38 protein-coding genes (1 of these 38 running past the window's edge) are annotated in these 57,671 nt (G+C 72.3%); 19 read left to right on the top strand and 19 right to left on the bottom strand.

Annotated elements, in window-relative coordinates:
* The 3 genes from ACSNN9_RS08825 to ACSNN9_RS08815 all read left to right on the top strand — a co-directional run.
* Positions 1–631: the 3' portion of an aminotransferase class I/II-fold pyridoxal phosphate-dependent enzyme gene (locus ACSNN9_RS08825; protein WP_436672407.1), read on the top strand. 518 nt of this gene lie to the left of the window's left edge; only the last 631 of its 1,149 coding nucleotides appear in the window; its start codon lies off the left edge, out of view; it ends in the stop codon at positions 629–631.
* Positions 628–1,269 carry an acetyltransferase gene (locus ACSNN9_RS08820; protein WP_436672405.1) on the top strand — a complete coding sequence of 214 codons (642 nt, stop codon included), beginning with the start codon at positions 628–630 and terminating at the stop codon, positions 1,267–1,269. Before ACSNN9_RS08825 ends, ACSNN9_RS08820 begins: the two co-directional genes overlap by 4 nt.
* A 145-nt stretch (positions 1,270–1,414) precedes the next feature.
* Positions 1,415–3,283, top strand: a complete 1,869-nt coding sequence (locus ACSNN9_RS08815) for a polysaccharide biosynthesis protein (RefSeq protein ID WP_436672404.1) — start codon at positions 1,415–1,417, stop codon at positions 3,281–3,283.
* 67 nt (positions 3,284–3,350) lie between these two features.
* On the opposite strand, the gene wecB is transcribed toward ACSNN9_RS08815, so the two are convergent.
* From wecB to ACSNN9_RS08790, 5 genes are all read right to left on the bottom strand, one after another.
* Positions 3,351–4,475 (bottom strand): non-hydrolyzing UDP-N-acetylglucosamine 2-epimerase, encoded by a 1,125-nt coding sequence (gene wecB, locus ACSNN9_RS08810; protein ID WP_436672403.1) that lies wholly within the window; start codon positions 4,473–4,475, stop codon positions 3,351–3,353.
* Positions 4,472–5,710 (bottom strand): glycosyltransferase family 4 protein, encoded by a 1,239-nt coding sequence (locus tag ACSNN9_RS08805; RefSeq protein ID WP_436672401.1) that lies wholly within the window; start codon positions 5,708–5,710, stop codon positions 4,472–4,474. Before ACSNN9_RS08805 ends, wecB begins: the two co-directional genes overlap by 4 nt.
* Positions 5,707–6,834 carry a polysaccharide biosynthesis C-terminal domain-containing protein gene (locus ACSNN9_RS08800; protein WP_436672400.1) on the bottom strand — a complete coding sequence of 376 codons (1,128 nt, stop codon included), beginning with the start codon at positions 6,832–6,834 and terminating at the stop codon, positions 5,707–5,709. Before ACSNN9_RS08800 ends, ACSNN9_RS08805 begins: the two co-directional genes overlap by 4 nt.
* Positions 6,828–7,868, bottom strand: coding sequence for an SDR family NAD(P)-dependent oxidoreductase (locus tag ACSNN9_RS08795; RefSeq protein WP_436672399.1), 1,041 nt, complete (start codon positions 7,866–7,868; stop codon positions 6,828–6,830). The genes ACSNN9_RS08800 and ACSNN9_RS08795 overlap by 7 nt, the downstream gene beginning before the upstream one ends.
* 148 nt (positions 7,869–8,016) lie before the next feature.
* Positions 8,017–9,381 carry a glycosyltransferase family 4 protein gene (locus ACSNN9_RS08790; protein ID WP_436672397.1) on the bottom strand — a complete coding sequence of 455 codons (1,365 nt, stop codon included), beginning with the start codon at positions 9,379–9,381 and terminating at the stop codon, positions 8,017–8,019.
* Positions 9,382–9,440: 59 nt separating this feature from the next.
* Between ACSNN9_RS08790 and ACSNN9_RS08785 the strand changes: the two genes are divergently transcribed.
* From ACSNN9_RS08785 to ACSNN9_RS08770, 4 genes are read left to right on the top strand one after another with little or no spacing between them, the layout of a single operon-like run.
* Positions 9,441–10,130: a NeuD/PglB/VioB family sugar acetyltransferase gene (locus ACSNN9_RS08785; RefSeq protein ID WP_436672396.1), complete on the top strand. Its 690-nt coding sequence runs from the start codon at positions 9,441–9,443 to the stop codon at positions 10,128–10,130.
* Positions 10,131–10,167: 37 nt separating this feature from the next.
* A complete protein-coding gene (gmd, locus tag ACSNN9_RS08780) occupies positions 10,168–11,181 on the top strand; it encodes a GDP-mannose 4,6-dehydratase (protein WP_436672394.1) in 1,014 nt (337 codons plus the stop codon).
* The gene (locus tag ACSNN9_RS08775; RefSeq protein ID WP_436672391.1) at positions 11,178–12,377 is read left to right on the top strand and encodes a glycosyltransferase; all 1,200 of its coding nucleotides are present in this window, start codon (positions 11,178–11,180) and stop codon (positions 12,375–12,377) included. Before gmd ends, ACSNN9_RS08775 begins: the two co-directional genes overlap by 4 nt.
* A complete protein-coding gene (locus tag ACSNN9_RS08770; RefSeq protein ID WP_436672390.1) occupies positions 12,374–13,504 on the top strand; it encodes a DegT/DnrJ/EryC1/StrS family aminotransferase in 1,131 nt (376 codons plus the stop codon). The genes ACSNN9_RS08775 and ACSNN9_RS08770 overlap by 4 nt, the downstream gene beginning before the upstream one ends.
* Here the strand turns inward: ACSNN9_RS08770 and ACSNN9_RS08765 are convergent.
* The 3 genes from ACSNN9_RS08765 to ACSNN9_RS08755 all read right to left on the bottom strand — a co-directional run bounded on the left by ACSNN9_RS08765 (position 13,488) and on the right by ACSNN9_RS08755 (position 17,513).
* Positions 13,488–14,813, bottom strand: a complete 1,326-nt coding sequence (locus ACSNN9_RS08765; RefSeq protein WP_436672388.1) for a hypothetical protein — start codon at positions 14,811–14,813, stop codon at positions 13,488–13,490. The genes ACSNN9_RS08770 and ACSNN9_RS08765 overlap by 17 nt on opposite strands.
* A complete protein-coding gene (locus tag ACSNN9_RS08760) occupies positions 14,810–16,027 on the bottom strand; it encodes a hypothetical protein (protein ID WP_436672386.1) in 1,218 nt (405 codons plus the stop codon). Before ACSNN9_RS08760 ends, ACSNN9_RS08765 begins: the two co-directional genes overlap by 4 nt.
* A gap of 157 nt (positions 16,028–16,184) precedes the next feature.
* Positions 16,185–17,513: a hypothetical protein gene (locus tag ACSNN9_RS08755; RefSeq protein WP_436672384.1), complete on the bottom strand. Its 1,329-nt coding sequence runs from the start codon at positions 17,511–17,513 to the stop codon at positions 16,185–16,187.
* A gap of 329 nt (positions 17,514–17,842) precedes the next feature.
* On the opposite strand from ACSNN9_RS08755, the gene ACSNN9_RS08750 reads away from it, so the two are divergent.
* Positions 17,843–18,772 carry an NAD(+)/NADH kinase gene (locus tag ACSNN9_RS08750; protein ID WP_436672383.1) on the top strand — a complete coding sequence of 310 codons (930 nt, stop codon included), beginning with the start codon at positions 17,843–17,845 and terminating at the stop codon, positions 18,770–18,772.
* 308 nt (positions 18,773–19,080) lie between these two features.
* Here ACSNN9_RS08750 and pgm read toward each other — a convergent pair whose 3' ends face one another.
* On the bottom strand, positions 19,081–20,727 hold the full coding sequence (pgm, locus tag ACSNN9_RS08745) for a phosphoglucomutase (alpha-D-glucose-1,6-bisphosphate-dependent) (RefSeq protein WP_436672381.1): 1,647 nt from the start codon (positions 20,725–20,727) through the stop codon (positions 19,081–19,083).
* A complete protein-coding gene (gene glgC / locus ACSNN9_RS08740; RefSeq protein WP_101409073.1) occupies positions 20,724–21,956 on the bottom strand; it encodes a glucose-1-phosphate adenylyltransferase in 1,233 nt (410 codons plus the stop codon). Before glgC ends, pgm begins: the two co-directional genes overlap by 4 nt.
* Before the next feature lie 71 nt (positions 21,957–22,027).
* On the opposite strand from glgC, the gene glgA reads away from it, so the two are divergent.
* Genes glgA through glgB form a run of 3 tightly spaced genes read left to right on the top strand, consistent with a single transcriptional unit; the run spans position 22,028 to position 27,458 of the window.
* Entirely contained in the window at positions 22,028–23,236 is a 1,209-nt protein-coding gene (gene glgA, locus ACSNN9_RS08735) for a glycogen synthase (RefSeq protein WP_436672380.1), read from the top strand.
* Positions 23,237–23,274: 38 nt separating this feature from the next.
* Positions 23,275–25,368 carry a maltotransferase domain-containing protein gene (locus ACSNN9_RS08730; protein ID WP_436672378.1) on the top strand — a complete coding sequence of 698 codons (2,094 nt, stop codon included), beginning with the start codon at positions 23,275–23,277 and terminating at the stop codon, positions 25,366–25,368.
* Positions 25,356–27,458 carry a 1,4-alpha-glucan branching protein GlgB gene (gene glgB, locus ACSNN9_RS08725; protein WP_436672376.1) on the top strand — a complete coding sequence of 701 codons (2,103 nt, stop codon included), beginning with the start codon at positions 25,356–25,358 and terminating at the stop codon, positions 27,456–27,458. Before ACSNN9_RS08730 ends, glgB begins: the two co-directional genes overlap by 13 nt.
* Positions 27,459–27,509: 51 nt before the next feature.
* On the opposite strand, the gene ACSNN9_RS08720 is transcribed toward glgB, so the two are convergent.
* Entirely contained in the window at positions 27,510–29,534 is a 2,025-nt protein-coding gene (locus tag ACSNN9_RS08720) for a family 10 glycosylhydrolase (protein ID WP_436672375.1), read from the bottom strand.
* 1,156 nt (positions 29,535–30,690) lie between these two features.
* Positions 30,691–37,029 carry an RHS repeat-associated core domain-containing protein gene (locus tag ACSNN9_RS08715; RefSeq protein ID WP_436672373.1) on the bottom strand — a complete coding sequence of 2,113 codons (6,339 nt, stop codon included), beginning with the start codon at positions 37,027–37,029 and terminating at the stop codon, positions 30,691–30,693.
* 590 nt (positions 37,030–37,619) lie between these two features.
* On the opposite strand from ACSNN9_RS08715, the gene ACSNN9_RS08710 reads away from it, so the two are divergent.
* Complete coding sequence (locus ACSNN9_RS08710; protein WP_436672372.1) at positions 37,620–41,852, top strand: FG-GAP-like repeat-containing protein; 4,233 nt, start codon at positions 37,620–37,622, stop codon at positions 41,850–41,852.
* A 63-nt stretch (positions 41,853–41,915) separates the two neighbouring features.
* Here ACSNN9_RS08710 and ACSNN9_RS08705 read toward each other — a convergent pair whose 3' ends face one another.
* The gene (locus ACSNN9_RS08705; protein WP_436672371.1) at positions 41,916–42,956 is read right to left on the bottom strand and encodes an App1 family protein; all 1,041 of its coding nucleotides are present in this window, start codon (positions 42,954–42,956) and stop codon (positions 41,916–41,918) included.
* Between the two features lie 179 nt (positions 42,957–43,135).
* Between ACSNN9_RS08705 and ACSNN9_RS08700 the strand changes: the two genes are divergently transcribed.
* From ACSNN9_RS08700 to ACSNN9_RS08685, 4 genes are all read left to right on the top strand, one after another.
* Entirely contained in the window at positions 43,136–44,755 is a 1,620-nt protein-coding gene (locus tag ACSNN9_RS08700; RefSeq protein WP_436672369.1) for a hypothetical protein, read from the top strand.
* Positions 44,756–44,817: 62 nt separating this feature from the next.
* Positions 44,818–45,615 (top strand): peroxide stress protein YaaA, encoded by a 798-nt coding sequence (gene yaaA, locus ACSNN9_RS08695; RefSeq protein WP_436672367.1) that lies wholly within the window; start codon positions 44,818–44,820, stop codon positions 45,613–45,615.
* A gap of 102 nt (positions 45,616–45,717) precedes the next feature.
* Entirely contained in the window at positions 45,718–46,392 is a 675-nt protein-coding gene (locus ACSNN9_RS08690; RefSeq protein ID WP_436672366.1) for a hypothetical protein, read from the top strand.
* A gap of 173 nt (positions 46,393–46,565) precedes the next feature.
* Positions 46,566–47,540, top strand: coding sequence for a TAXI family TRAP transporter solute-binding subunit (locus tag ACSNN9_RS08685; RefSeq protein ID WP_436672364.1), 975 nt, complete (start codon positions 46,566–46,568; stop codon positions 47,538–47,540).
* A 10-nt stretch (positions 47,541–47,550) separates the two neighbouring features.
* Here ACSNN9_RS08685 and ACSNN9_RS08680 read toward each other — a convergent pair whose 3' ends face one another.
* The 3 genes from ACSNN9_RS08680 to ACSNN9_RS08670 form a co-directional block, all read right to left on the bottom strand.
* Positions 47,551–49,005, bottom strand: a complete 1,455-nt coding sequence (locus ACSNN9_RS08680) for a sensor histidine kinase (protein WP_436672362.1) — start codon at positions 49,003–49,005, stop codon at positions 47,551–47,553.
* A gap of 10 nt (positions 49,006–49,015) precedes the next feature.
* Positions 49,016–49,672 carry a response regulator transcription factor gene (locus ACSNN9_RS08675; RefSeq protein ID WP_436672361.1) on the bottom strand — a complete coding sequence of 219 codons (657 nt, stop codon included), beginning with the start codon at positions 49,670–49,672 and terminating at the stop codon, positions 49,016–49,018.
* Positions 49,673–49,836: 164 nt separating this feature from the next.
* The gene (locus ACSNN9_RS08670; protein ID WP_358087330.1) at positions 49,837–50,148 is read right to left on the bottom strand and encodes a hypothetical protein; all 312 of its coding nucleotides are present in this window, start codon (positions 50,146–50,148) and stop codon (positions 49,837–49,839) included.
* Between the two features lie 114 nt (positions 50,149–50,262).
* Between ACSNN9_RS08670 and ACSNN9_RS08665 the strand changes: the two genes are divergently transcribed.
* Positions 50,263–50,601 carry a DUF952 domain-containing protein gene (locus ACSNN9_RS08665; RefSeq protein WP_436672359.1) on the top strand — a complete coding sequence of 113 codons (339 nt, stop codon included), beginning with the start codon at positions 50,263–50,265 and terminating at the stop codon, positions 50,599–50,601.
* A gap of 159 nt (positions 50,602–50,760) precedes the next feature.
* Positions 50,761–51,303 (top strand): acyltransferase, encoded by a 543-nt coding sequence (locus ACSNN9_RS08660; RefSeq protein WP_357871601.1) that lies wholly within the window; start codon positions 50,761–50,763, stop codon positions 51,301–51,303.
* 55 nt (positions 51,304–51,358) lie between these two features.
* Here ACSNN9_RS08660 and ACSNN9_RS08655 read toward each other — a convergent pair whose 3' ends face one another.
* The 3 genes from ACSNN9_RS08655 to ACSNN9_RS08645 form a co-directional block, all read right to left on the bottom strand.
* Positions 51,359–53,101, bottom strand: coding sequence for a CDP-glycerol glycerophosphotransferase family protein (locus tag ACSNN9_RS08655; RefSeq protein WP_436672356.1), 1,743 nt, complete (start codon positions 53,099–53,101; stop codon positions 51,359–51,361).
* 169 nt (positions 53,102–53,270) lie between these two features.
* Positions 53,271–54,554, bottom strand: coding sequence for a nucleotide sugar dehydrogenase (locus tag ACSNN9_RS08650; protein WP_436672354.1), 1,284 nt, complete (start codon positions 54,552–54,554; stop codon positions 53,271–53,273).
* Positions 54,555–54,558: 4 nt separating this feature from the next.
* Complete coding sequence (locus tag ACSNN9_RS08645; protein WP_436672353.1) at positions 54,559–56,145, bottom strand: glycosyltransferase family 2 protein; 1,587 nt, start codon at positions 56,143–56,145, stop codon at positions 54,559–54,561.
* A 314-nt stretch (positions 56,146–56,459) separates the two neighbouring features.
* On the opposite strand from ACSNN9_RS08645, the gene ACSNN9_RS08640 reads away from it, so the two are divergent.
* On the top strand, positions 56,460–57,638 hold the full coding sequence (locus ACSNN9_RS08640) for a hypothetical protein (protein WP_436672351.1): 1,179 nt from the start codon (positions 56,460–56,462) through the stop codon (positions 57,636–57,638).
* The last annotated feature ends 33 nt before the right edge of the window (positions 57,639–57,671 follow it).

The raw sequence follows: 57,671 nt of genomic DNA, 5'->3' as shown, positions 1-57,671 counted from the left end.
GCCGGCCGGCTCCTTCGGGCAGGTGGGCATCCTCTCCTTCAACGGCAACAAGATCATGACCACCTCGGGCGGCGGGATGCTCGTCTCCGACGACGCGGCCCTGCTCACCCGGGCCCGGTTCCTGTCGACCCAGGCCCGCGAGCCGACCCCGCACTACGAGCACCGCGAGACGGGCTACAACTACCGGCTGAGCAACCTGCTCGCGGCGCTGGGCCGTGCCCAACTCGTCCGGCTGGACGGGATGATCGCCCGGCGCCGGCACCTGCGCGACCAGTACGCGAAGCTCTTCGCCCCGGTCCCGGGCGTGCGGCTGCTCGGCGTGGAGGATCCCGGCTCCAACTGCTGGCTGACCACCATCGCGGTCGACCCGGAGCGGTCCGGCTGGCGGGCCGCCGACCTGGCCGCCCACCTGGCCGCGCGGGACATCGAGACCCGCCCGGTCTGGAAGCCGATGCACCTGCAACCGGCGTACGCCGACGCCGAGCGCCTCGTCACCGGGGTGGCCGAGCGGCTGTTCGCCGACGGGCTGGCCCTGCCCAGCGGCAGCGCCCTGAACGAGCGGCAGGTCGGCCTCGTCCTCAGCGCCGTCGACGAGTTCCTCGCGGCCCGGACGGGAGCGTCGACGGCGTGACGGTCCCCCTGGTGGTCGTCGGCTGCGGCGGGCACGGCCGGGAGGTCCTCACGATCGCCCGGGCGATGGACGCCGCCGGAGGGCCGCGCTGGCGGCTGCTCGGGTTCGTCGACGACCGCCCCTCCGAGGAGAACCTGAAGCGGGTGCAGCGGCTCGACGTGCCCTATCTCGGCGGCGTCGCCTGGCTTCGTGACGCGCCCCCGGACGCGCACCACGTCATCGGCATCGGCGACCCGCGCGTGCGGCGGGCGGTCGCCGCCCGGGTCGACGCGTACGGCACGCCGGCGGCGAGCCTGGTCCATCCGGCGGCGACGATCGGGCCGGACGCGGTGCACGGCCCGGGCTTCGTCGCCTTCGCCGGGGCCCGGGTCACCACCAACGTCACGCTCGGCCGGCACGTGCACCTCAACCAGAACGCCACGGTCGGGCACGACTGCACCCTCGCCGACTTCGTGTCGGTCAACCCCCTGGCCGCCGTGTCCGGCGACTGCCAGCTGGCGGAGGGGGTGCTGGTCGGGACGACGGCGGCCGTGTTGCAGGGCCTGCGGGTGGGCCGGGACAGCACCGTCGGGGCGGGCGCCTGCGTCGTCCGCGACGTGCCGGACGGCGTCGTCGTCAAGGGCGTGCCCGCCCGTTGACCCGACCCGACCTCGGCCCCACGGACGAAAATCGGTCATCAAACCTGAAAACCTCCAAACATCCCCTTCGGGCATGTATCAACTAAAGGAGCCCAAAGCTCCTTCCGCCCTCGGCGGAAGCGGCCGGAGACGGACAGGAGCACAGATGCCGCCGGAAACAGAGACCACCCGAGGCGGGCAGGGGACGCGCCGGGCCAGGGCCCGCCGCCGCACCATCGGATTCCTCGCCACCGACAGCACCGCCTGGGTCGGCGGGTTCGTCGCCGCGGTCTGGTTCCGCTACGAACTCGACCTGGCACCCGGCCAGCTCGCGCGCGCCGCCGCCTGCGGCGTCCTCGCCGCCGTCGTGCACGTGGCCGTCGCGGCGGTGCGCCGGATCTACTCCGGCCGCCACCCGCTGGGCAGCCTCCAGGAGGTGCAGGGGGTCGCCGGCACGGCGGCCACCACGGCCGCGATCATGCTGATCGGGCTGCTGCCGGCCGGCGTACGACCGGTGCCGGCGAGCACGCCGCTGGTCGGGGGCGCCCTGGCGCTGTTGTTCATGCTGACCGCCCGGTTCACCTACCGGCACCGCCGCGACCTCGCCATGCGGCCGGACGCCCGCTCGTCCAACCCCGTGCTGCTGTTCGGGCTCGGCGACGCCGGGCAGGGGCTGCTCCGGGCCATGCTCGGCGATCCGCGCGGGCGCTACCGGCCCGTGGGCGCCCTCGACGACGACCCCGACAAGCGGGACCTGCGCATCGGCGGGGTTCGCGTGCTCGGCGGCCGTCAGGACGTGGCGGCGGCCGTACGGCGCACCGGCGCGACGACCGTGATCTTCTCGGTCGCCAACGCCGACGCCGCGCTGATCCGGCAGATCCGCGAGGCCACCCTGCAGACCGGGGCGGCGTTCAAGGTGCTGCCTCCGGTCCGGGACCTCGTCGACCACCGGATCACCGTCCGCGACGTCCGCGACGTGCAGATCGGCGACCTGCTCGGCCGCCGGCAGGTGGTCGCCGACATGGCGCTGAGCACCAACGGGCTCAGCGGCCGGCGGGTCCTGGTCACCGGCGCGGGCGGCTCCATCGGCTCGGAGCTGTGCCGGCAGGTGATGAAGGCGGACCCGGGCGAGCTGATGATGCTCGACCGCGACGAGTCGGCCCTGCACGGCCTGCAGATGTCGCTGGCCGGCCGGGCCCTGCTGGACGGCCCCGAGCTGATCCTCGCCGACCTCCGCGACGACGAGGGGATCCGGCGGATCATCCGGGAGCGCCGGCCGGACGTCATCTTCCACGCCGCCGCGCTCAAGCACCTCACGCTGCTCCAGCGGCACCCCGGAGAGGCGGTGCAGACGAACGTCTGGGGCACCCTCTCCGTGCTCGACGCGTGCCGCGACGTGGCCCGCTTCGTCAACATCTCCACCGACAAGGCGGCCGACCCGATCAGCGTCCTCGGCTACTCGAAGCGGATCACCGAGCGGCTGACCGCGCACGCCGCCTCCCGGTTCCCCGGCACGTTCCTCAGCGTCCGCTTCGGCAACGTGCTGAGCAGCCGCGGTTCGGTGGTGACCGCGTTCCAGCGGCAGATCGAGCTGGGCCACCCGCTCACCGTCACCCACCCGGAGGTGACCCGCTACCTGATGACGGTGCAGGAGGCGGTGCACCTGGTGTTGCAGGCCGCCGAGATCGGCCGCGACGGGGAGGCGCTGGTGCTGGACATGGGTGAGCCGGTCCGCATCGCCGACCTGGCCCGGCAGATGGCCGAGCAGGCGGAGAGCAGCGTGCCGATCGTCTACACCGGACTGCGCCCCGGCGAGAAGCTGCACGAGGACCTGTTCGGCGCCGGCGAGACCGACACCCGGCCGCTGCACCCGTTGGTGTCGCACGTGGCGGTGCCCGCCCTCGACCCGATGGAGGTCAGCGGCCTCGACCCGTACGACGATCCGGAGAAGGTCGTCGCGCAGCTCGCCCTGCTCTGCGACCACCCGGTCGGGCCGGTCCCCCGCAGCTCGGTGCAGGTGCCCTTGTCCCGCTGACCCCGACCCCGCACGCGGCGAGGGGCGGCGACCGGAAGCTCCGGTCGCCGGCCCTTCTGGCGCGGTTTCAGCGGCGGATGCCCGCCCAGTCGTGGTGCCGGCGGACGGTGGAGAGGACGAAGTCGACCACCCGGCGGGAGGTGTCCGGGACCCGGTAGTCGACGGGGCACGGCACGCCCTGGGCGGCGACCTGGGCCACGGTGACCTCGACCGCCTCGACCACGCCCTGCGGGTCGAGCCCCGTCATGATGATCCCGCCCGCGTCCAGCGCCTCGGGTCGCTCGATCGACTCGCGCAGCGTCACGGCGGGGAAGCCGAGGATGGCGGCCTCCTCGCTGATGGTGCCGCTGTCGGAGAGCGTGCAGAAGGCCCTGGTCTGCAGGTGCACGTAGTCGAAGAGGCCGAACGGCTCGTGGAACGCGATGCCGTCGAGGGCCGCCGCGTCCGGCGCCAACGCCTCCAGCCGCTTGCGCGTACGCGGGTGCGTGGAGACCAGCACCGGGTGCCCCCACCGCTCGCGGACGGCTCGGAGGCAGTCGAGCAGGCGCTTCAGGCGGGCCGGCTGGTCCACGTTCTCCTCGCGGTGCGCGCTGACCACGAAGTACCGGCCGGGCGCGAGGTCGAGCTGACGCAGGACGCCCGACGCGGCGATGTCGGCCCGGTAGTGCTCCAGCACCTCCCGCATGGGCGAGCCGGTGTGCAGGATCCGGCGCGGGTGCAGCCCCTCGGCCAGCAGGTTGCGCCGGGCGTGCTCGGTGTAGACCAGGTTGAAGTCCGCGACGTGGTCGACCAGCCGCCGGTTGGTCTCCTCCGGGACGTTCAGGTCGAAGCAGCGGTTGCCGGCCTCCATGTGGTAGACCGGCACCCGCATCCGCCGGGCCATCAGCGCGGCGATGCAGCTGTTGGTGTCGCCGAGCACGAGCAGCGCGTCGGGCCGCGCCTCCTCGATCGCCGCCTCCATGCCGACTAGCACGCCGCCCAGCACCCGCCCGAGCGACGAGGTGTCCACCCGGAGGAACCGGTCCGGCTCGCGCAGCCGCAACTCCTTGAAGAAGACGTCGGAGAGCGTGCTGTCCCAGTTCTGTCCGGTGTGCACCAGCAGGTGCTCCACCGTGTCGTCGAGCCGGGCGATCACCCGGGACAGTCGGATGATCTCGGGTCGGGTGCCGACCACCGTCATGATCCGGGTCATGCCCGTCCTCCCTCTGCTGCCAGCTTGGTCATGATGTCCTCGAACTGGTCCACGCCCACCCGCAGCGACATGCGCTCCTGGTAGACCCGCCGGGCCCGCCGGCCCAGTTCCGCCCGCACGTCCGCGGACTCGGCCGCCGCGACGGAGAACCGCGCGGCGAGGGCGCGCCAGTCCCCCGGCGGGGAGACCAGGCCGACCCCGGCCGAGCGGACCAGGGCCGCGGCGTCGCCGCCCACGGACGCGATCACCGGGACGCCGCAGGCCAGGGCGGCCTGGAGCTTCGACGGGATGCTCCCGCGCAGCGCGGGCAGGTCGCGCAGGCAGACCAGCTGCCAGTCGGCGGCCGCGTACAGCTCGGCCATCCGTTCGGCGGGCCGCCGGCCGACGAACCGTACGTTGTCGGCGCCGAGGTCCGCAGCGAGCCGGCGCGCGGCCTCCTCGCCGGCGCCCGAGCCCACCAGCACCAGGTCGATCCGGTCGCGCACGGCGGCCGCCGCCCGGATCGCGGTCTCGATCCCCTGCAACAGACCGATGTTGCCGGCGAACATCACGGTGCAGCGCCCGCGGTGGCCGAGTGCCGCGCGGGCCTCGTCGGTGGCCGGCACCGGCCGGAACAGCCCGTCGTCGGTCCAGTTCCACACCACCCGGACCCGGTCCGGGTCCGCGCCGCGGGCCACGACCAGGTCGGCCATCGCCGGCGAGATCACCACGACTGCGCCGGCCAGGCGGTACGTCGCCCGCATCAGCGCGGCGACGCTCCCCTCCAGGGCCCGGCCCGCCCGGCCGGCGGGCGCCATGCCCGAGCCGAGCACCGACTCCGGCCACAGGTCCTGGACGTGCAGCACGATCGGCGTACGCCGGGCCAGGCGGGCCAGCGCCGCCGCGGCGATCGAGGTGGGTGGCGGGTGGTAGACGTAGGTGACGTCGACGCCCGCCAACCAGCGGACGCCGCCCAGCGCGCTGCTGGCCCCGAAGGACAGGTGGCTCAGCGCGCGCCGGGCGGCGGACGTGTCGTGGCTGGGGTAGGCGGGCACCCGTCGGACGGCGACCGCCCCGTCGGTCTCGGTGTGCCGCCAGCGCTGCCGCCAGCCGGGGAAGGTCCGGCCGTGCGGGTAGCTCGGAAAGGTGGTGAGCACCCGCACCTCGTGGCCCCGCTCGGCCAGTTGCCGCGCCAGGTTGCCGGGGATGAACACCCCTTCGGGCGGGTACCACTGGCTGACCAGCCCGATCCTCACGCGGCGACCACCGCGCGCTCCGGCCGGGCCGGCTCGACCGGTTCGGGCCAGGTGTCCGGCCGGCCCGGGTCGAACAGCTCGTTCGTCCAGAACATGGTGACCAGTTCGTCGTCGCCGGTGTTGACCAGGTTGTGCACCCACATGGTGGGCATGTCCACCAGCACCGGCCGGTCGCCGGAGACTCCGAACCGCACCACCTCGGTGTCGCCGACGCGGCGCAGGCTGATCTCCGCCGAACCGCGCAGCACCACGAAGCGCTCCACCTTGGCCAGGTGGAAGTGCTCGCCCCGGGTGATGCCGGGACGGGTCGTGGAGCAGAAGGTCTGGCCGCCGCCCCCGTGCGTCTTGACCGTCTCGACCAGCTCGCCCCGGGCGTCCGCCCGGCGCGGCAGCGCCAGCGGGTAGTGCGCCGGGAAGCAGTGCGAGCGGTAGGTGTTGAACAGCCGCACGTCGTGCCGGTTCGCCAGGGCCGGCAGCTCACCCGTGCGGTAGGTGGCGGCGACGTCGGCGAGCCGGTCGGCGAGGGCCCGTACGCCGGTCCGCAGCGCCGGCATGGCCGGGTCCCACGAGCCCCCGGCCGGTACGCCGACGAGCCGGGCCGCCGCGTCGGTGACGTGCACCAGGCTCAGCTCGCGGTCGCCGTGGACCTCCGGCTGCCCGCCCTCGGCGAGCAGCCGGCAGAACGTCGCGACCGCGGAGTTGTAGAACGGCCGGCCGTGCTCGCCGTACAGGTTCGGCAGCAGGACGTCGTCGACGCGCAGGCCCGTGTCGGCCAGGATGCCGGCGGCGGCGGCCTTCGCGTCGCCGTAGGGCGTGCCGTTGCCGGCCTGCACCGAGTTGGCGAAGACCACCGCGCCGGGCGGGGTCGGGCAGTGCTTGAGGCCCTGCGCGAGCTGGGCGGCGAGCTGCACGTTGCCGGCGGCGACGTCGGCCGGCTCGCCCCGGTTGACCCCGGCCAGGTGCAGCACCCGGTCGACGCCGTCGAGCTTCGCCGCGACCCGCTCGGGGTCGGCCAGGTCGGCCCGGGTGACGACGACCGGCTCCGGCCAGCCGAGGACGCGCAGCAGCACCCGCACGTGCCAACCGAGGAAACCGCCGGCGCCGGTGACCGCCAGCCTCAGCACGCCAGCACCGGGTCCCGCAGGGCCAGCTCCGCGCGGACCTCCGGCAGCGTCTTCAGCAGCTCGACGATCTCCGGTACGCCCAACCGCGGCGCGTTGGCGGAGTTGAAGTCCTCCGGCGGCCCCTGGCCCAGCTCGCCCTCGGAGACGTAGAGCGCGTAGTTGAGGTCGCGGGCGTCCAGCGGCACCCGGAGGAAGTCGCCGAAGTCGTCCGCCTGGGCGAGTTCCTCCCGGCTGGCCAGCGTCTCGTCCTGCTTCTCGCCGTGCCGTACGCCGATCATGTCGAGCTTGGCGGGCACGTCGAAGAGTTCGCAGACCGCCTCGGCCAGGTCGCCGATGGTGCAGGCGGCGGCCTTGCGGATGAAGATGTCGCCGGGCCGGGCGTGCTGGAAGGCGTGCTCGACCAGCTCCACCGAGTCGGCCAGCGACATCAGGAAGCGGGTCATCTGCGGGTTCGTCACCGTGGGCGCGCGGCCCGCCTTGACCTGCTCGATGAAGAGCGGGATCACCGAGCCGCGGGAGTACATGACGTTGCCGTACCGGACGCAGGAGACCGTGGTCGCGCTGTTCGGGTTGTTCCGGGCGTGCGCCTGGGCGACCTTCTCCATCATGGCCTTGCTCATCCCCATCGCGTTGACGGGGTAGACGGCCTTGTCGGTGCTCAGCACGACCACGGAGCCGACGCCGTTGCGCTCCGCCGCCTCGACGACGTTGGCGCTGCCCAGGATGTTGGTCCGCACCGCCTCCAGCGGAAAGAACTCGCACGAGGGCACCTGCTTGAGGGCCGCCGCGTGGAAGACGTAGTCGATGCCCCGGCTGGCGCGCAGCACCGAGTCGTAGTCGCGCACGTCCCCGACGTGGTAGCGGACCCGGTCGTCGCCGAGCAACCGGCGCATGTCGTCCTGCTTGGCCTCGTCGCGGCTGAGCACCCGGACCTCGCCGACGCCACGGTCGAGGAGGCGGCGCACCATCGTCTTGCCGAAGGAACCCGTGCCGCCGGTGATGAGGACCCGGCGGCCGGTGGTCATGAAGGTCATGGAATCTCCCGTGTCGTCGCTCGCCGGCCGCCACCTCCGCCTCGGCGGGTGCCACCGCGAGGCCCGCGCATGCCGGATGGCGGCAGGGATCCGTCCCCGCGCGGTGCGGCACCCGGGACAACGAGACGCCCCGGCGGCGAGATACGCGTTAGGGGAATAAGCCGACAAAAGGGGCGGTCCTTGCACCGCTGGTGTGAGACCGCAGGCGCACCACGTCCAGGATGCTCTCCCGGGCCACGGACGACCGCCACCGGCGGTAGGCGGCGGCGGCGGCCAGGCGTGCGTCGTGGCGTTGCTCAGGCGTCCGCGCGGCCCACCGGTCGATCTCCGCGGCCCAGGCGGCGGCCGTGAGGTCCGGCACCACCGACCCGCCCCCGCCGGTGAGCACGGGCGTCCACGGCGTGCGGTCGGAGCAGAGGACCGGGCAGGCAGCGGCCAGACTCTCGGCGATGACGTGACCGAAATTCTCTCCGAGGGTGGGCAGGACCAGCGCGTCGTGCGCGGCGAGCGCCCCCGCCACCTCGGACGGCGCCAGCACACCCTCGTACCGAACCCGAACCGTCGGTGGCAGCCCGGCGATCAGCGCCTCACAGCGTCGCCAGTAGGCCGCGTCCTCGATTGGGCCGTACACGACCAGCGTCACGGGCAGCCGCACGGCCGCCAACGCCTCCAATGCCAGGGCCAGGTTCTTCATCGCGGCGACGCGCCCGACGAACACCAGCCTCAGCGGCCCCGGCGCGGGCGGCGGGACCGACACCGGCTCCGGCGGCAGCGGGCTCTGGTTGGCGTTCACGTGGACGGTCGCCCAAGGGAACACCTGCCGGATGTCGGCGGCCTCACGCTCGGTGGACGCGTGGAACGACGCGTCCAGCCGGCGCAGGACACGTCGCCAGCCGGCGACGAACAGCCGTTTGCGCGCCGAACGCAGCGACAGTGCCCCGGGCGAGCACTCACCCCGCGGCGCCACCAGCACCCGGTCGACCCGCAGCAGGCCGCAGCCGACGGCAACGATCGGGAACACCGACATCGGCGCCCACAGGCTGTTGACGTAGAGCAGGTCGAAACGGGTCCGTCGCAGCTCGCGCCAGAGCACGAGCCACTGTCGCGGGTCGCGCAGCGACAGGTAGAAGACCGGAATTCGACCGCGGGCGTGCCAGCGGCCGGACAGTCCCGGGTAGGACTGCACGTCGCCGAGGTCGCGGTCGCGAGTGACCAGCGTCGGCGCTATCGCGGGCGAAGCCGCGTCCAGGATGTGCGCCACCGAGCGACCGGGACCACCGCCGCGGAAACCTGGCTCGAAGTACGTGCAGGTGACCAGCACACGGAACGGCGCCGGACCCGGGCGGGTCTCCGCCCCGGAGAAACCGCTACGGTCGTCCAGGCGGCTCTGCTGCACAAGACCTCCCGGACCAGGAAACTGCCACGCCCAATTCGAAAGGGCAAACGAGCGCCGCGCCCGGCGGTTACCCGCCGTGGCGGATACGTCGGAACTGGCGAAGGCATTCGTCGACAATCGCGGCCGCGAATGTGAAAGCCGCCTGTGCCCCCGCTGGCGCCGGTATAACCGGTCCCATGCCCAGCGTCCAGACAGTCCCGCCCGCCCGGCAGACCACCCTCCACCAGGGGCATCCCCTCGTCGTCCTCGGGACCTCCGGGCACGCCCGGGAGATCGCTTGGATCGCGGAGCAGGCCGATCAGCCGGTGCTGGGATGCGTCGGCCCTTATCGGGCGACGGAGCACGACCGCCTCCCCGTGCCGTGGCTGGGCGACGACGATTGGCTCGCCACCGCCGACCCGACCGTGCGCTACGTCGTGGGCGTCGGCGACGGGGCCCTACGGGCCCGGATCGACCGGGCCGCCGGCCGCAACGGACGCCGCTGCGGCTCGTTGGTCTCCCCGACGGCGGTGATCGGCGCCCGGTGCACGGTGGGCGAGGGCAGCGTCCTCTGGCCCGGCGCGGTGCTCACCACCGACGTTCGGATCGGCCGGCACGTCCACATCGGCACCCGGGCGACGGTGAGCCACGACACCGTCATAGGCGACTACGCGACGTTGCTGCCCGGCTGCACGGTGGCCGGCAGCAGCCGGATCGGCGACGGCGCCACCGTCGCCGCGGGGGCCACGGTCGTCGACAACATCTCGATCGGGCGCGACGCGGTGGTGGGCGCCGGGGCGGTGGTCGTCCGGGACGTCCCGGACAACGTCGTCGTGGTGGGTGTTCCGGCCCGGATACTTCGCCCCACCCGTCCCTCGGCGCACTGAACAGCAGCTTCACCTCACTTCTTGCGAAAGGCGCGGCATGAGTCGAGTCGCACTCATCACCGGCATCACCGGGCAGGACGGCAGCTACCTGTCGGAACTCCTGCTCGACAAGGGCTACACGGTGCACGGTCTCAAGCGCCGGTCGTCAAGCTTCAACACCGAGCGGATCGACCGGCTCGACGTCCACCCGCGGCGCCCGGACGCGCGCCTGTTCCTGCACTACAGCGACCTCTCCGACGCCGGCTCGCTGGTCGGACTGCTTCGCGACATCCAGCCACACGAGATCTACAACCTGGGGGCGCAGAGCCATGTCCGGGTGTCATTCGACATCCCGGGCTACACAGCGGACGTCACCGGGATGGGCGCGCTGCGGCTGCTGGAGGCCGCCCGCCTGGCCGGCGTCGACAGCCGTTTCTATCAGGCGTCGTCGTCGGAGATGTTCGGCTCGACCCCGCCTCCGCAGCGCGAGGAGACCCCGTTCCACCCGCGCAGCCCGTACGCCTGCGCCAAGGTGTTCGCCTACTGGGCGGCGGTCAACTACCGCGAGTCCTACGGCATGTACTGCGCCAACGGGATTCTGTTCAACCACGAGAGCCCTCGGCGGGGCGAGAACTTCGTTACCCGGAAGATCAGCCGGGCCGTGGCGCGCATCGAGGCGGGCATCCAGGATCGGCTCTACCTCGGCAACCTCGATGCGGTGCGGGACTGGGGGTACGCCCCGGAATACATGGAGGCGGTCTGGCTGAGCCTCCAGCAGGACCGGCCGGACGACTTCGTGGTGGCCACGGGCGAGGGCCACACCGTGCGTGAGTTCGTTGAGGCCGCCTTCGCCCACGTCGGTCTGGACTGGGAGAGGTACGTGGTGACCGACCCTGCGTACTTCCGCCCGGCCGAGGTGGACGCCCTCATCGGCGACTACGGCAAGGCCCGCCGGCAGCTCGGTTGGGCCCCCAAGACGCTCTTCGGCGACCTGGTCCGGGTGATGGTGGACGCCGACCGCCAACTACTCGAGGACGAGCGGATGGGCCGGTTGGTGCGGGTGGACCGGTGAGGATAGGCATCGACGCCACCACGGTGCGACCTGGGCACTCCGCCGGGATCGAGGCGTTCTGCTACGGCCTGCTCGACGGCCTGGCCGCCACCCACCACGAGCTGAGCGTGCACGTGCTCAGCGGCACCGCGGACGAGTGGCGCCGGCGGGTGGCCTCGAACCAGGTCGCCTGGTCGGAGGTGCGAACGACGCTGCGCACGGACAACTCGGTTGGGCGCCTGCTGCGCCGACACACCCCCGGGGCCGTCGCATCCTCGCTGGCGCTTCGCCGCACCGTCAACCTGGTGCGTCAGTGGAGCCGGCCCCGGGCGTCCGGCGCAGACGTGATGCTGCACCCGTTCGCCGCGGCGCCGGCCCACGGCGACCCGGCGGTCATCGTGCTGCACGACCTGCGTCACCTCCACCCCGAGTACGGCTCGGCGGGCTACGCGGAGGTGATCCGCCGCAACGTGGCCCGCGCCGCCGCCGTGGTGGTCTCCTGGCCACACCCGTACGCGCAGGCGGTGCGGGCGTTCCCCGAGGCGCGGGAGCGAATCGCGCTGATCCCGCTACCGGCCTTCCACTCGCCAGCGGGGTCGTCCGCCGCCGAGCCCGAGCCGGGGCTGTTGTTGTACCCGTCGTCCACCGCCCGGCTGAAGAACCACGCCACGCTGCTGGAGGCCATGGCGCTGCTGCCCGAATGCCGCCTCGTCTGTCCCGGGCCACTGGTGGAGCCCGAGGCAAGCCGGTTGCTCGCCCGCGCCGACCAGCCCGACCTGCGGGGCCGCGTTTCGTTTCCCGGCTTCGTGAGCACCGCCGAGCTGGCGTCGTTGTACGCCCGCGCCAGTGCCGTGGTGGTGCCGTCCCTGTGGGAGGCGGCAAGCGGGGCGATGCTCGAGGCGTTCAGCTGGGGGCTGCCCGTCGCTTGCGCCGACTCCGAGCCACTGCTCGCCCAGCTCGACTTCACCGGGGCGGACGCGGCAGTCTTCGCCGCCCGCGACCCTGCCGCCCTCGCGGCGGCGGTCCGGCGGGTCCTTTCCGACCCCGGGCACTACGCGCGCTCGTCCCGGGCGGCGGGGTCGCTCCTCAGTGGACGGACCTGGGTCGACACGGCCGCCGACTACACGGCCGTACTGGAGTGGGTGGTTGCCGGCCGGCCCGGTCCGATGCCCCGGTCGGCGTTCGGTGGCGCCCTGACCCGTGAAGGATCCCGATGACCTTGCAGGAGCGCTACCCGGTCGCCCGACCGTCGCTGTCAGATCTGGAGGAACGGTACCTGCTCGACGCCTACCGCAGCGGCTGGATCTCCTCGCAGGGCCCCTACCTCAGCCGCTTCGAGGAACTCTTCGCCGGCCGGTGCGCCGCGAGGACGGCCGTCGCCACCGGTAACGGCACGGTGGCCCTGCACCTGGTGTTGGCGGCGGCAGGTCTCGGCCCTGGAGACGAGGTCATCGTCCCCGCGCTGACCTACGTGGCCACCGCCAACGCGGTGACCTACTGCGGCGCCCAGCCGGTCTTCGCCGACGTGACACCGCAGAGCTGGTGCATCGACCCGGAACAGGTTGCGGCCCTCATCGGGCCGCGAACCAGGGCGGTGGTGGCCGTGGACCTGTACGGTCACCCGGCCGACTACGCCGCGCTGCGGCGACTCTGCCAGCGGCACGGGCTGCTCCTCGTCGCCGACGCGGCGGAGTCCTTCGGCGCCCAGCTGCACGGCCGCCCCACGGGCGACCTGGCCGACGCCACCACCTTCTCCTTCTTCGGCAACAAGGTCGTCACCTCCGGCGAGGGCGGCTGCGTCACCACCTCCGATCCGGCCCTGGCCGACCGGATGCGGCTGCTCCGCAACCAGGGGATGGACCCGGACCGCCGCTACTACTTCCCCGTCGTGGGATACAACTACCGCCTGACCAACCTGGCCGCTGCCCTACTCTGCGCACAGCTCGAACGCGCCGACGAGATCATCGCCCGGCGGGACGCTGTCGTCGACGCCTACGAGCGGGAGCTGGCCGAGCATCCCCTGCTCACCGCGCAACCGGTCCTACCCGGGGTGCGGCGAGCCCCCTGGATGGCCTCGTTCCTCGTCGGGCCGTCCGGAATGGCGGGACTGCGCGACGACCTGGCCCGCGCGCTGGACCTGCGCGGCGTGGACACCCGCCCGTTCTTCGTGCCCCTGCCGCACCTGCCCCCGTACGCGGGGTCCCGCGGCGACCACCCGGTCACGCTGGATCTGGCCCAGCGCGGGATCAACCTGCCGACGTACGCGGACCTCACCGACGTGGACGTGAAGACGATCGTCGACCGGGTCCGCTCCGCGCTGTCAGGTCTCACGAGTCGCCAGTGAGCCTTGCTGCCGACAGCGCCGGCGTACCGCTGACTCCCGCGGGGGTTCCCGACCGGTCCGCCTGGCGTCCTTCCCCGCGCAGCAGGTGCAGGTAGCTGCCCCACCAGGTCACCATGCTCAGCAGTCCCATCAGGGCCAGGGCAACCGCCGCCCCGGTCGCGCCGCGCAGCATGGCCCCCACCGTCACGGCCGGGATCCGCACGGCCCCGAGAGCCGCTCCGATCAGCAGCGTCCGCCGGGCCGCGCCCTGCACCCGGTGCGCCGCGAAAGCCACCATCGCCGCCCCGGCCGCGATCACCTCCACCGCGAGCAGCGCCAGCAGCTCCTCCGCATGCCGCCAGTTGTCGCCGAGCACCGTCCGACCGACGTCGTCGGGCAGCAGTAGTGCCACCAGGCCGGCCGGGGCGGTCACGGCCAGCAACGCGACGGCAGCCCGCACCGCGCCTCGTCGCCGGATCGACGCGCTGGTGGCGCGTGCGGCGGCCAGCCGGGGGATGACCAGTGCGGTGGCGCTTCCCACCAGCAGTGCGGCCGGGCCGAGCAGCGTCCGTCCGGCGCCGAGGGCGCCGACCACCGCCACGCCCACGACAACGGCCACGGCCGTCAGCGCGAGTTGCGCAGATCCCGCGGTGACCAGGAACTGCAGCCCGTAGCTGACCGACGCACGGGTGCCGGGGCGGTCGAGTCGCCACGCCGGGCGGACGGTGTCTCCGACGAGCAGCACCGTGGCGTAGCCCGACAGCGCTCCCGCGCCCGCCCACACCGCGAACACGATGATCGGGTCGAGCACACCGGCCAGCCCCAGGACCGCGGCCAGGGCGGTCGCCCCGGTCCACGCGGCCTCGCGCTGGCAGGGGGGGCGCGGGCGGCCGAGTCCCACCCCGACGACGCGGCAGTGCTCGTGCAGCAACAGGCCCGGCAGCGCCAGGGCGGTGAGGACCAGATACCCGGACCCGTCGAAGAGCCCTCCGATGAACACCGGCACGGCGCAGCTGACACCCACGACGACCACCCGCGAGGGAGCGTCGGCCGCACCACCGGACGCGGCCAGCACCGCGTCCGTCACCATGGCCCGACACAGGCCGGTGGCCAACACGTAGAGCGAGAAGGCCAAGGCGAACCGACCGAGGTCGTCGAGCGGCGCCACTCGGGCGATGGTGAGGGACAGCAGCAGGTTGCCGACGCTGGAAAGGGCTGCCGCCAGCACCGCCCACGGGGCCCGGCCGAGGGACGGCGCGCGGATGGCGATCCGCACCCGCCGCGCCAGCCGGCCGCGGCGGGACGCCGCCTCGGAAGGTGAGCCGCTCATCTCCCGTTGAAGCACGGCTCCGCGGGCTTTGACAAGCCGAGCGGGCGCCGGGGGCCGGCCTCCGCGGCGTGACGACCTCGTGCGCGACCGCGGGTGTACCTCAGCAGCAGGAGGACCGGCAGCGCGGCCACGGTGTGCTGAAGGAAACCGATCATCGAATCGGGATGGCTGCTCGACCAGAGCAGCGGACCCGCCAGCACGAAGCAGAACAGGCTCAACCGCGCCGGGCCCGGCGACCCCTGCGCCCGCAGCAGCAGGATCGCCACCAGTGTCCAGCCGGCGTAGTAGAGCGGCACGCCGAGCCAGCCGTCGAGGAAGTAGACGTTGCCCAGGGCGAGGAAGCTGTACGCCGAGGTGGCCGAGCCGCCCAGGTACAGGTTGATCTGCGTTCCGGTGGAGAGGGGCGGCCGATCGGGGTCGAGCACCCGCGGCACCAGGCCGTACCGGGCATACTCGGCGATCCCCGGCTGTCCGACGTCGACGGGCACGTCGTGCCGTGCGGCCTCGGCAAGCTGGAGGTCGAGCCGGAGGCGGTCGGCGGCGCTGACATCGGCCGCCACACTCACGCCGCCCTCCATCCGCATTTCGTTCCGGAGGGCGAACATGGTCGGCCAGGCGACGAGGAGCACAACGCCGACGACGATCACCTCCCGCGCCCGGAGGAGCCCGCAGACCGCTCCGGCGCCCGCCACGAAGGACAGGTAGCCGAAGACCGGGGAGGTGATGCCGGTGAGGGCAACCGTCACGACCTGCCCGGCGACGAGGAAGCCGACCCAGCAGAGCACCCGCCACCGGGGCGCGTGACCGCCGAGGAAGCTCGCGATCAGAAGGGCGAGAGCCAGGTACGACCAGCCCGCCGCGAGCGACGTGTACCGGGCAATCGGTGACGTCGCCTCGGCGGTCACCTGGGCGAAGATCGTGCCATGGCCGACCTGGGCCCCGGTGACCGCGGCGATGACGCTGACGACCGCGACGACCCGGGCGGCCAGGTAGACGTGACGATAGGACGCGTTGACAGCGCCGATGCCGGGTCGCCATCTCGGGCGCCTGCGGAGCAGGTGGGCCGCCGTCTCGACCACCAGAGTGCCGATCAGCGCGGTGCCCAACAGGCGCAGTAGGAATGCGGTGTCGGGATTGGCGTACAGCACCGACAACGGGACGATGAGCAGGGCATAGGGCGCCAGCACCACCACTGTGACGGGGTAGCGTCGCACGATCCACAGCGTCCTTCGGCCCTGGTCGGCTGAGGCGCTCACCCTGCCGGCGGCCCGGCGGCCGGACGGACCTGCGAGAGCGCGGACGGGGTCGGCTGGGGCTGTCGGCACCATGGTCACACGAGCCTCCTGGCCTCGGGACACGTGATTAACCGGCTCACGCAACGAAGAGGGCATGCTTGCCCGCGGTCGTCCGCGCCGGTTCACTGATCTGGGTGAAGCTGACGGAACTCCGCACGAACTCCGGGTGGTCCCGACACAGTTCCCGAGCGAAGTACCTGGCGACATCCGTCAGGTCGAGTTGTCGGGTGGCCTCGACGTAGATCCGCAGTTCCTCGGGGCTCACCTGTCGGAACTGAACGCCGACGATGCCCGGGTACGACTTGAGAATGTGCACGGGCAGTATCGCGGACAGGTCGAGGCCTCCGTCGGCGGCGGCGACACGCACCACGTCCTGCCGCCGGCCAAGCACCGCGTGGAACGCCAACGCGTTGCCGTCGATCACGTCGCTGGGCACGACGCGATCGCCGACGGCGTAGTGCACCAGTGGAAACAGGCGCGGGTTCAGGGTCGTGACATGCAGTTCGCCGTCGTCGTCCACCAGGCAGGTGAAGCTGTCCCAGAACACCCTGACGTCCCTCGTGTCCCGGCGCGACATCGCCAGCACTCCGGTCTCGGCCGAGCCGTACTCGATCACGGCAGGCGCCCGGAAGACCCGCTCCACGAGGGCGACGTCGGCGTCGCTCGCGGTTTCGGCGCAGAGCACGACGGCCCGCAACCGGCGCGGGAGCGGCCCCAGGTCCAACCGGTTGCTCTCGATGTACCGCGCGAGCTTGAACACCGCGGACGTGTAGCCCTCGAGGGAGATCGGATCGTGGCTGCGCAACGCCGTGTAGTGCGCACGCAGGGACGGCTCGCTGAGGTCGTACGCGTTGAGCCGGGTGATGTTCATGACCGCGTCAGAAACTCGCCGGCGCGCCTGGGCGGCCCGGCCGCGCAGCCCGCTGCCGAACAGGTGGGCGTGGCCCCAGAGCAGGAGGCTCGGGTCTGTGGGCCGAATGCCCGCCCAGTGGCGACCGAGGTACGCGTCGACCCACCTGTGGCCCACCTCGTCGGCGCCGCGCGGGTATCGGGTGGGCTGGCCCGTGCTGCCGCCGGTGGTGTACGCGTCGACGATCCGTCCACCCTGGAAGACCTCGTCCTGCCGGGCGATGAGGATCTCCTTGGTCAGCGGCGGGAACGATCGCAGCGCGGACGGCCGGTCGATCCGTTCCGGCAGACCGTGCTCCCGACGCCAGGCCCGGTAGAAGGGCACCTCGGCGAGGCAGTATGCCCACGTCTGGTTGAACCGGCGCACCTGCTGCCGCTCGATCCAGGCCCGGTCAGGGCTCTGCGAGTAGCGGGCGATCGCACGCTTCAGCGACCGGTGTCGCGCGCGCAGCAGGACGCGGCCCGGCAGTGACCGACCCACCGGCGGCGCCGCCACACGGGTTCCTTGCGACCCGGTAATCAGGTCCTCCAACTCGGGTCGGATCCCGCACTCCCGCACCGCTGCACCGCCCCTCACCGCTCGCACGTTCACCTGCTGTCGAACGAGCCCTGCGAGGGGAGGAAACGCCTCTCCTCGAAATTTGCCCGATCAGGTTTACAATCGGACAAATAGCACAAAGCGCAGTCCGCAGGCCTTCGAGAAGTGGTCAGCGGTGGACCGGCCGCGCCGGTAGTCGGCGCACGCGTGCGCCGACGGTTCCCGACCCGCCGACGCACCTTCCGGTACGCCCGTCCCGGAGCCCCGGGATGTGGTGAGCTGTAGGCATGGACCGGAGCCGGCTCGGGCTGGTGCTGCACCCCACCCGGGACGTCTCCGCGGTGGTCGACACGATCGTGGACTGGGCCGCCCGGCACCGCATCTCCGTGGCCGTACGCGCCGAGGACCGGCACCGCGTGCCGGCCACGGTCGAGCCGCTGCCGGTGGGCGAGGTGGCCGTCCGGTCGGACGCGCTCATCGCCATCGGCGGGGACGGGACGATGCTCGGCGCGCTGCGGTCGGCCGTCCACGATCCGAAGCCGGTGCTCGGCGTGCACGTCGGCAAGCTCGGCTTCCTCGTCGAGGTGGAGCCGCCGGAGCTGCCGAGGGCCCTGGACCGGTTGGTGGCGCACGACTTCACGGTGGAAAACCACAGCTGCCTGGCCTGCGACGTCTGCGGGGACGACCTCGTCGCGTTCAACGACATCGCGCTGATCCGCCAGCCCGGTTCCGGCTTCGTCAGCGCCTCCCTCGCGGTCGACGGGCAGCAGTACGGCTACTACCGCTGCGACGCGCTGGTGGTCAGCACCCCGACCGGCTCGACCGCCTACAGCTACGCCGCCGGCGGCCCGCTCGTCTCGCCGGCCACCGAGGCGGTGGTGGTGACCCCGTCCGCCCCGATGGCCGGCATCTCCCGTGCGCTGGTGCTCTCCCCCCACGAGACGGTCCGCCTGGAACTGCGCGAGGGCTCCGGCCCAGTGGCGGTGGAGGTGGACGGCGTGGTCATCCGGGACGCCGCGACCGAGGGCGTCGTGCAGATCAGCTACCGGCGGGACGCCGGCCTGGTCGTCCGCCTGGATCCGCGCCGCTACCAGGAACGCAACCAGCTGAAGCTGAGCCTGCTGGACCTGCCGCTGCTGCCCGAGCAGCTCCGCGAGCTGCTGCCGGAGGGCCTCCGCGAGCGGCTCAACCGCCGCGAGCTACCCCCGCCCCGCTGACCGCTCGCTGCCCGGACACCCTCGGGCGGTGGGTGGTGGGGCGCTGTCGAGCTGCCCCGTCCGTGAGACCGGCCGGGGCTGCCCGCCGCCCCGCCCATGGGGGCAGCTCGACAGCGCGGCACGCCCCCACAGGCCAAGCCGCGCCGCGCCCGGCCCACCCCGGCCCACCCCGGCACGCCCACAGGCGGGCCCGGCACCGCCGGCAGGGAGGTGCGGCACCAACCACAGGTCGGGCCCGGCACCGCCCACAGGTCAGGCCCGGCGCTGCCGCGCCGTCCGACTGCAAGGGGCGGGCCGGCAAGGCCGGCTCAGGCTCGTTCGAGTACCTCGGAGACCAGGTCCTTCGCCTCCTGCTGGATCCGGGCCAGGTGCTCCGGGCCCTGGAAGGACTCGGCGTAGATCTTGTAGACGTCCTCGGTGCCCGACGGCCGCGCGGCGAACCAGCCGGACTCCGTGGTCACCTTGAGCCCGCCGATCGGCGCGTCGTTGCCCGGTGCGGTGGTGAGGGTCGCGGTGATCGGCTCGCCGGCCAGCTCGGTGGCGGTCACCTGCTCCGGCGAGAGCTTGCCGAGCACGGCCTTCTCCTCCCGGGTCGCCGGCGCGTCGATGCGGGCGTACGCGGGCGCGCCGAAGCGCTCGGCCAGCTCCGCCCAGTGCTGGCTGGGGGTGCGGCCCGTGGTCGCGATGATCTCGGCGGCGAGCAGGCAGAGCAGGATGCCGTCCTTGTCGGTGGTCCAGGTGCCCCCGTCGCGGCGCAGGAAGGACGCGCCGGCGCTCTCCTCGCCGCCGAAGCCGACCGCGCCGTCGAGCAGCCCCGGGACGAACCACTTGAAGCCGACCGGCACCTCCAGCAGCGGGCGGCCCAGGTCGGCGGCGACCCGGTCGATCATCGAGGAGGAGACCAGGGTCTTGCCGACCGCGGCGGCCGGTCCCCACTGCGTCCGGGTCCGGAACAGGTGGGCGATCGCCACCGCGAGGTAGTGGTTGGGGTTCATCAGGCCGCCGTCGGGGGTGACGATGCCGTGCCGGTCGGCGTCGGCGTCGTTGCCGGTGGAGACCTGGTAGTCGGCGCGGGCGGCGATCAGGGAGGCCATCGCGTTCGGCGAGGAGCAGTCCATCCGGATCCTGCCGTCGCCGTCCAGGGTCATGAACCGCCAGGTCGGGTCGACCGTCGGGTTGATCACGGTCAGGTCCAGCCGGTGCCGCTCGGCGATCTCGCCCCAGTAGGCCACGCTCGCGCCGCCGAGCGGGTCGGCGCCGATGCGCACCCCGGCGTCGCGGATGGCGTCGACGTCGATCGCCGCCGGCAGGTCGTCGACGTAGCGGGCGAGGAAGTCGTACGACCCGGTGGTGTCGGCGGCGCGGGCCCGGGCGTACGGGATCCGCCGGACCTCCTTCAGGCCGTCGGCGAGGATGGCGTTGGCGCGGTCCTGGATCCACCTCGTGACGTCGGTGTCCGCCGGGCCCCCGTGGGTGGGGTTGTACTTGAAGCCGCCGTCGTCGGGCGGATTGTGCGACGGGGTGATGACGATGCCGTCGGCGAGGCCGCTGGTGCGCCCCCGGTTGTGGCCGAGGATGGCGTGCGACACCGCCGGGGTGGGCGTGTAGCCGTCGCGGCTGTCGAGCAGCACCGTGACCTCGTTGGCGGCGAGCACCTCGAGCGCGTCGACCGCGGCCGGGGCGGAGAGCGCGTGGGTGTCCCGGCCGAGGAAGAGCGGCCCGTCCAGGCCCCGCTCCCGGCGGTAGTCGCAGAGCGCCTGGGTCACCGCGAGGATGTGGTCGGAGTTGAACGCGTTGCGCAGGCTGGACCCGCGGTGCCCGGACGTGCCGAAGGAGACCTGCTGCGCCGGGTCCTGCGGATCGGGGTGCTCGGCGTAGTAGGCGGTCACCAGCCGCGGCACGTCGACCAGGTCGGCGGGCTGGGCGGGCTTACCGGCCCGGGGATGACTGCTCACGGTTCCACCTTCTGTCCCTTGCCGATCACCACGATGCCGTTGTCGGAGACGGTGTAGCGCTGCCGGTCCTTCTCCAGGTCGACGCCGATCTCGGCCCCCTCGGGCACGATCACGTTCTTGTCGAGGATGGCCCGGCGGACGACCGCGTGCCGGCCGATGTCGACGCCCTCCATCAGCACCGCGCCGTCCACGTGCGCCCAGGAGTGCACCTTCACCTTGGGCGAGACGACCGAGTTCTCCACCAGCGAGCCGGAGATCACCGCGCCGGGCGAGACCATCGAGGCGACCGCCCGGCCGACCCGCTCGCCCCACTGGTGCACGAACTTGGCGGGCGGGTAGGTCAGCTGCCCGGTGTAGATCGGCCACTCGAAGTTGTAGAGGTTGAACACCGGATGCACGTTGATCAGGTCCATGTGGGCGTCGTAGAAGGAGTCCAGCGTCCCCACGTCGCGCCAGTAGCCGCGGTCACGGTCGGTGCTGCCCGGCACCTCGTTGTCGCGGAAGTCGTAGACGTTGGCCTCGCCGCGCTCGACCAGCATCGGGATGATGCTGCCGCCCATGTCGTGCTTGCTGGTCTTGTCCTCCGCGTCGCGCTCGACCGCCTCGCAGAGCGCCTTCGTGCTGAACACGTAGTTGCCCATCGAGGCGTAGATCTGGTCGGGGGCGTCGGGCAGGCCGACCGCGTCGGTGGGCTTCTCGCGGAACGCCCGGATCCGCCGGCCGTCCTCGCCGACCTCGATCACGCCGAACTGGTCGGCCATCGACAGCGGCTGCCGGATGCCGGCCACGGTCACGCCGGCGCCGGAGGCGATGTGGTCCTCCACCATCTGCCGGGGGTCCATCCGGTAGATGTGGTCGGCGCCGAAGACGATCACGTGGTCGGGCTGCTCGTCGTGGATGAGGTTGAAGCTCTGGTAGATCGCGTCGGCGGAGCCGGCGAACCACCACGGGCCGCGACGCTGCTGCGCCGGCACCGGTGTGACGTAGTTGCCGAGCAGGGTCGACATCCGCCACGTCTTGGTGATGTGCCGGTCGAGCGAGTGCGACTTGTACTGGGTCAGCACGACGATCTTGAGATAGCCGGCGTTCGCCAGGTTGGACAGGACGAAGTCGACCATGCGGTACATCCCGCCGAACGGGACGGCCGGCTTGGCCCGGTCCGTGGTGAGCGGCATCAGGCGCTTACCTTCTCCGCCGGCCAGGACGATCGCGAGCACCTTGGCAGCCATGTCCAGACGCTATCCATCCCCGTGGGACTTCACCACTCGTACGGGCACACTTCTGCACTAGGGTCCGGGGGATGACGGAATCCGCACCGCTTCGTGTCGATCTGCTGACCCGGGAGTACCCGCCGGAGGTGTACGGCGGGGCCGGCGTGCACGTCGAGTACCTGGCCCGTGAGCTGCGCCGACTCGCCGATGTACGGGTGCACTGCTTCGGCGCGCCGCGCACCGAGCCGGGGGTCACCGCGTACGCCGAACCGGCGGGCCTGAGCGGCGCGAACGCCGCGCTGCGGACGATGGGCGTGGACCTGGAGATGGCGGCGGCGTGCGCCGGCACGGACGTGGTGCACAGCCACACCTGGTACGCCAACCTGGCCGGGCACGCCGCGAAGCTGCTGCACGGCGTGCCGCACGTGGTGACCGCGCACAGCCTGGAGCCGTTGCGGCCGTGGAAGGCCGAGCAGCTCGGCGGCGGCTACGCGCTCTCCTCCTGGTGCGAGCGCACGGCGTTCGAGGCCGCCGACGCGGTCATCGCGGTCAGCGAGGGGATGCGGCGCGACGTGCTGACCGCCTACCCCGCGGTCAACCCGGACAGGGTCCGGGTGGTGCACAACGGCATCGACACGGCGCAGTACGCCCCGGACCACGGCACGGACGTGGTGGAGCGGCTCGGCATCGACCCGGCCCGGCCCAGCGTGGTGTACGTGGGGCGGATCACCCGGCAGAAGGGCCTGCCCTACCTGCTGCGCGCGGCGCGCGACCTGCCGCCGGACACCCAGCTGGTGCTGCTCGCCGGCGCGCCGGACACCCCGGAGATCGCCGCCGAGGTGGAGGGCCTGGTGGGCGAGCTGCGGGCGAACCGGTCGGGCGTGGTGTGGGTGGCCGAGATGCTGCCGAAGCACGAGGTGATCCAGGTCCTCACCCATGCCACGGTCTTCGTCTGCCCCTCGGTCTACGAGCCGATGGGCATCGTGAACCTGGAGGCGATGGCCTGCGAGACGGCGGTGGTGGCCACCGCCACCGGCGGCATCCCGGAGGTGGTCGCCGACGGCGAGACCGGGCTGCTGGTGCCGATCGCGCAGGCCACCGACGGCTCCGGCCGGCCGCTGGACCCGGGCCGCTTCGTCGCCGACCTCACCACGCGGATCAACGAGGTGCTCGCCGACCCGGGCCGCGCCAAGGAACTCGGCCTCGCGGGCCGGCGCCGGGCGGTCGAGCACTTCTCCTGGGACGCGCTCGCCCGGCGGACGCTGGAGGTGTACCGGTCGGTGGGCGCCACGGGCTGAGCCGCGCGCGAACCGATCTCGCACAGTAGGTTGGCGGGGTGACTGGACGGTTCCCGATCGAAGACGTCTCCCCCGTCGTCTCCTGCGGTCGCTACCCGGCCAAGGCGGTGGTCGACGAGCCGGTGCCGGTGTCGGCCCGCGCCTACCGGGAGGGGCACGACGCGCTCGGCTGCAACGTGGTCTGGCGGGGCCCCGACGGGCGGGCCCGGCCGTTCACCCGGATGCGCCCCGGCGAGCCGGGGCAGGACCGCTGGCACGCCGTGATCCGCCCCGACGCGGTCGGCGAGTGGGTCTTCGCCGTCGAGGCGTTCCAGGACCCGTACCTGACCTGGCAGAACGCGGTCACCAAGAAGATCGCCGCCGGTCAGGGGCCACAGGACCTGGCCAACGACCTCGCCGAGGGTGCCCGGGTGCTCCAGGCCGCGGCCGAGCTGGTGCCGGCGGCCGACGCCGACCGGGTGACCGCGGCGGTGCGGGCGCTGCGCGACGAGCGGCGGGAGCTGCCCCGGCGGGTCGCCCCGGCGCTGGCGCTGGCCGACCTGCTCTGGGAGCACCCGGTCCGCGAGCTGGTCACCACCGGCGAGGAGCGCCGGCTCTGGGTGGACCGCCGGCGGGCGCTCTTCTCCGCCTGGTACGAGTTCTTCCCGCGCTCGGAGGGGGCGATCCCGGCCACGGTCGACGCGCCGGCCCGCTCCGGCACGTTCGCCACCGCCGTCGAGCGGCTGCCGGGCGTCGCGGCGATGGGCTTCGACGTGCTCTACCTGCCGCCCATCCACCCGATCGGCCGGGTCAACCGCAAGGGCCGCAACAACTCGCTGACCGCCGGGCCGGACGACGTCGGTTCGCCGTGGGCGATCGGCGCCGCCGAGGGCGGCCACGACGCGATCCACCCCGACCTGGGTACGCCGGAGGACTTCCGGGACTTCGTCGCCGCCGCCGCCGAGCAGGGCCTGGAGGTGGCGATGGACCTGGCGTTGCAGTGCGCGCCGGACCACCCGTGGGTGACCGAGCACCCGGAGTGGTTCACCACCCGGGCCGACGGCAGCATCGCGTACGCGGAGAACCCGCCGAAGAAGTACCAGGACATCTACCCGCTGAACTTCGACAACGACCCGGAGGGCATCCGGGCGGAGGTCCTGCGGGTGGTGCTGCACTGGGTCGGCGAGGGCATCCGGATCTTCCGGGTGGACAACCCGCACACCAAGCCGTTCGACTTCTGGCACTGGCTGATCGCCGAGGTGAAGCGGGTCGACCCGGACGTGCTCTTCCTCGCCGAGGCGTTCACCCGGCCGGCGATCATGCACGGGCTGGGCAAGGTCGGCTTCACGCAGTCGTACACGTACTTCACCTGGCGCACGTCGGCCGCCGAGATGCGGGCGTACTGCGAGGAGCTGGTCGAGGCGGCCGACTACATGCGGCCGAACTTCTGGCCGAACACGCCGGACATCCTGCACGAGTCGTTGCAGCACGGCGGCCCGCCGATGTTCAAGATCCGGGCGGTGCTGGCCGCGCTGCTCTCCCCCTCCTGGGGCATGTACGCCGGCTACGAGCTCTTCGAGCACACCGCGCGCCCCGGCGCGGAGGAGTACCTGGACAACGAGAAGTACGAGCTGCGCCCCCGCGACTGGGCCGGCGCGCAGGCGCAGGGCCGCTCGCTGGCCCCGTTCATCGCCGTGCTCAACCGGGTGCGCCGGGAGAACCCGGCCCTGCACCAGCTGCGCAACCTGGTCTTCCACGAGATCGACAACCCGGCGCTGCTCTGCTGGTCCAAGCACGACCCGGACACGGGCAACACGGTCCTCGTGGTCTGCTCGTTCGACCCGCAGGGCGTGCAGTGGGGCAACACCACGCTGGACATGCCCGCGCTCGGGCTGGACTGGCACGACCGGTTCACGGTGCGCGACGAGCTGACCGGCGCCAGCTACGACTGGGGGCAGCGCAACGCCGTGCGCCTCGACCCGTACCTGCAACCGGCGCACGTGCTGACCGTGCGCCGGCCCGCGCCCGCTGTCGGCCTCGTGCCGGCGCAGGCGGCGCCGGACCTGACCGTCACGGACGTTCCCGACGACCTCTCGGGCGGCACCGCGCCCACCGCTCCCGCCCAGAAGGACGACGACCGATGGACCAGCTGATCGCCGGCGCCACGCACGACCCGCACGCCGTCCTCGGCGCGCACCCGGCCGACGGGCGGACGGTCGTCCGGACGCTGCGCCGGGGCGCCGCCGACGTCGCCCTCCTCGTTGACGGCGAACGGCACCCGATGCGGCGGGTGCACGACGTCGGGGTGTTCGAGGCGGAGGTCGAGGGCGAGGTGCTCGACTACCGCGTCGAGGTCGACGGCCGGCTCCACGACGACCCGTACCGCTACCCGCCCACCCTCGGCGAGCTGGACCTGCACCTGATCGCCGAGGGCCGGCACGAGCGGCTCTGGGAGGCGCTCGGCGCCCGGGTCTTCGACGAGGGCGTGGCGTTCACCGTGTGGGCGCCGAACGCGCGCGGGGTCCGGGTGGTCGGCGACTTCGCGGGCTGGGCCCCGGACGACGGCTGGCCGATGCGCTCGCTCGGCGGCAGCGGGGTGTGGGAGCTGTTCGTCCCGGGGGTCCGGGCGGGCGCCCGCTACAAGTACCGCGTCCTGGGCGCCGACGGGCACTGGCGGGACAAGGCCGATCCCCTGGCGGCGTACGCCGAGGTGCCGCCGGCCACCGCCTCGGTGGTGCACCACTCGACGTACGAGTGGGGCGACGCCGACTGGCTGGCGCGGCGGGCCCGGCGGCAGCCGCACCAGGAGCCGATGAGCGTCTACGAGGTGCATCTCGGCTCGTGGCGCCCGGGGCTGGGCTACCGGGAGCTGGCCGAGCAGCTGACCGCGTACGTCACGGAGCTGGGCTTCACCCACGTGGAGTTCCTACCCGTGATGGAGCACCCCTTCGGCGGTTCCTGGGGCTACCAGGTCACCGGCTACTACGCGCCGACGTCCCGCTTCGGCGACCCCGACGAGTTCCGCCACCTCGTCGACGCCCTGCACGCCGCCGGGATCGGCGTGATCCTGGACTGGGTGCCGGCGCACTTCCCGAAGGACGAGTGGGCGCTGGCCCGCTTCGACGGCACCCCCCTCTACGAGCACCCCGACCCGCGCCGGGGCGAGCACCCCGACTGGGGCACGTACGTCTTCGACTTCGGCCGGCCGGAGGTGCGCAACTTCCTGGTCGCCAACGCGCTCTACTGGTGCGAGCAGTTCCACGTCGACGGGCTGCGGGTGGACGCGGTGGCCTCGATGCTCTACCTGGACTACTCCCGGCAGGAGGGGCAGTGGCTGCCCAACCGGTACGGCGGCCGGGAGAACCTGGAGGCCATCGCGTTCATGCAGGAGGTCAACGCGACGGTCTACAAGCACCACGCCGGGGTGGTGCTGATCGCCGAGGAGTCGACCGCCTGGCCGGGGGTCACCCGGTCCACCGACGCGGGCGGGCTCGGGTACGGGTTCAAGTGGAACATGGGCTGGATGCACGACACCCTGCTCTACACCTCGAAGGACCCGGTCTACCGGCAGCACCACCACCATCAGCTCACGTTCTCGCTGGCGTACGCCTGGAGCGAGAACTACGTGCTGCCGATCAGCCACGACGAGGTGGTGCACGGCAAGGGCTCCCTCGCGGGCAAGATGCCCGGCGACACCTGGCAGCGGCTGGCGAACGTGCGCGCCCTGCTGGCCTACATGTGGGCGCACCCGGGCAAGCAGCTCATCTTCATGGGCTGCGAGCTGGCCGACGACCGGGAGTGGAGCGAGGAGCGGGGCCTCGACTGGTACCTGCTGCACGACCCGGCCCGGGCCGGGGTGCAGCGGCTGGTCGGCGACCTGAACCGCGTCTACCGGGACACGCCGGCGCTGTGGGCGCAGGACACCGAGCCGGCCGGCTTCCGCTGGATCGCCGGCGACGACGTCGCCAACAACACCGTCTCGTTCGTCCGGATCGCCCCCGACGGCGCGACCCTGGTCTGCGTGGCGAACTTCTCCGCCCGGCCGCTGGAGGACTACCGGGTGGGGCTGCCGGCCGGCGGCACCTGGGCGGAGGTGCTCAACACCGACGCCCACCACTACGGCGGGTCCGGGGTGGGCAACCTGGGCGCGGTGCACGCCGAGGACGTGCCGTGGCACGGGATGCCCGCCTCGGCGGCGCTGCGGGTGCCCCCGCTCGGCGTGCTCTGGCTACGCCGAGACTGAGCCGGACGGGCCGTCCCGGGAGCGCCTAGCGGCACCCCCGGGACGGGCGACTCAGAGTCGGGTGATCCGTACCGCGTCGGCGACGACGTACCCCTGGGTGGTGGTCCAGCGGCTGACCCCGACGACCTGGCGCGTCCCCGCGGCGAGGTCGTAGGTGCCCAGCACCCGCCACTGGCCGCCGCCGGTGCGCTGGTCGACCCGGGCCGTCACGGTCCCGTTCGCCGTCGCCACCAGGTGCGGCGTGGCGCTGTTGTAGCCGGGGTCGGCCGGGTACCAGACCTCGACCCGGTAGCTGCCCGTGGCGGGCAGGGTCGCGGTGAACCAGGCCGGGTCGCTGACCGCCTCCGGGCTGGCGAAGCGGTAGTTGGCGCCGTAGCGCGCCGGCAGGTACGACGACGTGCCCCAGGTGGCGGCGGCGGTGAAGCCGCCGGCGGTGGCGTTGTCCACGATCACGCTGAACGTGCCGCCGGTGCCGGTGACCACCCGCGCGTTGCTGGCCGTGCTCTCGTGGTGCAGCCGGTCCAGCGCCGTCACCAGGTAGCGGTACGTCGAGCCGGCCGCTGCGCCGGCGTCGGTGAACGTCCCGGTCGTGCCCGAGGCGCGGAGGGTGCCGAGCAGGTGACGGGCGTCGGCCAGGTCGCAGGCGTCGACCGCGCCGTCGCCGGGCAGCCGGTACACCGCGTACGCGGCCGTGCTGCCGGTGGCGCCGCGCTGCCAGGTGAGGGTCACCCCGCCGGTGCCGCGTACGGCCGAGGTGAGGTTGGGTGCGGCGGGCGCGGCGCCCCCCACCCCGGCCGGCGCCAGCGCCGGGCGGCGGTAGTGGTCGGTCGCCACCCGGGAGACGGCGCCGATGCGGTCGGCGCGGACGTCCTTGGCGCTGAAGTGGATGTCACCGACGACGCGCGGGTGGGCGCGGTTGAGCGTCAGGTGGTCGGTCAGCTCGGCCGGGTCCTGCCAGGCCGCGTCCTGGCCCGTCGCGCCGGCGCGGTAGGTGGCCTGCCCGACGAGCAGTTGCACGTCGGTGCCGGTCACCGTCTCGGACCACCAGCGCACCAGCTCCGCGTAGTCGGCCGCCGGGTGGCCAATGTGCCAGTAGATCTGCGGGGCGATGTAGTCGACCCACCCCTGCCGCACCCAGCGCCGGGTGTCGGCGTAGATCGCGTCGTACGACTGGAGGCCGGTGGTACGCGAGCCGAGCGGGTCGGTGCCGGCGTTGCGCCAGATGCCGAACGGGCTGACGCCGAGCTTCACCCACGGCTTGGCCGCCCGGATCCTGTCGCGCATCTCCCGCACCAGCAGGTTGACGTTGTTGCGCCGCCAGTCGCCGATGGTGCTGAAGCCGGTGCCGTACTGGGCGAAGGTCGCCTGGTCGGGGAAGGCCACCCCGCTGACCGGGTACGGGTAGAAGTAGTCGTCCCAGTGCACCGCGTCGATGTCGTAGCGCTTGACGGCGTCCATCATGGCGTCCTGCACGAAGGCGCGGACGGCCGGGATGCCGGGGTTGTAGTAGATGTGTCCGCCGTAGGTGACCGTCCAGCCCGGGTTCTTGCGGGCCGGGTGGCTGGTCGCCAGCTTGGTCAGGTCGGTGTGGTTCGCTACCCGGTACGGGTTGAACCAGGCGTGGAACTCCAGGTTGCGGGCGTGCGCCTCGGCCACCATGAAGGCCAGCGGGTCGTAACCCGGGTTGCCGCCCTGGGTGCCGGTGAGCCACTGCGACCACGGCTCGTAGGTCGACGGCCAGAACGCGTCGGCGGCGGGGCGGATCTGCACGACGACGGCGTTCATCCGCCGCTGCTGGGCCAGGTCGAGCCAGCCCCGGTACTCCGCCTGCTGGGCGGCCGGGGTGAGCCCGGTGCGGCTGGGCCAGTCGATGTTGGCGACGCTGGCGATCCACATCCCGCGCAGCTGCCGCTTCGGGGTGGCCGGGTCGGTCACGCAGGCCGCCTGGGCGGCCACGGGCACGGTGTCCGGCGTGGTGGGCCGGGAGGCGGGCGCGGCCGTGGGGACGGCCACGCCGAGGGCCAGCGCCGCTACCAGCGCCGCGCCAGGAAGAAATCGACCAAAGTCTCTGCGCACGAAAATAGTTTCAGCGCTGTCGCATCTTTCCGCAAGTATCCTTCACCACGCTCACCCTGCGCGGTCACCTCGGCACCCGACGGCCACGGACACCGCCGCCGCGCTCGACAGGGCTGGGTCGACCTCGCTCCGGCCGGGAGAAAGCGGCCCGGGTGACCCCGGCCCAGCGACCGACCGATCAGGTCAAGCAGGAGCAGCTCGGGCGAGGTGGATCAGGAGCACGGCGCGCGCGGCGCGAATGCGTTGAGCGATTTCACGCCGAACGATTCCTTAAAGCTGCCACCGTCGCACAGGGACCATTTACGGGGTGCCACCTCAAGGACGACAACGAGTGGATTGGCGCTGGCGGAACCATGGCGATCGAACCGAATGCCGATGCCCTGCGACAGGCCTCTCCAACCGCAGGACACCGGCATTCAGCTGGCGCCGACACTGCCGCAAGGCAGCTCATTCAAACACATGACCAAATCCCCCAGACATGCCATCGAGCAGGGCCCCCGGATTCGAAAGAGCCGCACATGCCGGGATTGGTCGTCCACGCTCCCCTTCGAGCGCTCAAGCCGCCCCTCCGACCCAAGGAGAAACGAGCGTCACCCTTCGGGTCGAGCTAACCGGCCGCCGCGCCCTCAAGCAAAGCCGAACGCCAGCGAGGACCACTATCCACAATGCAAGAATCTGACATCATAACCCTGATCAGGGTCACCTTCATATCCAAATAAACCTACCTCCCCTTCATTAGTCCGGGCAGCGATAAGTTCGCTGGAAAACTGCTTTGTGGATGATCCGAGCCGTTCGAAGATCAGATTAAGACGAGGCGATCTCGCAGAGCCGTCAAATTCCCAGCTACCACTACCTTCCGCGGGCTGCCTGCCCCCGAAATCCCGCTTAAGAACGTACTCTTCAGTGAATTCGTCATCATCTTGCAGAACAGCGAAATAGTTATGCGACAATTTCGTCAAACTGAAATCACCGCTTCCTTCGATCGTCAACCTGTCCCCCCTGTCAGAGCACCACCCTCCTGCCATATTGCTGGCCTCGATTGGCGGCAGTTGCGCCTGGCCGCAGGCACCCAGCAGGACGCCTGCGACCAAACAAACCGCCGACACGGGTAAGGCATTGGCCCTCAAGGAGGTACGCCAGACCTCACGCCCTCTTGTCAATAGGTGATCACCTCGGTCCAGTAGAAGTTCTGGTGAATCGCAGACATTGGCCCCGACGCCGGCCCCTTCGGGCCTCCAGGGCTCTTGGGAGCGGTGGGATTTCGGGTCAGCGACTTCATGTCCATCCCATTGGTGGCCTTGAAGGCGACGACAGCTCGTCGCGCATCTGGGTCCACAGCCATAATTTGGCCATCCAAATCATAGGACCCGATGGCCGAGAGTCTGTTAGCGCGAGTATCACCCGTAACCACACCTCGGGCACCAGCGATGACGTCCGCCGCCATTCGAGCTTTTGCCCCCGACCCAGTGGGAAGGTCGTAGTCGTACGTGATATTGGGCGCACTATAACCCGACTGTAGCTTCGCCGTCAACCTGCCTCGCATATCGACCATGTGACCGTGGCTGCGGATAGCCATGGTCATGGGGTCGATCTGGTAGAAGTTCACTACACCTGAACTGTTTCCACCGACCCACTGAGCCCCCACCTCGTGCCAGTCCATGGGATTCACCACACTAGCCTGCGAATCGATCATACTCTGGTTCATGTAGAGCATGCGATTCCACAATAGCTGCCGGCCAAGCTCCGTACTTTCGGCCGTGGGACGTCGAGGGTCTTTCCTGGGGCCACCGTTCCGCGACTTGGACTTTGTGCTTCCCTTCTTATTCTTCTTGCCCCACTTCACGTTGTCGGTGCTCCCGCAGCCATGCTTGCAGCCGGTCGTGGGGTTGTAGCCGTAGCAGTCGAAGTGCTTGCAGTCGTCCGGGATCATTCCAGTTGGATCACTGGACGTGACCGGCGTGTTGTTGGCGTACGAGTAGCCGTTCCACTGTTGTGGCTGGCCGGTGTCCTGTAACGGGTCGACGGAGGCGAAGCGGCCAATGGACGGGTCGTAGGCGCGGGCGCCGACGATGGTGAGTCCCGTCGGGCTCATCGGCTTGTTCAGGAAGCCCCGGTTGTCAGGTGCGGTGACCGCTGCACCTCGCGCGGCGCCGTAAGGCGTGTACTGCCTCCACGTCGGGTTCTGGGCGGTGTTGTCGAGGTAGAGCGTCGGGGTGCCCTGGTGATCGGCAATGGCGAAGGTGTACGCCGTACCGCTGCCCGAGCGGATGCAGCTTCCGCCGCCGGGCAGGCTGTAGTGACGGTCCCCGTCGATCACCCCGGTAGCGGTGTTGAGCGTCAACTGCTGTCCGGGTAGGTACAGGGTGGTCTTGCCCGGTTCCTTCTGGAGCAGCAGGTTGCCGTCGGCGTCGTACACGAAGGTGTTGTTGCCGCTGGTGCCGCCCGTGACCCCGGTCAGCTTGCCGGCGTCGTCCCAGGTGAGGGCCTGGCTGCCCTGCGCCGCGTTACGGCCGGTGGTGTTGCCCGCGGCGTCGTACGTGTAGGACGTGGAGCCGGTCGCCCCACCGGTCGTGCTGGTCGAGGTGAGGGTGTGCGGCTTGTTCTGGCCGTTGCCGTCGTAGACGTAGGTGGTCTTGGTGTCGCTGCCGCTGCCGAGGTTGTGCTCGACCTGCTCGGTGCGGTTGCCGATCGCGTCGACCGTCCAGCTGGTCCAGTAGGCGCTGCCGGCGATGGTGTTGCCGACCATGGCCTTGTTGGTGAGGGTGGGAGCGACCGCGCAGGCGTCGGTGGCGGTCCAGGCCTTGGTGAGGCGGGCCAGGCCGTCGTAGCCGTAGCACTGCGTCTCCGCCGGCGTGGTGGCCCCGAGGCGCTTACTGGTCTTGCGGGTGATGTTGCCGGCCAGGTCGTACGTGTACTCCTGCTCGTCGACGTTGCTCGGAGTCGCCGTGGAGCGGGTGACGAGCTGGTTGGTCAGCCGGCTGGTGTGCGTGTCGTAGGTGTTGGTGACATTGGCGAAGCTGGTGGCGGAGCCGATCTTCTGCTGGTTGACCCGGCCCCACGCGTCGTAGGTGACACCCTGGCTGTATCCCGCCAACCCGCCGAGGGTGGTGGGCAGGTCCAGCACGCCGGAGTACCCGTGGAGGACGGTTTCGGCGGGCAGGCTGCCCTTGGCCGGGTAGGTGTCGGTCAGCGGCAGGCCCAGCACCGAGGTGTAGGTGCGGCCGAAGACGTAGGAACCGCCGAGGTCCCCCTCCGTGGTGGGAATGGTGACCGTCTGCCCGAGGCTGTTGCCGAAGACGTCGAACGCCTTCTGCTGGGTCGTGTACGCCTGTCCGCCACGGTTGGCGACGGTGGTGGTGAGCTTGCCGACGGCGTTGGTGACCCCGGCGACGGCGTTGCTGTTGTCGTACACCCAGGCAGCACGCTGGTTCGCCGCCGACTGGTTGTCCACCGCGGCGGCGTACTCACCGGTCTTGCGGTCGAGGGCGTCGTAGGTGAACGACAGGGTCTTGTTGCGGCCGTCGGTGGACTCGACGAGGTTGCCGTTGGCGTCGTAGACCATGCTGCTGTTGCCGGCGTCCGGGTCGGACTTCGCCACGACCTGACCGAGCAGGTTGTAGGTCGAGGTCCACACGTTGTCCTCAGCGTCCGTGAGCGTGGACTGGTTGCCGTGGCTGTCGTAGCCGTACTTGCTGATCGTGGCCGTGCCACCCGTGACGGTGAAGTCGCCGGTGAACGTGTCGGCCGGGGTGGTGACCGTCGGTCGGACGCTGTACTCGTGCAGCTCCTTCTTGCGGCCGATCCCGTCGGTGACGGTCACCGCCACGACTCCGCCGGCCGGCGGCACGACGGTGGTGCGGTCACCGCCGTGCACCGTCGTGGTGGTCGACACCGTCACGCCGTTCTTGGCCGCCGTGGTGATGACGGCGCGGCCGAGGCCGTCGTACGTCGTGAAGGTCTGGTTGGGCACCTGCTTGTTCAGGCTCGCCGCCGACACCGGGGTGCTCACCGTGGGCAGGGTCGTGTCGTCCCACCAGCCGTTGTACGACGCCCTCGTCCAGCCGCGGGTGTCGTAGAACGTGTCGGTGATCATCCGGCCGCCCTGTGGGGTGATTGCCTGGGTCTGCCGGCTTCGCAACAGCGCGTCGTAGATGGTGACCGACGTCTGGTAGCCGTTGGAGTTGTTCAGCTTCTGACTCGTCACCGCCGTGACGCCCGTCTTCGAGACGGTGTAGGTGAACTTGTGGTTGGCAGCGCTGCTGGTCGCACGGTTGTGCAGCCACACGGACGTGCTACGTCCCAGCGCGTCGTAGTGCTGCCGACTCACCACGTTGTTCGCGTCGGTGGTGGTGAGGATGCTGCCGCGTCTCGGGTTCACCGTGGTAGCCGAGGTCTGGTCCAGCGCGTTCGTCGTCGACATGGCAGTCACCAGGTTGACGCTGTTCATGGTGAACCCGCTGGTGGTCTGGTTTCCCTCCGCATCGAAGGATCCGGTCACCCGGCCGAAGGAGTCGTAGACCGTCTTCTCGTCGGTCTGCCAGACGTAGGCGCCGGAGCTGTGGTCCTTGGCGAGCTGGGTCATCGTGACGTCGCCCTTGGTCGGGGCGGCGGCCTGCGGGAAGGTGGTCGCGAAGAGCGGGTCGTCGTAGAAGTTGCGTTCGGCCTTCACGACCTGCGCCGGCCGGCTCACCGTCGCCGGGGCGGTCAGCGTGTTGACGCCGCCCGGCTCCGAGGCGGGAGACCCCTGGGTGAACCCGCCGCACGCCACCGAGACCGTCTCGGTCTGGCTGACCAGGCCGACCAGGTTCTTGCTTGTGTTGACCGGAGCGTAGGTGTAGCTGGTGCACTGGTTGTAGGCGGCGTCCACCGGCACCGTGTAGGTGTAGGTGTGCTTCAGCTCGCCGAAGGTGGCGCTGGAGATGCTCGCGTCGTAGCTGTTGTCGCTGGCGGTGTACCGCCAGGTGACCGCGCCGCCGCTGGTCACCGCCTGCCGGGTGTACGTCTTGAGCGGCGCGACCCACTGCGCCGTCAGCGCCGACAGCCCCGTACGGCTACGGGTCGCCGTGGCCCCCGACACCCAGTACGAGGTGATGGTCGACGAGTCGACCCGGCCGTTCTCACCGAGGTACCGGGTCGTCTCCAGTTCCTTGCCGGCGAGCTCGTCGACGTCCTCGTGGGTGCCACCGGCGGAGTCGGTCAGGTTGACCACCGTGGTGTTGTTGTTCTTGCTCATGCCGCGGTAGTAGGCGGTCTCGGACTGGGTCCGGCGGTCGTTGACGCCGTCCCCGTTGAAGGTGCGGACCTTGGCGTAGCCGCGGAACTGCCCGTAGGTGCGGTACTTGGCCTTGACGACCTCGTTCTCGTCGTAGTGCCAGGCCGCGCCGCCGAGGTAGCTGTAGCTGGTCGACAGTGCCGGCGCCCCGCCGGTCGGGTCGGTGGAGGTGACCCGGGTGACGGCGTACTTGTGGAACCAGTCCAGGTACGGATTCGCATACCCGTCCGGGGTCCAGTACACCGGGTAGCACGACTTCGCGTTGCTGGCCGGGGCGGTGGTGACCGGCGCGGTGCAGGGCACCGGCAGTTCGTAGCTGGGTGAGATGACCGAGCCGGTCTCGGTCGTCACCGTGTGGATGCGCTGCCGGTAGTAGTTCGGCAGGCCACCGGCGGTGTCGACCCGGTTGGCCAGCTTGATGCCGGTGAACGACACCGTCGGCAGGGTGATCGGCCCGGTCGAGCCGCCCGCGCTGGTGTCGTGCCCGGTCCGGGCGATCGACGACAGCCACAGCGTCGGGGACGTGCCGTCGCCGGTGGCCGGCATCGTGTGGGTCAGGGCGTACGAGTCGACCTTCTCGTGGGCCGAGGTGGCGGTGTTGTACTGCCGTGTCTCGATCGAGCTCAGCCGGACCGTCGAGAAGAACGACGGGCTCCAGTCGTCGCAGTCGGTGCCGGAGTTGCAGATCAGGTCGAACGGCACGTCCGGCCAGTTCGCCTTGTTCGTCGAGTTCAGCGGCTGGCAGGTGCCCGACAGGCACCGGTCGGCGGTGTTGAACACGACCTGGTTCGGCACGATGCCGTAGGCGTTGCCGTCGGTGAACCCGTAGTCGATCCGCGTCAGGTGGCTGTCCCGGACGTACGACACGTCGGTGGCGCCCTTGTTGCGGCCGTAGTGGTTGGTGTCCTGCTTGTAGTAGTAGGCCATGGCGTTGCCGTGGACGTCCTTGACGTAGTCCAGGTTCCACCGGTAGGCCATGGTGCAGACCGACGAGGAGAAGCCCGCCGAGTTGTAGCACGGGTCACCCGAGTGCGGGGAGTACACCGGGGTGTGGTCGACCGACTTCGTCTCCGCCTTGCCGGAGGCCCAGCCCGGCAGCCGGTTGCGGCCGAACTCGTAGACGGTGCCGTCGCGCAGGGTCACCCGCCAGTAGTCGGTGTTGTAGGTGCCGCTGCCGTTGTTCGAGTTCGTCACGCGGGTGACGACCTCACCGTTGTCCGACTCCGGCTTCCACACGCCCTTGCCGGAGTCCCAGACGAGTGACGTCGAGGCGCCGTTCAGGGACAGGGTCAGGATCGGTCCGTCGTAGCAACGGTCGTAGGTCTTGACCGGCGAGGCGCTGCCGCCCGGGTCGTCCATGCAGGAGGCGAAGGTCTGCTCCACGTACGAACGGGGCGTGGACCAGCCGTCGCCCACCCACGAGGACTGCGCGTTGGTGGAGGCGGTCTGGCCGTCGACACTGCCCGAGTCGTAGGACAGGGCGACGGTCGGCACCAGGTCCGACGCCGCCGGGGGGACGGTCAGCGGGTACGAGTACGTGAACGAGCCGGTGCTGCCGCCGCCGGTCCAGGAACCCGACGGCTTCAGGTCGGTCGCGGCGTACGTGCCGCCCTTGCCGCCCTCGTCACCGGCCGCGGCCACCGCCGCCAGCACCGTGCGGCCGCTCACCGACGACGCGAGCGCCACCTCCGCCGAGACCGTCCTGGCCGCCGCGTCGTTGGTCGACGACAGCGGCTCGCCCGTACGACAGGCGGCCAGGTTCGGGGTGGTCAGCGCGCACTCGGGCAACCGCACCAGGCGTAGCCGGGATCCGTAGTTGCCGCCGAACGCCTCCGCGAACCCGGCGTAGTCCACGCCGACCCGCACCGCGCCCGACGCCCGGTCCGGAACCACGGACAGCAGCACGCCGTCGACGCCGGCCGCCTCGGCGGCCTTCCGGTCGGCCACGGTGACCGTCAGCCGGCCCGGCCCGGTGTGCTTGCCGTCCCTGGCCGCGATCGACTGCGCCCACACCGGGGTACCCGTCGCGCGCACCTTGGCCGACGACGCCGACAGTGCCTGCGGCGCCGCCAGTTCCACCTGTGCCGAGGCAGCCTTCGGCCAGGTGGTCCGCGACGGGCGGTAGGTCGACCCGGCGTCGTCGGACGGCTTCACGAACCGCGTCGGCAGGGGCTTCACACCCTTGACCGCCTGCCCCGGCGACGTCGGCGGAGGCTTCGCCACCTCGGCGCCCCTGGGTTTCGCCGACGCCGGCGAACCCGTCAACAATCCCGCCACCAAAGACGCCGCCGCGACCACCGCGACCACACGTCTGGGACGAGTCAGCAGGCGTAAGCCCCCGTGCTCGACCATTCGAACCTCACCTCTGCGAGATACAAGGAAGGCCACGCAGGGTGAACTGACGCGCACCCCCGTGGCGCGACGACAATGTTTCACGTCCGAGCCGACCGAAGGTCACGAGAAGGTCACGATAGACGGAGATCACATAGATCAAACCCATCGCAGTGAGTCCGAAAGGGACAACCCGGTGTGACGACAGACGTTTCCCCGAGTCTGTCGAACTGCTTCACTGTGGCCGCCAACCGGACGCGCCGACGCGTCCACCGGACACGCACACGGGGGAGTACTGCTTCATGCCCGCAAGCCGCTTATCACCACGAACAAGAGCAAAGAAGACCGCCGCCACCGGCATCACCGCAGGCATCCTGCTGGCCGTCGCGGCCGCGGGCCCCTCCGCCTCGCCGGCTGCGGCGACCGCCGGCCCGAGCGCCGCCGCAAAGCCGGCACCCGCCTCACTCGGTGTGGATCAGGCGGTGGCGCAGGCGCGGCGTACCGGCAAGCCGGTCGAGGCAACCGCCGCCGGGACCCCGACTGCCACGCTCACCGCCCGCCCGAACGGTGTGGTCGAGCTGACCCAGACCGCCGTGCCCACCCGCACCCGGGTGGACGGACAGTGGAAGACCCTGGACCCGACGCTGGTCCGCCAACCCGACGGCAGCATCACCGCCGCCGTCACCACCAACCCGATCCGCCTGTCCCCGGGCGGCAGCGGCCCTCTCGCCCGGATGTCCAGCGGCACCCGCGCCTTGGCGGTCACCGCGCCGATGGCGCTGCCCGCGCCGGCCCTGTCCGGCAGCACCGCCACCTACCCCGAGGTCCTGCCCGGCGTCGACCTCACCGTCGCCGTCACCGCCGAGGGCGGCTTCTCCCACGTCTTCGTCGTCAAGAACCGGCAGGCCGCCGCGAACCCGCAGCTGGCCGCCCTCGACCTGACCACCACGGGCGAAAACGTCACACTCGCCGCCGACGCCGCCGGCAACATCACCGGCCGCGACCGCCACGGCACCACCGTGCTCACCGCCCCCGCCCCCACCATGTGGGACTCCGCCGCCAACGGGGCAGCCGGACCGAGCCCACGCCGCGCGACCACGTCCAGCCCGGCAGCGCCCGGCCGAGCCGCGAAGACCGCCCGGATCGGCGTGAAGGTCGCCCCCGGGAAGCTGCACCTCACCCCCGATCGCAACCTGCTCACCGACCCGAAGACGGTCTACCCCGTCTACATCGACCCGACCTTCAACTGGGCGTCGTACGGGGCCGCCAAAGGCGGCTGGGCCACGATCTCCTACTACCACCAGTCGACCAACTACTGGAAGAACACCCCGGACCCCTACGACCGGATGCAGGTCGGCAACTCCGGCGTGCAGCGCTCCAACACGCTGATCAACTTCCCGGTCCCGCACACCACCCTGACCGGCGCGACGATCAACTCCGCACTCTTCAAGATCACGAACACGCGGTCATGGAACTGCACCGCCAAGACGGTCAACGTCTACGCCCCCGCCACGGTGCTCGCCTCCGGCAACGCCACCTGGAACTACTGGGAGGGCCAGGCCAAGGGACCCCTGGCCGCTTCGGAGAGCTTCGCGTACGGCTACAGCGGCTGCGACCAGAAGGCCGTCTCCTTCGACGTCACCGGCCAGATCCGGGCCGACGTGACCGCCAAGAAGGGCACCCGCACACTGTGGATGGTCGCCGCCAACGAGGCCAGCGACGTACAGAGCTGGAAGGAGTTCCTCGAGACCAGCCCGACGCTGACGATCGAGTACAACCACAAGCCCAACACCCCGACCGGGCTCAGCACCTCCCCGAAGACGGTCTGCGCGGGCGGCAGCACCATCGGTGACAGTTCCGTCTCCCTGTACGCCCCGGTCTCCGACCGCAACGGCGGCACCCTCGGCGTCACCTTCAAGCTCTGGAAGACCTCCGACGCCAGCCAGACCGCACTCGCCTCGTCCAACCCCGACCTGCTGACCTACTCCTCCGGCAGCACCGCGGTGCTGGTCGTACCGGTCGCCACGCTGCGCACCGCCGCCAACGGGGCACTGACCCAGTTCTCGTGGAAGGCGCAGGCCACCGACTTCCGCACCCCCAGCGACTGGTCAGCCACCTGCACCTTCCAGTTCGACCCCACCCGCCCCGGCGCACCGAACGTCCCCGAGGTGCCCGACGGCTCGACCACCATCGGCCAGCCCTTCACCGTCAACATCACCAAAGCCGACGGCACGAACCCCAGCGGCTACGTCTACCAGCTCAACGCCGGCCCACCCGTCGACGCCTCCGCCACCGACGGCGCGGCCACCATCACCATCACCCCGAGCCGGTTCACGAACACTCTCACCGTCACCAGCGTCTCCGCCGGTGGCAACATCGGCGACAGCAAGAGCGTCACCTTCAACTCCGCACCGGCCGACACCGCTCGGGACGCCGACCTGACCGGCGACGGCGCAGCCGACCTCGTCACCGTCGGTGCCACCCACGGTTTGCCGCCTGGGCTGTGGCTCGCACCCACCGACAGCGAACAGAGCGCGTTGACCGGAATCAACATCGGCGCGCGGGGCAACGGGGTCACCGCGGACAACTCCCCCGCCGACTTCAACGACGCCCAGGCCATCACCGGTCACTTCACCGGCACCGGCCTGCAAGACGTCCTCATCTACTACCCCGCCACCGGCAACGGCGGCGTCCTACGCGCCAACGGCGACGGCTCCGTCATCCAGACCCAGCAGAGCGGCAACCAGTTCAGCATCTCCGGCGAACTCCTCGCCGAAGACGGCGTCATGCCGCGCCAACTGGCCAACGCCGGAGACATCCGCGGCGCGGCAACCGGCATCCCCGAACTCATCGGCATCAGCGGCAACACCACCACCGGTCACCACCTCACCTACTACTCCAACTTCTACGCCCCCGCCCTGTACGCCAACCCCCAACCCATCGACCAGACGACCCCCACCGGCGGCACCGACTGGAACAACTGGACCATCGCCACCGCCCAACTCACCGGCAGTACCGCGATGTTCCTGTGGAACCGCACCACCGGCGCACTCCACCTCTGGACCAACCTCGCCTTCGACGGCAACAACCTGCTCACCTTCACCCCCTACAAACTGTCCGACACCTGGAACCCCGGCGCCGACCTGGCGCTCCGAGCCGCCGACATCGACGGCAACGGCACCCCGGACCTGTGGACCGTCGGCGCCGGCGCCACCACCGCGGCGTGGCTCGTCGGCAACCTCACCCCGGGCACGGCCGGTGCGGCAGGCACCGGCACGATCACGGGCCAGGCGAGCCGGGTGCTGATCACCGCCGACCATGTCTGGCAGCTCAACGACGCCGGCACCGGCGCCGTCACCACCGCACGCGACACCGCCGGCACCCTCCACGCGACCGGCAACGCCGGCGTCACCTGGAGCACCGGCGACGCGTTCGACCCCGACGCCGTCTTCAACGGCACCACGGGCACCCTGACGACCCCGACTCCGGCGGTGAACACCACCACCAGCTTCACCCTCTCCGCCTGGGTGAAGCCCTCCGCCCTCGGCGGTACCGTCCTGTCCCAGAACGGCGCCAACACCGCCGGCTTCAAGCTCTACACCGACGCCAGCGACAAGTCGTGGCGCTTCGCCATGCCCCGCACGGACGTGGCCGCCCCGACGTGGGACACGGCGAGCGCCGGCGCGAACAGCGCCCGGGTGGGCGTCTGGACGCAGGTGACGGTCAACTTCCAGAAGCCGTCCAACCTGCTGACGATCTACCTGAACGGGGCGAACGTCGGCCGGGCCAGCCACAGCACCGTCTGGAACGCCACCGGCGGGGTGCGCATCGGCAGCCACAGGACCGCCGCCACCACCCACGGCGGCTGGTTCGCTGGCGAACTGGCCTTCGTGCAGACCTGGAACGAGGCGTGGAGCGTCGCGCCGGCGCCCGCGGCCCGGTACGCCAACATCGTGGCCACCAAGACGGACGGCTCGCTCTGGTACTACCAGCACACCGGGGCACTCTCCCAGCCGTACGGCTACGGCAACCTCATCGGCAGCGGGTGGACCGCGTTCGACCGGGTGATGACCGGGGATCTCAGCGGCGACACCTACCCGGACATCGTCGCCACCAAGCCCGACGGCACGCTCTGGTACTACGGCAACAACGTCAACCTGAACCCCGGCAAGCCGTACGGCTACGGTCGCCAGGTCGGCGCGGGGTGGGACGACCTGCCCAAGACCACGACCGGCGACATCAACGGCGACGGGTACGCCGACATGGTCAGCGTGCGGGCCGACGGCATCCTGATCTGGCACCACAACCGGTGGGCGACCAACTCCACCGCCCCGTTCTACGGCACCGGCGCCCAGATCGGCACCAGCTGGAACCTGTTCAACCGGGTCATGGCCGGTGACGTCAACGGCGACGGGTACGCCGACATGATCGCCACCAAGTCCGACGGCACCCTCTGGTACTACCAGAGCGCCTACGCGACCAATCCGAGCTGGCCGTTCACCACCCCGGTCCAGATCGGTACCGCCTGGAACGGCTACAACCGGATCGTGCCGGGCGACGTGAGCGGTGACGGGTACGTCGACCTGATCGCCACCAAGTCCGACGGCACCCTCTGGTACTTCGGCAACAACATCAACACCAGCAGCAACGGTCACCCGTACGGGAGCGGCCGGCTGATCGGCACCGGTTGGAACGCGTACAACCGGGTCTTCTAGAGGCTCAGCCCGACGGGGCCGGTGGTGGCGGAAGCCGCCGCCGGCCCCGTCGGCGTCAGAGGATCAGACCAGGCCGGCGTCGCGCAGCAGCTTCCACAGGCCGGCGCCGTCGGGCGCGGAGAGCCACTTCTGCCCCACCGGCCCCGCCGACGACTCGCCGCCCGGGGTGGGCAGGCTACCGGCCAGCACCGCCTGCGTGGGCGAGAGCCGGCGGATCGCCACCCCCGCCACGTTCTCCGGGTGGGCGGCGGCGAACTCGCGGTAGATCTCCGGGTCGTGCTGCCCGTCGTCGCCGACCAGCAGCCACTTCACGTCGGGGAACTCCCTGGCCAGCCGGGCCAGGGTGACCCGCTTGTGCTCCCGCCCGCTGCGGAACCAGCGGTCGGCGGTCGGTCCCCAGTCGGTCAGCAGCAGCGGCCCGGCCGGGTAGAGGTGCCGGGACAGGAACCGGGTCAGCGTCGGCGCCACGTTCCAGGCGCCGGTGGAGAGGTAGAAGACCGGGGCGCCCGGGTGCGCGGTGACCAGCCGCTCGTAGAGCACTGCCATGCCGGGCACGGCGTTGCGCGCGTGCTCGTCGAGGACGAACGTGTTCCAGGCGGCGAGCAGCGGGCGGGGCAGCGCGGTGACCATGACCGTGTCGTCGATGTCGGAGAGGATGCCGAAGCGCACCTCCGGGTCGAGGATGCGCACCGGGGCCTCGACCGGCTCGGCGTCCGGCAGGCTGATCCGCACCGAGCCCCAGCCGGGCGGCAGGTCCGCCTCGACCACGGCGTCGACGAACCCGCTGCGGTCGGCCCGCGCCTCGTGCCGCGCCCCGCCGGCCTCGATGGTCACCGTGACGTGCTTCGCCGGCAGCGTGGTGAAGCTGCGCCAGCCGCGCACCTTCTCCAGCCGGCCCCGCTGGCGGGTGTCCGGCCGGCCCAGCAGCACCCGGCACATCACCCGCACCCAGCCGGGCGCGCCGTAGCCGGTGTACGCGATGACGTTCGTCCGCCAGCCGGTGCGCCGCAGCCGGCGCGCGACCAGCGAATGCACGGCGTCCTCGATCCGCGCGGCCCGGTGCAGGTTCGGTACGGCCAACTGGCCGGCGGGAGTGGGTGGCACGCCAGCAACCCTGCCACAACCCGGCCACCTCGGCCACGCGAGGCGATCTTCCGGACCGCCGGGAAGCTCCGCGCCACGCCCGCCGTGGTCCCGCAGGTCGTCCGCGCTGCGCCGATCCGCCCCGCCCGGCCCCGGCGGCGTGAAACACTCCGGTCGGGACGACGACGGGGGCGTTGGTCGTGTCGCAACCAGTGCGCAAGCGTGGGCGGTGGCGCCCGCAGCTCGACCGGCCGGCGCTCGTCGCGCTGCTGTTCGGGCTCGCCGGGGTCGGCTACCGGCTGGTCCTGACCCTGCACACGGTGCCCGTCTCCAACAGCGACGAGGCGACGTTCGGGCTGGCCGCGCTGCACATCGCCCAGGGCCGCGAGCTGCCGGTCTTCCTCTACGGGCAGCGCTACATGGGGGTGCTGGAGTCGTACCTGGCCGCGCCGCTGGTCGCGGTGGCCGGCCCGGGCTGGCCGCTGCTGCGCCTGCCGCTGCTGCTGCTCTACGCCCTCTTCCTCTGGCTGATCCACCGGCTGACCCGACGGATCTGCTCGCCGTGGTTCGCCGCGTTCGTCGTCGGCCTGCTGGCCCTCGGCGGGGAGCGGGTCGTCCGGGACCAGCTGACCGTGGTCGGCGGCCGTCCGGAGGTCAAGGTCGCGGTGCTGCTGATGCTGCTGATCGCGGTGGGCCTGGCGCGGCGGACGGTGCGGCGCCGCCGGCTGGCCGTCGGCCTCTTCGGCCTGCTCGCCGGGGTGGCCGCGTGGTCGGACTGGCTGATCCTGCCCTACCTGGCGGTGGCCGCGCTGGCGCTGCTCTGGGCGGCCCGCCGGGAGCTGCTCGGCGCGGCCGGGGTGCTGCTGCTGGCCGGATTCGCCGTCGGGATCGCGCCGATGATCCGGGACAACCTCCTCGCCCCGCCCGGCGAGGACTCGCTGTCGGTGTTCCGCGAGATCAGCACCAAGGCCGGGCCGACGCCGCCGTGGTCACGGCGGCTGGACGGCGGGCTGCTGGAGGGGGTGCCGCTCGCCGCCGGCCTCTGCCCGGTGGACGGCTGCGCCCGCTGGCAGGGCTGGTTCGGGCTGCTCTACCCGGTGCTGCTGGCGGTCGCCGCCGCGCTCGCCGTCCTCGCGTACCGCAGGGCCGCGGGCGCCCCGCGCGGCGAGCGGGTCGGCCCGGTGGTGCACCTCGCGCTGGTCGTCGGCGCGGCGCTGACCCTGCTGTCGTACGTGCGCAGCCCGCTCGCCGCCACCAGCCCGCTGGACAACGCCCGCTACCTGTCGGTGCTCCAGCTCTCCCTGCCGGCGGTGCTCTGGCCGCTCTGGGTGGCGGCGCTCGCCTGCTGGCGGGGCACGGTCGGCGCGCTCGGCCGGCTGGCCGGCGCGCTGGCCACCGCCGTGCTCGCCGCGCTGACCGCGACCACGCTGGTGGTCACCGTGCTGTTCGCCGCCACCGGCACCGAGGCGTCCCGGGTCGAGGAGCGGCAGGCCCGCGAGCTGGCCGACAGGCTGCGCGCGGGCGGCCCCCGCGAGGTGTACGGGGACTACTGGACCTGCAACCGGCTGATCTTCAACACGGCCGAGGCGGTGGTGTGCGCGGTGCTCGACGGCGACCTGACCCCCGGGCAGAACCGCTACCCGGCGTACTGGCGGCAGGTGGGGCGGGCCGACCGGCCCGGGTACGTGCTGGCGGCCGGCTCGGCGGCGGAGCGGCGGCTGCGCCGGCTGCTGGGCGACCGGGCCGACGCCGCGCTGGTCGCCGAGGTCGCCGGGTATCGCGTGTACCACCCGGAGACGCCGGTGCGGCCGTGGCGGTAGGAGCGGCCCGTACGCTGGCCGGACCGGCGCGCGGACGCCGCGCCGAGCCGAGGAGTCCACCGATGCTCATCCTGCTGCCGCCCTCCGAGGGGAAGGCCGACGCCGGCACCGGCCGGCGGCTGGATCTCGCCCGGCTTTCCCTGCCGGAGCTGACCGGGGCCCGGGAGGAGGTGCTGACGGCGCTGGTCGCGCTCAGCGCCGACGGCGACGAGGAGGCGGCCCGCGCGGCGCTGGGGCTCAGCGAGGGCCAGCGCGGCGAGCTGCGCCGCAACGCCCGGCTGCGGGCGGCGGCCACCGCGCCCGCCGACAGCGTCTACACCGGGGTGCTCTACGAGGCGCTCGACCTCGCCACGCTGCCGGCGACCGCGCAGCGGGCCGCCCGCCGGTCGGTGCTGATCAGCTCGGGGCTCTGGGGCGCGGTACGCCTCACCGACCGGATCCCGCCCTACCGCTGCCCGATCGGGGCGCGGCTGCCGGGGATCGGCGCGCTGTCGGCGTACTGGCGGCGGGCGCTCGCCCCGGCGATGGCCGCGGCGGCCGGCGACGGGCCGGTGCTCGACCTGCGCTCCGGCGCGTACGCGGCCACCTGGGTGCCCCGCGGCGAGGTGGCCGACCGCACGGTGACGGTCCGGGTGCTGCACGAACGGGAGGTCGACGGCGTGCCCGTCCGGTCGGTGGTGAGCCACTTCAACAAGGCGACCAAGGGCCGGCTGGTGCGTGACCTGCTGACGGCGGGCGCCCGGCCGCGCAGCGTCGACGGGCTGCTGACCGCGCTGCGCGACCTGAAGTACCCGGTGCTGGAGCAGGCCGTCGCAACGGGCCGGCCACGCCAGGTCGACGTGGTCGTCACGGAGCTGTAGGACTGCCGCAAGATTTCCTCAAGGCTGGGGCCGATCGGTTTCCCCGGCGGCGTCGACGGGCCACGGTAGAGGGACCCCCGACGCCGACAAGGAGTGCCTGAGTTGGCTCCCGAACAGATCCTGCTCGACCGGCCGCGCCTGCCCTCGACCCCGCCGCCGCTGGACTGGTCCACCCTGGCCGACGCGTTCGAGGCCGCCTGCCTGCTGCGCTGCACGCCCCCGCCGGCCGTCGTCGGCCCCCGCCGCTCGGTGCCGGAGCACCGCCCCCCGTCGGTGGAGTTCAACCGGGAGGAGGCGGCGCACCGGATGCGGCAGCTGCTCGGCCGGCTGGACGTCCCGATCGAGCACGAGGTGACCGTCGGCGGGCTGCGCCGCCGCTACGAGCTGCACCGGCTCTCCGTGCCGCCCCAGCACCGGCCGGCGTACGCCAGGACGCTGGAGGCCGGCTGGCGGCAGGGCCGGCGCGAGCTGCTGGGCGGGCCGGTCCCGGGCGCGTCGACCGTACGGCGGGCGTGGCGGCCCCGGCTGGCCGCGGCGGCCTGGCGGGCCGCCCTGCTCGCCGGTGGGCGGCACGTGCGCCGGCACATCCTCGGCGTCCGGATCACCGACCGGGAACTGGCCGCCATCCTGGTGCGCGGGGCCGCCCTGCTGGACGTCCCGGCGCTGCTGCGCCCCGGCACCGGCTGTTACCTGGTCTGCGTCGCCGACGGCCCGGACCGCCAGCGGATCCTGCACAGCACCGCCCTGGGGCCCGCCCACGTGCCCGATCGGTCATGATCGGCGGATGAACGGGCGGTCGGCGTCCGGCGGGGCGCCGGCGAGCCGACCGAGGGCGGCGCTCCGGCCCCGGTCGCGTACCGCAGCGAACTGACCATCGTCGTCGACCCGCCGCCGGGGCCCTAGTCCGGCGGGTGGGTGGCGGGTTGCGGCGACGGCCCGCACGGCGCAGAGTGCAGCCCGTGAGTCGTACCCGGTTCCGCCGTGTCCGCCCGCGTCCGGTCCGCCCGTCGGCGCTGCTGGCGCTGCTGCTGGTGGTGGCGTTGCCCGGCGTGGCCGGCTGCCAGGACGCTCCGGACCCGCCGGTGCGGATCCGGATCGCGACCGGCAGCCCGACGGCGGTCTACCACGCCTTCGGGCAGTCGCTGGCCGCCGTGCTCAACCGGGAGCTGCCGGACGTCCGGGCCAGCGTGGTGGTGACGGCCGCCTCGGCGGAGAACGTCCGGCTGGTCGGCGCCGGCGAGGCCGAGCTGGGTTTCACCCAGGCCGACGTGCTGCCGGCGGCGCCGGCGGCGCACCCGTCCGTGGTCGCGGTCGCCCGGGTCTACGACGACCTGCTGCACCTGGTCACCACCGCCGGCGGTCCCGTCCGCACGCTGGCCGACCTGCGCGGGCGGCGGGTGTCCGTGGGCGCGCCCGGGTCCGGCACCGAGATCACCGCCATCCGGCTGCTGGAGGTGGCGCGCCTGGGCGGCGACCGGGTACGCCAGGAGCGGCTCGGCCTCGACGACTCGGTCGCGGCGCTGCGGGCCGGCACGATCGACGCGTTCTTCTTCTCCGGCGGGCTGCCGGTCCGGGCGGTGGAGCAGCTCACGGACGACAGCGCGACCCGGATCGTCGACCTCGGCGAGTGGACCGGGCCGCTGCGCGAGAGCAACCCGGAGGTCTACGTCTCCCGCGACATCCCCCGCTCGGTGTACGGCACGGACCCGGTGACCACGGTGGCCAACCCGAACTTCCTGATCGTCCGGGCCGACCTGCCGACGCCGCTGATCCGGGAGGTGACCCGGCTGCTGATGGAACGCCGCCAGGAGCTGGCCGCCGCGCACCCGGCCGCCGGTCGGATGAGCCCCCGCTCGGCCATCGCCACCGCCCCGCTGCCGCTGCACCCCGGCGCCGCCGACTGGTACCGCGCCGCCAAGCCCTGACCCGCCGCCGCTACACCCCGACGCCGCTGTCGAGCCGCCCCGTGGCGCGGGACGACGCGGGAGCGTCGTCGCGGCCCGGCGCGCCGGGAACGGCGTCGCCGGGCGCGGGGAACCAGAGGCCCGCGGCCAGGCCGCGCGGCTCGGCCCCGCGCATGGTGAGCCGCCCGTCCGAGGCGTCGACCAGCACGGCGACGATGGTGAGGCCGAGCCCGGCCCCGTCGACGTTCTGCACCTCGGGGGCCCGCCAGAACCGCTCGGTCGCCTGGTCGAGCTGGCTCGCCGTCATGCCCGGGCCGGTGTCCCGGACCTCCAGCGCGGTGCCGTCGTCGTGGTGCCGGACGGTCACCGTCACCTCCCCACCGGCGTCGCTGAACTTGACCGCGTTGTCGATCAGCGCGTCCAGGGCCTGGTCGATGGCGGTCGGCACGGTCCGCGCGTACGCCGGGGCGTCCTCGACCACCAGCCTCAGGGCGATGCGGCGGTGCCGGGCGAGCGGCTCCCAGGCGGCGACCCGGGACGCGGCGACGGCCGCCGCGTCGACGGTGACCCGTTGGTTCTCCCGCCGTTCGGCGCGGGCCAGGGTCAGCAGCGCGTCCAGCACGAGGGCCAGCCGGTCGGTCTCCTCCAGGGCCAGTTGGTGCTCGGCGCGGCCGTCCGCGTCGGTCAGGCTCGGCCCCAGCTCCTCCACCCGCAGCCGCAGCGCGGTCAGCGGGTTGCGCAGCTGGTGGCTGGCGTGCGCGACGAACGCCCGCTGCCGGTCCATCACGTCGGAGACGACGTCGGCCATGTGGTTGAAGCTGGTCGCCAGGCGGCGCAGCTCCGGCGGGCCGAGCCGGTGCTGGACCCGCGCGCCGCGGTCGCCCTCGGCGATCTCGTGGGTGACCGCGTCCAGCTCGGTGACCGGGCGCAGCACCCAACCGGCCAGCCCGAACGCGGTCAGCACGCAGGCCAGCACGGCGAGCAGCCCCGTGCCGGCCAGCGCCAGCCACCAGACGGTGACGGCCCGCCGGACCGCATCGGCCGGGGTGGCGATGACCACCGCCCCGAGCACCTCACCGCCGTCGTTGATCGGCACCGCCACCACGATCGGCCCGTCGACCCAGGGCCAGACCGCGTCCGGCCCGCTGGCCTGCTGGCCGGAGAGCGCGGTGTCCAGCGCCTCGCGGGAAGCGGAGGCCGGCTGCCAGCTCTCCGAGGCCGCCACCGTCCGGCGGTCCCGGTCGACCACCGCCGCGCCGATGCCGTACAGGGCGTCGTAGCTGCGCAGCTCGTTGTCGAGCGGGCCGGGCGTGCCGCCCCGCAGCGCCGGGCCGGCCAGCGAGGCGAACCGGGTGGCGTCGGCGAGCCGGTCGGCGCGTACCCGGTCGGTCTCCCGGGTGGCCAGGGTGGCCGCCAGCGGGGTCTCCAGCGCGATCAGCACCAGCACCATCAGCAGCAGGTAGCTGATCACCAACCGACGTCGCACGGGGGTCCCCTCACTCGCCGCGCAGCCGGTAGCCGACCCCGCGCACGGTCTCCACCAGGCCGGGGTCGCCCAGCTTGCCGCGCAGCGACCCGACGTGCACCTCGACCGTGTGGCCGTCGCCCCAGGTGGTGCCCCAGGCGTCGAGCAGGATCCGCTCCCGGGCCACCGCCACGCCGGGCTGCCGGGCCAGGGAGAGCAGGACGTCGAACTCCTTGCGGGTCAGCGCCACCGACCGGCCCGCGACGGTGACCGTCCGGGCGGACACGTCGACGCGTACGGGCCCCACCTCGATCAGGTTGCGCTCCGGCACGGCATGCGCCGCGCGGCGCAGCACCGCCTCGATGCGCGCCTGGAGCTCGGTCATGGAGAAGGGCTTGACCACGTAGTCGTCGGCGCCCAGCCGCAGGCCGAGCACCCGGTCCCGTTCCTCGCCCCGGGCGGTCACCGCGATGATGCCGAGCTGGCTGCTGCGCCGCCGCAGCTCCCGGCACAGGTCGGTGCCGTCCCCGTCGGGCAGGGTCAGATCCAGCAGCACCAGGTCGCAGGGGGCGGCGGAGAGGGCAGCGGCGACGGTCGCGGCGTGCTCCACCTCGTACCCCCGGCGGGTGAGGGCGGAGGAGAGCGCGGCGGCCACCCGGCGGTCGTCCTCGACCAGCAGGATGCGCACCCGGGGCCCCCATTCGTCGGTCTGTCGACCCGAATGGTGGCAGAAGCACGCCCGCTACGGGAGGGCCGGTACCGCACCGACCGGTCCCCGGCCGCGCCGGCGGTCCGGCGCCGGGTGCCGGCGGCGGGTCGGCACCGGCCGCCGGCGGCGGGTCGGCCGGCAGGTCAGAGGCCGAAGACCTCGTCCGCCGTGGCGTCGCGGACCCCGTCGACGAAGCCCCGGAAGCCGGGGTCGCGGTGGCTGGCGGGCACGCTGGTGACGAGCTCGCCGGTGGCCTGGGTGACCGCGTCGACCAGGGGCGGATAGTCGATCTCGGCGTCCGGGAGGGTGTCGTCGTCCGCCTGGCCGAGGTTGATCACGTGCTGCACGTCCTCGGCCGGCGTGTCCGGGTCGTCGGCCCACTCGCCGCCCGCCCGGTGGCACTCGTCGTAGAGCGCCCGCTGGCTGTCGGTCCAGTCCTCGTCGTAGTTCTCCATCGCCATCCCTCCGCGACCCGCTGCCCAGAGCATGCCGGCCGGCGGCGGGCGCCGGGGCGGTACGGGGAAACCGGGACGGCCGTCGGCCGGGCCGGCCGCGCGTAGGCTGCCGGGGTGATCTACAAGCTGCTGACCACCATCGAGTGGGACGACGCGCTGGCCGCCGGCCACTTCGACGGTACGGCGATGGACCGGCAGTCCGGGTTCATCCACCTCTCCGGCGCCGACCAGGTGGTCGGGACGGCCCGGCGGTACTTCGCCGGCGCCACGGGGCTGACCATGCTGACGGTGGACCCCGACCGGTTGGGCGACACGCTGCGCTGGGAACCGTCGCGCGACGGCGCGCTCTTCCCGCACCTGTACGGACCGCTGCCGGTGCCGGCCGTGGTGGCCGCCGACGCGCTGCCGGCGGACCTGCCGGCCGCCGACGCGGTGGCGGCACTGCTCGCCTGACGGCTGGCTATGCTACGCCGAGCCCGTCCCGCCCCGGCCGTGCTGCGCGCACCGGGCGGTACGGCGGATCCGCACCGCGCGGCGGGGGCCGGCTGCGTGGCCGCCGAGGCGCGGCACCGACGGCGCCCGGCACGCGCCCCGAACCGAACGAGTTGACACATGACTGACAGCAGTTCCACGCCCCCCTCGGTCTTCGTCCACCCGACGGCCGACGTCGAGGAGGGCGCCCGCGTCGGCGACGGCACCAAGGTCTGGCACCTGGCCCACGTCCGGTCCTCGGCGCAGATCGGCGCTGGCTGCGTCATCGGCCGCAACGTGTACGTCGACGCCGGCGTGACGGTCGGCGACCTGGTCAAGATCCAGAACAACGTCTCGGTCTACCAGGGCGTCACCATCGAGGACGAGGTCTTCGTCGGCCCGTGCGCGGTCTTCACCAACGACTTCCGGCCCCGGGCGCAGAATCCGGACTGGACGATCACCCCGACCCTCGTCCGCCGGGGCGCCTCGATCGGCGCCAACGCCACCCTCGTCTGCGGCATCGAGGTCGGCGAGTACGCGATGATCGCGGCCGGGTCCGTGGTGACCCGGGACGTGGCGCCGTACCAGCTCGTCGCCGGCAATCCGGCGCGCCCGAAGGGCTGGGTAGACGAGCGCGGCGAGGTGGTCTCGCGCGACGTGGACAACCCGCCGCAGCGCGGCTGAACGGACGCGGGGGCGGCGACCGGCACCGCCCGGACACCGCCCCCGCGTCGACGCGTCAGCCGCAGAGCCGGTCGACCTCCGCCCGGAACCGGTCCATCGGGTTCGGCTCGTCCGGACCCAGCAGGTACGTCTTCAGCTCCCGCCGCGCCTCGGTCATGGGGTCGTCACCGGCGCGGGCCACCGCGACGATCTTCGCCAGCTCGCCGCAGTCCGCACCGAGCAGGTACGCGGCCCGCGCCGTCGGGTACCGGCGGCGGAACTCGTCCTCGGGCAGCCCGGCCGGGTTCGCCACGACGTACGGCCGCTGGCTCTGCATGAAGTCCGAGACCACGCTGGAGATGTCGCTGACCAGCAGGTCGGTCTGGTTGAAGCAGTCGAACAGGCCCGGCGTCCGGCCGGTGACCACGAGGTGCGCGTCGCCGGCCAGCGAGGTCGCGTCGGTCTGCCCGCCGGCGGCGCGGATCAGCCGGACGATCCGTTCGTTGGTCGACCGCGCCTTGGCCGACCGGCTGCCGGTGAGCGGGTGCGGCTTGTAGATCACCCGCACCCCGGGGGTGGCCAGCAGGCCGGCGACGATCCGCTCGCCCATCAGCACCACGGAGGTGTGGTAGACCTCCTCCTCCAGCCACCCCTCCCAGGTCGGGGCGTACAGCACCGTGAACGGCCGGCCGGCGGCCGCCGAGCCGAAGGTCTGCACGCCGGCCAGCTGCGGCCGGCCGATCTCGACGATGTCGCGGTCGAGCACGCCGACCCCGCTCAGGGCGTACCGCTCCCGCCCGGCCGGACCGGCCACCCAGACCTCGTCGTAGACCTTGCTGTACGGGTTGACGCTGGCCTGCTTGTCGCTGTCGCCGTGGCCGACGAAGACGTGCTTCACGCCCGGCTCGCGCAGCAGGTGGATGTTGGCGCCCACGTTCGCCACGTAGAGGGCGGCCCGGAGGCTGCCCAGTTCGAGGTTCATGAAGTCGGTGCCGGCGGGTACGCAGATCACCGGCAGGCGGGTGTCGGCGAGCGCCCGGAACGCCTCCTCCTGGCGCATCAGCACCACCGCCCGGCGGCCCGTCGCCTCGACCGGGGCGAGCCACATGTTGGCCTGGTAGACGTCCTTGACCGGGCCGGCGAAGTAGAGCGCCAGATCCGGCTGCTCCCGGACGAGCCAGTTCTGCGCCACCGGCAGCGCCGAGGTCGCCCGGCCGCGCCCGCGCAGCCAGGCCAGCGCGAGCACGGCGGCGACCAGCGCCCCCGCCACCAGCGTGGCCGCCGCGGTGAGCACCACCGGCGTCACCTCGTCGACCAGCACCGCGACCACGGCCGCCGGCACCAGCAGCAGGTTGAGCAGCGGCAGCCGGTCCCCCTCGACCGCGACGGCCCAGGCCGGCGGCCTGGGCGCCCCGGAGGACCGCCCGAGGTCGATGTTGCGGACGAAGGCGACGGTGGCGCCACGCCCGCCGAGCCGCGTCAGCACCCCCGTGCCGAGGCCGAGCGCCAGCAGCGCCGCGGGCAGCAGCAGGACCAGGACCAGCCCCGTCGGGCCGGGGCGGACCGTCGTCACGATCAGCAGGACGACCGACAGGTCCCGGGCCAGGTGCCGGTGGAGCTGTCCGATCCCGGCCTTCGCCAGCAGCGCCTCGCCGCCCGGCCGGCGCAGCAGGGTGAGTTCACCGGCAGCGGCGGCCAGGCCGGCGACCGCGAAGGGGATCACCCAGCCGAGGGCCCCGGCCAGCACCATCACGGCGTACGACAGCAGTAGCGCGCCGATGAGGCCGGCATCCGGCTGCCTGCGCAGTTTGCTGAACAAAGACACTCCCCTATCGATCACCGGCGAATCCGGGCAGGTGCGACCTTAACGTGGCATGTCCTTCGAGTATTGCCGGGGTGTCGCGTGGCCCACCGGCGGGCCGCGCCCGGCCACGACGCGACGGGGCCCCGACCGTTCCCGGCCGGGGCCCCGTGACGCGCGACGGCGGTCAACCGCCGATGACGACCCGCCGCACGCCGGCCCAGCGGGCCGGGTCGGTGACCCGGCGGCCGTCCACCAGGACGGTCACGCCGGGCAGGTCGGACGGGCTGAGGGTGCGGTACTCCGCGTGGTCCGCCTGCACCACGGCCGCGCCGAGCGGCTCACCGGCGTACGGCGGCAGGCCGTGCGCGGCGAGTTCCTCGTCGGTGTACATCGGATCCGAGACGTACGGCCGGGCACCGCGCCGCCGCAGCGCGTCCACGGTCGGGAAGACACCGGAGAAGGCGGTCTCCTTGACCCCGCCCCGGTAGGCGGCGCCCAGCACCAGCACCCCCACGTCGGTCAGGTCGCCGTACGCGGCGGCGAGCAGGTCGACCGCGTACTCGGGCATCGCCGCGTTGGCCTCACGGGCCGAGCGGACGACGGTGGCCGCCGGGTCGTTCCACAGGTACATCCGGGGGTAGATCGGGATGCAGTGCCCGCCGACCGCGATGCCCGGCTGGTGGATGTGGCTGTACGGCTGGGTGTTGCAGGCCGCGATGACCTTGGTGACGTCCACGCCGACGGTGTCGGCGAACCGGGCGAACTGGTTGGCCAGCCCGATGTTGACGTCCCGGTAGGTGGTCTCGGCCAGCTTGGCCAGCTCGGACGCCTCTGCGGAGCCGAGGTCCCAGACGCCGTTGGGGAGGTCGAGGTCGGGCCGCTCGTCGAAGTCCAGCACCGCCTCGTAGAAGCGGACGCCGTGCGCCGCCGACGCCTCGTCGATGCCGCCGACCAGCTTCGGGTAGCGGCGCAGGTCGGCGAAGACCCGGCCGGTGAGCACCCGCTCGGGGCTGAAGACGAGGTGGAAGTCCTTGCCCGCGGTCAGCCCCGAGCCCTCCTCCAACATCGGCGCCCAGCGGTTGCGGGTGGTGCCGACCGGCAGGGTGGTCTCGTAGCTGACCAGGGTGCCCGGCTTCAGCCCGGCGGCGATGGCGCGGGTCGCGTCGTCCATCCAGCCGAAGTCCGGCACGCCCTCCGCGTCCACGAAGAGCGGCACGACCACCACGACCGCCTCGGACTCGGCGACCGCGGCGGCGGTGTCGGTGGTGGCGCTCAGCAGCCCGGCGGCCACCGTCTCCTTGAGTTTGACGTCGAGGTCGGTCTCACCGGGGAAGGGCACCGCCCCGTCGTTGACCAGCCCGACGACCCGCTCGGAGACGTCGGCACCGATCACCCGGTGGCCCTTCGTGGCGAACTGCACGGCGAGCGGCAGACCGATCTTCCCCAGCGCGACGACGCAGATGTTCATGGAACTACTTTCCTCCTGAGGGCCAGATACGGCGCAGACGGGCGATGAGCCGACGCGGAGTCACCGGAGTGACCGCGACGATCACCTGGCCCTTGTGGTTGACGGTGGGCGTGACGAGATGCAACCGGACCCCCTGCCGGACGACGACGCGCGGCGCGGACAGCCGACGCTCGGCGCGGACGGGAACCGGGCGGGAACCGCTGCCCTCGGCCCTGGCCCGCACCACCTGACGCCCGCTGGCCACGGCCCGCACCAGTTCGTCGGCCGGAAGGTCCGCCCGCACGACGGTACCGTCCCGGCCGCCCGAGACCACACCGTCGACGGTCAGCTCTCCCACACCGATGCGGAGCGGCCCGCACGCCTCCGTGCCGGGGCCCGTCCACGGGGGCCGGGCGGTGACGGTCAGCACCCGGTTTCCGGCGGGGTCGTGCCGCCAGGTGAGGTCCGTCGCGGTGAGCCGCGCCATGATCTCGCCGGCGCGGTCCGTGACGTCGTAGAGGTCGTCCGGCAGCGGCAGCCGCGGATCGCGGAAGCCGACGTATCCCGCGTACCACCGGCCGTCCTCGACCGTCACGGGGGGCAGTTCGCCGCCGGCCTGCTGTCGGACCAGGTCGAGCAGCTGGGGGAGGTCGCCGTGCTGGGCGATGGCCAGCCGCAGCCGGACGTCGGCCGGCAGCCGGTCCCGGATGCCGTCGGTGAGGTACTGGTCGGCCAGCTTGCGGATCCGCGTGTGCACCTGTTGCTGGGCGTCCTCCGGCAGGTCGAGGAAGTCCTTGCGGAGCAGCTTCGCGACCTCCCAGGTGAAGTGCCGCACCAGCACCGCGTCGCGCCGCTGACCGGGTTCGATCAGGCCGGCGACGAAGTCGACGATCTCCTCCGCGCAGCGCAGCCGCTCCTCGTGGCGGCTGCGGTAGGTGATGTTCTGCGCGTTCTCCCGGCGCACCGCGAAGTAGTAGTCGTAGTCGGCGAGCACCGAGATCCGCCGGGCGCGGTAGCATGCCTCCAGCGTGAACGGCTGGTCGCTGCCCATGGGCATGTCCTCGCGGAAGCGCAGGTGGTGCCGCTCGACGAGGTCGCGACGGAACAGCTTGGTGTTCGACAGGGACCAGGGCAGCTCGCTGTCGAACAGGTCGACGTCGGGCGCGCTGCTGGCGTAGACCGCCTGGTGGACGTACCGCTTGTTGGTGCCCACCATCCGGCCGAGCACGACGTCGGACTCCCACCGGTCCGCTGCGGTGACGAGTCGCTCCAGGGCCTCCGGCCCGAGGTGGTCGTCGGAGCCGATGAAGAACACGTACCGCCCGGTGGCCCGCTCCAACGCCCGGTTGCTCGGCGCGGCCGGCCCGCCCGAGTTCGCCTGGTGCAGCACGGTGAAGGTCTCCGGATACCGCTCCGCGAAACGGTCGAGCTCCTCGCCGCTGCCGTCGGTCGAGCCGTCGTCCACCGCGACCACCTGCAGCCGGTCCCGGCCGATGGTCTGCTCCACCAGCGAGGTCAGGCAGGTGGTCAGGTAGGGCATCGTGTTGTAGACCGCGACGACGACGCTGACGTCCGGCGCGCTCGTCCGGCCGCTCTCCCCGTCGAACCTCATCGTCTGCCTCTCGCTGTGGCGGCGGCCCGGGCGGAACCTCGGCGAGTGTACGGCACTCAGGTGCACGGTCGGTGACACCTGAGCGCCCCCGGTGAGGCGCGCGGCCGGGCCGGCCGCCGGTGGCCCCATCCGGACTGGTGGGGGCCCCTCACCCGGCGTCCGGGCCGCCCCGCCGGGCCGCCGCGTCGCTGCCGTCCCTCGCCCGCGACGCCTGATAGTCTGCCGCGGGCGCAATTCGATCACCGGAGCACTGGGCCTGGGCTGCGGTCCGCCCGGCGGTCGACGCGGGGGACGGTCGTCGAGAAGGCATGGTCATGGACGTCAGAACCGACCCTGATCGGGAGACAACGACTGCCGACGCCACCGCGGGCGCCGGGCCCGGTGGCATGATCCGCCGGCTGCGAAGCGCCCTGCTCCTCGCCTGGCCGGCCCTCGTCGGCTACACCGCGGTACGGGCCGTCGGACTGGTCACCCTGGCGGTGTGGGCGGACGCGAGGGACGCCCGGTTCGGCCGGCTCATCGGCATCAGGGCGGACGCCGGCTGGTACCTCCGGATCGCCGAGCGGGGCTACGACTCCGGCGAGCGGTTGCAGAGCGACATGGCGTTCTTCCCGCTCTACCCGTACGTGGTCTCCTGGCTGGAGCCGCTGTCGCCGCTGGCCATGCGGAACACCGCCATCGCGGTCGCCTGGGTCGCGTCGCTGGCGGCCGCCTGGGGACTGTTCGCCGTGGGCAACCATCTGCACGGGCGGCGCACGGGCGTCCTGCTCGCGGTGGTGTGGGGCCTGCTGCCGCACGCGATGGTCCAGTCGATGGCGTACACGGAGTCGCTCTTCACCGCCCTCGCCGCCTGGTCGCTGTACGCCGTGCTGACCCGACGCTGGCTGACCGCCGGCGTGCTGTGCCTGCTCGCCGGCCTGACCCGGCCGACCGCCTCCGCGCTGATTCCCGTGGTGATGCTCGCCGCGCTGGTCGCCCTGCTCCGCCGGTACGGCGGTTGGCGGGCGGCGGTCGCCCTCGTGCTGGCCCCGCTGGGGTGGGTGGGATACCTGGCCTGGGTGGGCTGGCGCACCGGCCGGCCCGACGGCTGGTTCCACATCCAGTCCGCCGGCTGGGGTTCCACCTTCGACGCCGGCGCGGCCTCGGTAGAGGCGCTGGGCAAGGCGCTCGACGAGCCCTCGTCCCTGCAGTGGTACGTGGTGGCGGCGGTGGCGCTGGTGTCCATCGCCCTGTTCGTGCTGAGCTGCCTCGACCGGCAGCCGTGGCCGCTGCTGATGTTCAGCGGCCTGTTGCTGTTGACCACGCTCGGCTCGTCCGGCTACTTCTACTCCAAGGCCCGGTTCCTGCTGCCGGCGTTCGCCCTCCTCCTGCCGGTGGCACGGTCGCTGGCCGGGACCACCGGGCCACGGATCGCGGTCGTGCTGGTCACCATGACCGCCATCTCCGCCTACTTCGGCTCCTACCTGCTGCTGATCTGGAGCGCGTCACCCTGACCGGCCACCGGCCTCGGGCGCCCGAGGCCGGTG

The organism is Micromonospora sp. URMC 107, assembly GCF_051386315.1.
Lineage (GTDB): Bacteria > Actinomycetota > Actinomycetes > Mycobacteriales > Micromonosporaceae > Micromonospora.
The sequence above is the reverse complement of the archived record's forward strand: the minus strand, read 5'-3'. Positions and strand labels throughout refer to the sequence as shown.

Bases quoted from the DNA above. Each gene is read 5' to 3' on its own strand.
- ACSNN9_RS08660 (WP_357871601.1), top strand. From the start codon at position 50,761: ATGACTGACAGCAGTTCCACGCCCCCCTCGGTCTTCGTCCACCCGACG.
- ACSNN9_RS08650 (WP_436672354.1), bottom strand. From the start codon at position 54,554: ATGAACATCTGCGTCGTCGCGCTGGGGAAGATCGGTCTGCCGCTCGCC.
- ACSNN9_RS08785 (WP_436672396.1), top strand. From the start codon at position 9,441: ATGCCCAGCGTCCAGACAGTCCCGCCCGCCCGGCAGACCACCCTCCAC.
- ACSNN9_RS08645 (WP_436672353.1), bottom strand. From the start codon at position 56,145: ATGAGGTTCGACGGGGAGAGCGGCCGGACGAGCGCGCCGGACGTCAGC.
- wecB (WP_436672403.1), bottom strand. From the start codon at position 4,475: ATGACCCGGATCATGACGGTGGTCGGCACCCGACCCGAGATCATCCGA.
- glgC (WP_101409073.1), bottom strand. From the start codon at position 21,956: ATGGCTGCCAAGGTGCTCGCGATCGTCCTGGCCGGCGGAGAAGGTAAG.
- gmd (WP_436672394.1), top strand. From the start codon at position 10,168: ATGAGTCGAGTCGCACTCATCACCGGCATCACCGGGCAGGACGGCAGC.
- ACSNN9_RS08815 (WP_436672404.1), top strand. From the start codon at position 1,415: ATGCCGCCGGAAACAGAGACCACCCGAGGCGGGCAGGGGACGCGCCGG.
- glgA (WP_436672380.1), top strand. From the start codon at position 22,028: ATGACGGAATCCGCACCGCTTCGTGTCGATCTGCTGACCCGGGAGTAC.
- ACSNN9_RS08750 (WP_436672383.1), top strand. From the start codon at position 17,843: ATGGACCGGAGCCGGCTCGGGCTGGTGCTGCACCCCACCCGGGACGTC.
- ACSNN9_RS08670 (WP_358087330.1), bottom strand. From the start codon at position 50,148: ATGGAGAACTACGACGAGGACTGGACCGACAGCCAGCGGGCGCTCTAC.
- glgB (WP_436672376.1), top strand. From the start codon at position 25,356: ATGGACCAGCTGATCGCCGGCGCCACGCACGACCCGCACGCCGTCCTC.
- ACSNN9_RS08765 (WP_436672388.1), bottom strand. From the start codon at position 14,813: ATGAGCGGCTCACCTTCCGAGGCGGCGTCCCGCCGCGGCCGGCTGGCG.
- yaaA (WP_436672367.1), top strand. From the start codon at position 44,818: ATGCTCATCCTGCTGCCGCCCTCCGAGGGGAAGGCCGACGCCGGCACC.
- ACSNN9_RS08795 (WP_436672399.1), bottom strand. From the start codon at position 7,868: ATGACCTTCATGACCACCGGCCGCCGGGTCCTCATCACCGGCGGCACG.
- ACSNN9_RS08640 (WP_436672351.1), top strand. From the start codon at position 56,460: ATGGACGTCAGAACCGACCCTGATCGGGAGACAACGACTGCCGACGCC.
- ACSNN9_RS08770 (WP_436672390.1), top strand. From the start codon at position 12,374: ATGACCTTGCAGGAGCGCTACCCGGTCGCCCGACCGTCGCTGTCAGAT.